This is a genomic window from Parvibaculum sp., from assembly GCF_049651025.1.
Lineage (GTDB): Bacteria > Pseudomonadota > Alphaproteobacteria > Parvibaculales > Parvibaculaceae > Parvibaculum.
Genome location: NZ_JBASBH010000027.1, coordinates 1 through 54,591, shown reverse-complemented (window position 1 = coordinate 54,591; position 54,591 = coordinate 1). Strand labels below are relative to the sequence as shown.

Annotated in this window: 60 protein-coding genes (1 of these 60 only partly in view); 25 read left to right on the top strand and 35 right to left on the bottom strand. The window is 61.4% G+C overall.

Annotation, left to right across the window (positions count from 1 at the left end):
• Window positions 1-317, top strand: the 3' portion of a protein-coding gene (locus WA943_RS03090; protein WP_424468372.1) for a DMT family protein. It extends 22 nt beyond the left edge of the window; only the last 317 of its 339 coding nucleotides appear in the window; the start codon falls outside the window, past its left edge; the stop codon is at window positions 315-317.
• Here WA943_RS03090 and WA943_RS03085 read toward each other — a convergent pair.
• Window positions 260-589 (bottom strand): hypothetical protein, encoded by a 330-nt coding sequence (locus WA943_RS03085; RefSeq protein WP_424468371.1) that lies wholly within the window; start codon window positions 587-589, stop codon window positions 260-262. The two genes, WA943_RS03090 and WA943_RS03085, sit on opposite strands and share 58 nt — an antisense overlap.
• A 129-nt stretch (window positions 590-718) precedes the next feature.
• Between WA943_RS03085 and dapB the strand changes: the two genes are divergently transcribed.
• Both dapB and WA943_RS03075 read left to right on the top strand, forming a co-directional pair.
• A complete protein-coding gene (gene dapB / locus WA943_RS03080) occupies window positions 719-1,552 on the top strand; it encodes a 4-hydroxy-tetrahydrodipicolinate reductase (protein ID WP_424468370.1) in 834 nt (277 codons plus the stop codon).
• Between the two features lie 27 nt (window positions 1,553-1,579).
• On the top strand, window positions 1,580-2,212 hold the full coding sequence (locus WA943_RS03075; RefSeq protein WP_424468369.1) for a 2,3-bisphosphoglycerate-dependent phosphoglycerate mutase: 633 nt from the start codon (window positions 1,580-1,582) through the stop codon (window positions 2,210-2,212).
• 4 nt (window positions 2,213-2,216) lie between these two features.
• Here WA943_RS03075 and WA943_RS03070 read toward each other — a convergent pair whose 3' ends face one another.
• Complete coding sequence (locus tag WA943_RS03070; RefSeq protein WP_424468368.1) at window positions 2,217-2,717, bottom strand: DUF2244 domain-containing protein; 501 nt, start codon at window positions 2,715-2,717, stop codon at window positions 2,217-2,219.
• Between WA943_RS03070 and nth the strand changes: the two genes are divergently transcribed.
• On the top strand, window positions 2,676-3,461 hold the full coding sequence (nth, locus tag WA943_RS03065; protein ID WP_424468367.1) for an endonuclease III: 786 nt from the start codon (window positions 2,676-2,678) through the stop codon (window positions 3,459-3,461). The genes WA943_RS03070 and nth overlap by 42 nt on opposite strands.
• Here nth and WA943_RS03060 read toward each other — a convergent pair.
• Together WA943_RS03060 and WA943_RS03055 are read right to left on the bottom strand one after the other, a co-directional pair.
• The gene (locus WA943_RS03060) at window positions 3,458-3,868 is read right to left on the bottom strand and encodes a hypothetical protein (protein WP_424468366.1); all 411 of its coding nucleotides are present in this window, start codon (window positions 3,866-3,868) and stop codon (window positions 3,458-3,460) included. The two genes, nth and WA943_RS03060, sit on opposite strands and share 4 nt — an antisense overlap.
• Window positions 3,865-4,524: an EI24 domain-containing protein gene (locus tag WA943_RS03055; RefSeq protein ID WP_424468365.1), complete on the bottom strand. Its 660-nt coding sequence runs from the start codon at window positions 4,522-4,524 to the stop codon at window positions 3,865-3,867. Before WA943_RS03055 ends, WA943_RS03060 begins: the two co-directional genes overlap by 4 nt.
• A 133-nt stretch (window positions 4,525-4,657) precedes the next feature.
• On the opposite strand from WA943_RS03055, the gene WA943_RS03050 reads away from it, so the two are divergent.
• The gene (locus WA943_RS03050; RefSeq protein WP_424468364.1) at window positions 4,658-5,650 is read left to right on the top strand and encodes an adenosine kinase; all 993 of its coding nucleotides are present in this window, start codon (window positions 4,658-4,660) and stop codon (window positions 5,648-5,650) included.
• Window positions 5,651-5,779: 129 nt separating this feature from the next.
• Here WA943_RS03050 and coaA read toward each other — a convergent pair whose 3' ends face one another.
• The 9 genes from coaA to hisB form a co-directional block, all read right to left on the bottom strand.
• Window positions 5,780-6,760 carry a type I pantothenate kinase gene (gene coaA, locus WA943_RS03045; RefSeq protein ID WP_424468363.1) on the bottom strand — a complete coding sequence of 327 codons (981 nt, stop codon included), beginning with the start codon at window positions 6,758-6,760 and terminating at the stop codon, window positions 5,780-5,782.
• Window positions 6,757-7,104, bottom strand: a complete 348-nt coding sequence (locus tag WA943_RS03040) for a phosphoribosyl-ATP diphosphatase (RefSeq protein WP_424468362.1) — start codon at window positions 7,102-7,104, stop codon at window positions 6,757-6,759. Before WA943_RS03040 ends, coaA begins: the two co-directional genes overlap by 4 nt.
• Before the next feature lie 138 nt (window positions 7,105-7,242).
• A complete protein-coding gene (locus WA943_RS03035; protein ID WP_424468361.1) occupies window positions 7,243-8,322 on the bottom strand; it encodes a pentapeptide repeat-containing protein in 1,080 nt (359 codons plus the stop codon).
• Window positions 8,323-8,465: 143 nt separating this feature from the next.
• On the bottom strand, window positions 8,466-10,007 hold the full coding sequence (locus tag WA943_RS03030) for a CHAD domain-containing protein (protein WP_424468360.1): 1,542 nt from the start codon (window positions 10,005-10,007) through the stop codon (window positions 8,466-8,468).
• A 121-nt stretch (window positions 10,008-10,128) separates the two neighbouring features.
• A complete protein-coding gene (gene hisF, locus WA943_RS03025) occupies window positions 10,129-10,887 on the bottom strand; it encodes an imidazole glycerol phosphate synthase subunit HisF (protein WP_424468359.1) in 759 nt (252 codons plus the stop codon).
• Entirely contained in the window at window positions 10,887-11,618 is a 732-nt protein-coding gene (hisA, locus tag WA943_RS03020; RefSeq protein ID WP_424468358.1) for a 1-(5-phosphoribosyl)-5-[(5-phosphoribosylamino)methylideneamino]imidazole-4-carboxamide isomerase, read from the bottom strand. Before hisA ends, hisF begins: the two co-directional genes overlap by 1 nt.
• The gene (gene hisH, locus WA943_RS03015) at window positions 11,619-12,272 is read right to left on the bottom strand and encodes an imidazole glycerol phosphate synthase subunit HisH (RefSeq protein WP_424468357.1); all 654 of its coding nucleotides are present in this window, start codon (window positions 12,270-12,272) and stop codon (window positions 11,619-11,621) included.
• Between the two features lie 3 nt (window positions 12,273-12,275).
• Window positions 12,276-12,776: a DUF2628 domain-containing protein gene (locus WA943_RS03010; protein ID WP_424468356.1), complete on the bottom strand. Its 501-nt coding sequence runs from the start codon at window positions 12,774-12,776 to the stop codon at window positions 12,276-12,278.
• Window positions 12,777-12,863: 87 nt separating this feature from the next.
• A complete protein-coding gene (hisB, locus tag WA943_RS03005) occupies window positions 12,864-13,475 on the bottom strand; it encodes an imidazoleglycerol-phosphate dehydratase HisB (RefSeq protein WP_424468355.1) in 612 nt (203 codons plus the stop codon).
• A gap of 422 nt (window positions 13,476-13,897) precedes the next feature.
• Between hisB and hslV the strand changes: the two genes are divergently transcribed.
• Together hslV and hslU are read left to right on the top strand one after the other, a co-directional pair.
• Entirely contained in the window at window positions 13,898-14,461 is a 564-nt protein-coding gene (hslV, locus tag WA943_RS03000) for an ATP-dependent protease subunit HslV (protein ID WP_424468354.1), read from the top strand.
• A gap of 33 nt (window positions 14,462-14,494) precedes the next feature.
• Window positions 14,495-15,805 (top strand): ATP-dependent protease ATPase subunit HslU, encoded by a 1,311-nt coding sequence (gene hslU, locus WA943_RS02995; RefSeq protein ID WP_424468353.1) that lies wholly within the window; start codon window positions 14,495-14,497, stop codon window positions 15,803-15,805.
• A 130-nt stretch (window positions 15,806-15,935) separates the two neighbouring features.
• Here the strand turns inward: hslU and WA943_RS02990 are convergent, their stop codons facing one another.
• The 4 genes from WA943_RS02990 to WA943_RS02975 are packed head-to-tail and all read right to left on the bottom strand — an operon-like array spanning window position 15,936 to window position 18,930.
• The gene (locus WA943_RS02990; protein ID WP_424468352.1) at window positions 15,936-16,325 is read right to left on the bottom strand and encodes a helix-turn-helix domain-containing protein; all 390 of its coding nucleotides are present in this window, start codon (window positions 16,323-16,325) and stop codon (window positions 15,936-15,938) included.
• Window positions 16,322-16,957, bottom strand: a complete 636-nt coding sequence (locus WA943_RS02985; protein ID WP_424468351.1) for a Smr/MutS family protein — start codon at window positions 16,955-16,957, stop codon at window positions 16,322-16,324. Before WA943_RS02985 ends, WA943_RS02990 begins: the two co-directional genes overlap by 4 nt.
• A gap of 24 nt (window positions 16,958-16,981) precedes the next feature.
• Window positions 16,982-18,154: a murein transglycosylase A gene (locus WA943_RS02980; RefSeq protein ID WP_424468350.1), complete on the bottom strand. Its 1,173-nt coding sequence runs from the start codon at window positions 18,152-18,154 to the stop codon at window positions 16,982-16,984.
• Between the two features lie 23 nt (window positions 18,155-18,177).
• Window positions 18,178-18,930 carry a Tim44/TimA family putative adaptor protein gene (locus WA943_RS02975; protein WP_424468349.1) on the bottom strand — a complete coding sequence of 251 codons (753 nt, stop codon included), beginning with the start codon at window positions 18,928-18,930 and terminating at the stop codon, window positions 18,178-18,180.
• A gap of 225 nt (window positions 18,931-19,155) precedes the next feature.
• Here WA943_RS02975 and WA943_RS02970 point away from each other — a divergent pair, with 225 nt between their 5' ends.
• Both WA943_RS02970 and secB read left to right on the top strand, forming a co-directional pair.
• Window positions 19,156-19,692 carry an FxsA family protein gene (locus WA943_RS02970; RefSeq protein WP_424468348.1) on the top strand — a complete coding sequence of 179 codons (537 nt, stop codon included), beginning with the start codon at window positions 19,156-19,158 and terminating at the stop codon, window positions 19,690-19,692.
• Window positions 19,693-19,788: 96 nt separating this feature from the next.
• Window positions 19,789-20,268 carry a protein-export chaperone SecB gene (gene secB / locus WA943_RS02965; protein ID WP_424468347.1) on the top strand — a complete coding sequence of 160 codons (480 nt, stop codon included), beginning with the start codon at window positions 19,789-19,791 and terminating at the stop codon, window positions 20,266-20,268.
• Between the two features lie 25 nt (window positions 20,269-20,293).
• Here the strand turns inward: secB and dnaQ are convergent, their stop codons facing one another.
• From dnaQ to WA943_RS02940, 5 genes are read right to left on the bottom strand one after another with little or no spacing between them, the layout of a single operon-like run.
• Entirely contained in the window at window positions 20,294-20,977 is a 684-nt protein-coding gene (dnaQ, locus tag WA943_RS02960) for a DNA polymerase III subunit epsilon (protein WP_424468346.1), read from the bottom strand.
• A gap of 15 nt (window positions 20,978-20,992) precedes the next feature.
• Window positions 20,993-21,613, bottom strand: a complete 621-nt coding sequence (gene coaE / locus WA943_RS02955; RefSeq protein WP_424468345.1) for a dephospho-CoA kinase — start codon at window positions 21,611-21,613, stop codon at window positions 20,993-20,995.
• Window positions 21,613-22,464, bottom strand: coding sequence for a shikimate dehydrogenase (locus tag WA943_RS02950; RefSeq protein WP_424468344.1), 852 nt, complete (start codon window positions 22,462-22,464; stop codon window positions 21,613-21,615). The genes coaE and WA943_RS02950 overlap by 1 nt, the downstream gene beginning before the upstream one ends.
• A complete protein-coding gene (locus WA943_RS02945) occupies window positions 22,464-23,057 on the bottom strand; it encodes a Maf family protein (RefSeq protein WP_424468343.1) in 594 nt (197 codons plus the stop codon). The genes WA943_RS02950 and WA943_RS02945 overlap by 1 nt, the downstream gene beginning before the upstream one ends.
• Window positions 23,058-23,066: 9 nt before the next feature.
• A complete protein-coding gene (locus WA943_RS02940) occupies window positions 23,067-23,897 on the bottom strand; it encodes a pyruvate, water dikinase regulatory protein (protein ID WP_424468374.1) in 831 nt (276 codons plus the stop codon).
• 550 nt (window positions 23,898-24,447) lie between these two features.
• Here WA943_RS02940 and hemE point away from each other — a divergent pair.
• The 4 genes from hemE to rho all read left to right on the top strand — a co-directional run bounded on the left by hemE (window position 24,448) and on the right by rho (window position 28,524).
• The gene (gene hemE / locus WA943_RS02935; protein ID WP_424468342.1) at window positions 24,448-25,500 is read left to right on the top strand and encodes a uroporphyrinogen decarboxylase; all 1,053 of its coding nucleotides are present in this window, start codon (window positions 24,448-24,450) and stop codon (window positions 25,498-25,500) included.
• Window positions 25,500-26,528, top strand: coding sequence for a ferrochelatase (hemH, locus tag WA943_RS02930; RefSeq protein ID WP_424468341.1), 1,029 nt, complete (start codon window positions 25,500-25,502; stop codon window positions 26,526-26,528). Before hemE ends, hemH begins: the two co-directional genes overlap by 1 nt.
• Window positions 26,525-26,971, top strand: a complete 447-nt coding sequence (gene hemJ / locus WA943_RS02925; protein WP_424468340.1) for a protoporphyrinogen oxidase HemJ — start codon at window positions 26,525-26,527, stop codon at window positions 26,969-26,971. The genes hemH and hemJ overlap by 4 nt, the downstream gene beginning before the upstream one ends.
• Before the next feature lie 287 nt (window positions 26,972-27,258).
• Window positions 27,259-28,524, top strand: coding sequence for a transcription termination factor Rho (gene rho / locus WA943_RS02920; RefSeq protein ID WP_424468339.1), 1,266 nt, complete (start codon window positions 27,259-27,261; stop codon window positions 28,522-28,524).
• A gap of 54 nt (window positions 28,525-28,578) precedes the next feature.
• Here the strand turns inward: rho and WA943_RS02915 are convergent, their stop codons facing one another.
• From WA943_RS02915 to WA943_RS02895, 5 genes are all read right to left on the bottom strand, one after another.
• Window positions 28,579-29,535: an alpha/beta hydrolase family protein gene (locus WA943_RS02915; RefSeq protein ID WP_424468338.1), complete on the bottom strand. Its 957-nt coding sequence runs from the start codon at window positions 29,533-29,535 to the stop codon at window positions 28,579-28,581.
• Complete coding sequence (locus WA943_RS02910; protein ID WP_424468337.1) at window positions 29,535-30,506, bottom strand: quinone oxidoreductase family protein; 972 nt, start codon at window positions 30,504-30,506, stop codon at window positions 29,535-29,537. Before WA943_RS02910 ends, WA943_RS02915 begins: the two co-directional genes overlap by 1 nt.
• A 19-nt stretch (window positions 30,507-30,525) precedes the next feature.
• A complete protein-coding gene (locus WA943_RS02905; protein WP_424468336.1) occupies window positions 30,526-31,149 on the bottom strand; it encodes a LysE family translocator in 624 nt (207 codons plus the stop codon).
• Between the two features lie 9 nt (window positions 31,150-31,158).
• Entirely contained in the window at window positions 31,159-31,851 is a 693-nt protein-coding gene (locus WA943_RS02900) for a dienelactone hydrolase family protein (RefSeq protein ID WP_424468335.1), read from the bottom strand.
• 107 nt (window positions 31,852-31,958) lie between these two features.
• Window positions 31,959-32,129 carry a hypothetical protein gene (locus WA943_RS02895; RefSeq protein WP_424468334.1) on the bottom strand — a complete coding sequence of 57 codons (171 nt, stop codon included), beginning with the start codon at window positions 32,127-32,129 and terminating at the stop codon, window positions 31,959-31,961.
• Between the two features lie 96 nt (window positions 32,130-32,225).
• Between WA943_RS02895 and gcvA the strand changes: the two genes are divergently transcribed.
• Window positions 32,226-33,221 (top strand): transcriptional regulator GcvA, encoded by a 996-nt coding sequence (gcvA, locus tag WA943_RS02890; RefSeq protein ID WP_424468333.1) that lies wholly within the window; start codon window positions 32,226-32,228, stop codon window positions 33,219-33,221.
• On the opposite strand, the gene WA943_RS02885 is transcribed toward gcvA, so the two are convergent.
• Window positions 33,136-35,238 (bottom strand): thioredoxin domain-containing protein, encoded by a 2,103-nt coding sequence (locus WA943_RS02885; protein ID WP_424468332.1) that lies wholly within the window; start codon window positions 35,236-35,238, stop codon window positions 33,136-33,138. The two genes, gcvA and WA943_RS02885, sit on opposite strands and share 86 nt — an antisense overlap.
• 75 nt (window positions 35,239-35,313) lie before the next feature.
• On the opposite strand from WA943_RS02885, the gene WA943_RS02880 reads away from it, so the two are divergent.
• From WA943_RS02880 to WA943_RS02855, 6 genes are all read left to right on the top strand, one after another.
• Complete coding sequence (locus WA943_RS02880) at window positions 35,314-35,589, top strand: DUF6489 family protein (RefSeq protein WP_424468331.1); 276 nt, start codon at window positions 35,314-35,316, stop codon at window positions 35,587-35,589.
• Between the two features lie 47 nt (window positions 35,590-35,636).
• Entirely contained in the window at window positions 35,637-36,953 is a 1,317-nt protein-coding gene (gene mnmE, locus WA943_RS02875) for a tRNA uridine-5-carboxymethylaminomethyl(34) synthesis GTPase MnmE (RefSeq protein WP_424468330.1), read from the top strand.
• 147 nt (window positions 36,954-37,100) lie between these two features.
• Complete coding sequence (gene mnmG / locus WA943_RS02870; protein WP_424468329.1) at window positions 37,101-38,966, top strand: tRNA uridine-5-carboxymethylaminomethyl(34) synthesis enzyme MnmG; 1,866 nt, start codon at window positions 37,101-37,103, stop codon at window positions 38,964-38,966.
• A 41-nt stretch (window positions 38,967-39,007) separates the two neighbouring features.
• The gene (gene rsmG / locus WA943_RS02865; protein WP_424468328.1) at window positions 39,008-39,661 is read left to right on the top strand and encodes a 16S rRNA (guanine(527)-N(7))-methyltransferase RsmG; all 654 of its coding nucleotides are present in this window, start codon (window positions 39,008-39,010) and stop codon (window positions 39,659-39,661) included.
• A complete protein-coding gene (locus WA943_RS02860) occupies window positions 39,636-40,562 on the top strand; it encodes a ParA family protein (protein WP_424468327.1) in 927 nt (308 codons plus the stop codon). The genes rsmG and WA943_RS02860 overlap by 26 nt, the downstream gene beginning before the upstream one ends.
• Window positions 40,563-40,791: 229 nt before the next feature.
• Window positions 40,792-41,703 carry a ParB/RepB/Spo0J family partition protein gene (locus tag WA943_RS02855; protein WP_424468373.1) on the top strand — a complete coding sequence of 304 codons (912 nt, stop codon included), beginning with the start codon at window positions 40,792-40,794 and terminating at the stop codon, window positions 41,701-41,703.
• A 39-nt stretch (window positions 41,704-41,742) separates the two neighbouring features.
• On the opposite strand, the gene holA is transcribed toward WA943_RS02855, so the two are convergent.
• The 4 genes from holA to WA943_RS02835 form a co-directional block, all read right to left on the bottom strand.
• Window positions 41,743-42,789 carry a DNA polymerase III subunit delta gene (gene holA, locus WA943_RS02850; RefSeq protein ID WP_424468326.1) on the bottom strand — a complete coding sequence of 349 codons (1,047 nt, stop codon included), beginning with the start codon at window positions 42,787-42,789 and terminating at the stop codon, window positions 41,743-41,745.
• Window positions 42,790-42,812: 23 nt separating this feature from the next.
• Window positions 42,813-43,355 carry a hypothetical protein gene (locus WA943_RS02845; RefSeq protein WP_424468325.1) on the bottom strand — a complete coding sequence of 181 codons (543 nt, stop codon included), beginning with the start codon at window positions 43,353-43,355 and terminating at the stop codon, window positions 42,813-42,815.
• Between the two features lie 4 nt (window positions 43,356-43,359).
• Window positions 43,360-45,969, bottom strand: coding sequence for a leucine--tRNA ligase (gene leuS, locus WA943_RS02840; protein ID WP_424468324.1), 2,610 nt, complete (start codon window positions 45,967-45,969; stop codon window positions 43,360-43,362).
• 97 nt (window positions 45,970-46,066) lie between these two features.
• Window positions 46,067-46,603 (bottom strand): DUF3576 domain-containing protein, encoded by a 537-nt coding sequence (locus tag WA943_RS02835; protein WP_424468323.1) that lies wholly within the window; start codon window positions 46,601-46,603, stop codon window positions 46,067-46,069.
• Window positions 46,604-47,385: 782 nt separating this feature from the next.
• On the opposite strand from WA943_RS02835, the gene WA943_RS02830 reads away from it, so the two are divergent.
• Window positions 47,386-48,471, top strand: coding sequence for a porin (locus tag WA943_RS02830; protein WP_424468322.1), 1,086 nt, complete (start codon window positions 47,386-47,388; stop codon window positions 48,469-48,471).
• Between the two features lie 109 nt (window positions 48,472-48,580).
• Window positions 48,581-49,423 carry a sulfotransferase domain-containing protein gene (locus WA943_RS02825; RefSeq protein ID WP_424468321.1) on the top strand — a complete coding sequence of 281 codons (843 nt, stop codon included), beginning with the start codon at window positions 48,581-48,583 and terminating at the stop codon, window positions 49,421-49,423.
• A 3-nt stretch (window positions 49,424-49,426) separates the two neighbouring features.
• Here the strand turns inward: WA943_RS02825 and WA943_RS02820 are convergent, their stop codons facing one another.
• Window positions 49,427-50,074: a thiamine phosphate synthase gene (locus WA943_RS02820; protein ID WP_424468320.1), complete on the bottom strand. Its 648-nt coding sequence runs from the start codon at window positions 50,072-50,074 to the stop codon at window positions 49,427-49,429.
• A gap of 43 nt (window positions 50,075-50,117) precedes the next feature.
• Here WA943_RS02820 and WA943_RS02815 point away from each other — a divergent pair, with 43 nt between their 5' ends.
• The gene (locus WA943_RS02815; RefSeq protein WP_424468319.1) at window positions 50,118-50,804 is read left to right on the top strand and encodes a YggS family pyridoxal phosphate-dependent enzyme; all 687 of its coding nucleotides are present in this window, start codon (window positions 50,118-50,120) and stop codon (window positions 50,802-50,804) included.
• Here the strand turns inward: WA943_RS02815 and WA943_RS02810 are convergent.
• Entirely contained in the window at window positions 50,793-51,338 is a 546-nt protein-coding gene (locus WA943_RS02810; RefSeq protein ID WP_424468318.1) for a L,D-transpeptidase family protein, read from the bottom strand. The genes WA943_RS02815 and WA943_RS02810 overlap by 12 nt on opposite strands.
• A 40-nt stretch (window positions 51,339-51,378) precedes the next feature.
• Entirely contained in the window at window positions 51,379-52,179 is an 801-nt protein-coding gene (locus WA943_RS02805) for a hypothetical protein (protein WP_424468317.1), read from the bottom strand.
• Between the two features lie 236 nt (window positions 52,180-52,415).
• Between WA943_RS02805 and WA943_RS02800 the strand changes: the two genes are divergently transcribed.
• Together WA943_RS02800 and WA943_RS02795 are read left to right on the top strand one after the other, a co-directional pair.
• A complete protein-coding gene (locus tag WA943_RS02800) occupies window positions 52,416-54,314 on the top strand; it encodes a tetratricopeptide repeat-containing sulfotransferase family protein (RefSeq protein WP_424468316.1) in 1,899 nt (632 codons plus the stop codon).
• A 7-nt stretch (window positions 54,315-54,321) separates the two neighbouring features.
• Window positions 54,322-54,591, top strand: a 270-nt coding sequence (locus WA943_RS02795; protein ID WP_424468315.1) for a response regulator transcription factor, incomplete at its 3' end; no start/stop codon positions are given.

Below are 54,591 nucleotides of genomic sequence, written 5' to 3'. Positions count from 1 at the left end.
TCGGGCTTCTCGTCGCCTCCAACCTGTTCATGACCACGGCCTGGTATTGGCACCTGAAATTCAAAGGCGTGCCGATATTCACCGTCATTCTGATCAGTTGGGCGCTGGCGTTTTTTGAATATTGTCTTGCCGTTCCGGCCAATCGTTTCGGCTCGGATGTCTATTCGGCCGCACAGCTCAAGACCATTCAGGAAGTCATTACACTGATCGTCTTTGCCGGTTTCTCGACCCTTTATCTCGGCCAGCCTATGACGTGGAACTATGCGATCGGCTTTGCGCTGATCGCAGCCGGTGCATTTTTTGTATTCCGGGGATGAGAGCGCTCGGCAGGCCGCAGAGACGGCAGCGTCACGGCGCGGGGCGTGCGAAGCTGCATCAGGTAGAAAGCCAGCATGTTGCGTAAAACGGCGATACCGCCGCACAGGGCTGCGCCAAATGAAGCGCTGAAGATCATGGCCCAGACAAGCAGATCGATATTCCGCATGGAGGCGATGCCGACAAGCAAGCTCATGCCAAATCCATAAGCCGCGCCGACGATCGCGCCGACCAGGGCGAAACGCTGACTATTCCACTGCGCACAGGCTTTCATGATCGCGGGATTCCTCTGGGGGCTCGCTTGGGAAACGAAGACCGTGCCACTTGGTTCCGCCCGCGCGCATTTACCTCTCCGGGCCCGGCTGCTATACCCGCAAGCGTGTTTTCAGGGAGCCTCAGAGCCATGGGCGCGGACGTAAAGATTGCTGTGACGGGAGTGGCGGGCCGGATGGGCCGCACGCTCATACGCCTCATCCATGAGACGCCGGGCGCTGCCGTTTCGGGCGGCATCGAGGTCAAGGGCTCGCCGCATGTCGGCGCCGATCTCGGGACGCTTGCCGGGCTCGCGGAACCCATCGGTATTGTCGTCAGCGACGATCCGCTCGCCGTCATCAAGGATGCCGATGCGCTGATCGATTTTTCGGTGCCTGCCGCCAGCGTCGAATTCGCCGGGCTCGCCGCGCAGGCGCGCATCGTCCATGTGATCGGCACGACCGGTTTTGAGGAAGCGCAGGAGGAGCGCATTCGTGCCGCCGCGCGTCACGCGACGATCATCAAGGCCGGCAATATGAGCCTTGGTGTCAACCTGCTCGCAAGCCTTGTGCGTCAGGCCGCGCGCGCGCTCGACCCTGCATGGGATATCGAGATCGTCGAAATGCATCATCGCCACAAGGTCGATGCGCCGTCGGGCACCGCGCTGCTTCTCGGGCAAGCGGCCGCAGAAGGGCGCGGCATCACGCTCAGCAATCATTCCGAACGCGGCCGCGACGGGCTGACAGGCGCGCGCGAAAGCGGCGCTATCGGCTTTGCCAGCCTGCGCGGCGGCAGCGTCGTCGGCGATCATCAGGTGATTTTCGCCACGGAATCGGAGCGCATCACGCTCGGCCATATTGCGGAGGACCGGGCGATCTTTGCGCGCGGCGCAATCCGCGCAGCGCTTTGGGGCCAAGGCTCCGACAACCAGAAGAGAGGCCCCGGCCTCTTCGACATGGCCGATGTTCTCGGCCTCGACAAATAATCCGCCTACAGAATAAGGAAGAGTGCCTTGGCTAATCTGCTTGTTCTCGTCCGTCACGGACAAAGCGAATGGAACGAGAAAAACCTGTTCACCGGCTGGCGCGATCCGGCCTTGACCGAAAAGGGCAAGGCGGAAGGCCGCGAGGCGGGCGAGGCGCTGCGGGAGTTGGGCTACAGCTTCGACGTCGCCTATACGTCCGCGCTGTCACGCGCACAGGAAACGAACCGCTTGCTGCTTGAAGAGCTCGGCCAGCCGAACCTGCCCGTCATCCGCGATCAGGCGCTCAATGAACGCGACTATGGCGATCTCTCCGGCCTCAACAAGGACGATGCCCGCAAGAAGTGGGGCGAGGAGCAGGTGCATATCTGGCGGCGTTCCTACGACATTCCGCCGCCCGGCGGCGAAAGCCTGAAGGACACGGCGGCGCGCGTCGTTCCCTATTACGAGCGTGAAATCCTGCCGCGCGTTCTCAAAGGCGAGCGCGTGCTCGTCGCCGCGCATGGCAACTCGCTGCGCGCGCTTGTCATGGTGCTCGACAAATTGTCGGAGAAAGAAATTCTCGATGTCAATATCGCGACCGGCGCACCCATCGTCTACAAGCTCGACGACAAGGGCAATGTGCTGAGCAAGGATATTCTGATCGAACGCGAAGCTCATTAAGGCTTCAGGCGAGCGGCGCGGCCTTCATCTTGTCGAGGGCCGCGCGCAGCGCGCGCATGAAATCGCGGCGTTCGGGCGGCGACAGCACATTGGCGATTTCAAAGCTTCGCCCGTGCGATCTCAGAAAAAGATTGGTCGACTCGTCGGGATTTTCGACAAGCTCCAGCCGCACCCAATAAGGCTGAAAGCTGAAGCTGCGCGCATGGCCGCGCTGGTCGACACGGCGGATGCGCAATTCATTGTCGGAAAGCTGTACGGTTTCATAGGCACGCGCGGCGCGATAATTGGTCCGGAACGCCCAATAGACGAGCACAACATCGGCGATGCAGAACCCGACAATCGGCCAGGCGCCTTCGATAAGGAAGATCATCCCCGCCACGAAGTTCACCGCGGCGAGAATTGACATCAGGATGAGAAAGCCCTTGCGGCTCAGCGAGCGGTGCGGCGTCACAACCGCGTCGAAATGGAGCGGGCCTTCAAGCTTGCCTTCGGGCGCTTGGTCCATTTTTCAAGAATAAAACGACTCCGGGCGGGCGGCAATGGCAGGGTCCGCGGCCCAACGCCTCTTGCCCGGCGGAGCGAAGCCGCGCATCTTGCCTGCACCATGCCTATGAAAAAGCCCCAGATCGAAGAGTTCTTTGCCCGTCTTTCCGCCGCTCTGCCCGAGCCGAAGACCGAGCTGAACTATGTCAACGACTACACGCTGCTGGTTGCCGTCGTGCTCTCGGCGCAGGCGACCGACAAGGGCGTCAACAAGGCGACCGAAAAGCTTTTCAAGATCGCCGATACGCCTGCCAAGATGTTGAAACTCGGGCTTGGCGGCGTCACCGATCACATCAAGACCATTGGCCTTTATCGCAACAAGGCAAAGAACGTCATCGCGCTTTCGCAGATGCTCGTCGATCTGCATGGCGGCAAAGTACCCCGCACGCAGGAGGAGCTTGAGGCTCTGCCCGGCGTCGGGCGCAAGACGGCGAATGTGGTGCGCAACGTCGCCTTTGGCGAGCCGACCATTGCGGTCGACACGCATATTTTCCGCATCGGCAATCGCACGGGCCTGGCGCCCGGCAAGACCGTGCTCGACGTTGAGAAGAAGCTGCTGAAGGTCGTGCCGAAAAAATATCTGATGCATGCGCATCACTGGCTGATCCTGCACGGGCGCTATACATGCATCGCGCGCAAGCCGCTTTGCCCGACATGCATCGTCGCCGATCTCTGCCAGTTCAAGGCAAAGACAACGCTGCTCTAGGAAACGCCCGCGCCACGCTTTGCCGCAACTTCGGCAAGGCAGGCCGATGCATCCGCCGCACCGCCTGAACGTTTTCGCGCATCGACAAAGGTCGAGGCCAGCGCGCCGCTGCTTCGCTTGTAAAAATAGACAAAGAGCGAGCAACCCTCGCCGCCATATTGCCAGACTTCGGCATCGGGCTCGGCGCGCTTGAACGAGGGGGTGCCGAGGCGAGCAGAAAGCGCGGAGGGCGCGACGCCGAGCAGGCTCTTGGGCGTCAGCGGCCCACTGCCGATTGTCGCTGCCGGTTCGGCAGAGGCGAGCGCATCGCGGCCAAGACCGACGCCGGACGATGCGCCGCCGGATGCGCAGCCGCCAAGCAGGGTCAGCGCGAGCAAAGCGGGAGCGAACCGGAAATACGCGGTCATGCGAGGCCTATTCTTTTCGACGTGTGAACCATGAAGGCCGTCGCAAAAAGCGGCGACAGCAAATTGAGGAAGGGTACGGTCGCAAACAGCGCCACGACAACCCCGGCAAAGAAGACACGAAGCGCATGGCGGCGGCGAAGCGCCCGCGCACTTGCAATATCCATATGCCTGAGCGCCACAAGCTCGAAATATTCGCGGCCGAGCAGGTAGCCGTTCACGACCCAGAAGAGCACCAGATTGACGCCCGGCACGAGATAGAAGGGCAGCGCGATCAGGTTGACCACGATCAGGACGATCGTGAAGCGGATCGCGACGAAGAGGGATTGGAAGAAGGGCTGATCGCGGCCCTGCGGATCGGCGGCATAGTCCCGCGCCTCGACCTCGCCGGCAATGCGCTCAAGAAACAAGCTCGCCACCAGCGAGACGACGGGGTGGACGAGCGGGATGATGACGATCACGGCAAAGAAGCGCGCGATCCATTCCAGCGTCGTGTCGAGCCAGGCCGCGCCGAATTGCGGCAGCGACGAGAGCGCCCATTGCGCGCCCGCACCGAACAGAGCGAGAACGATGATCGTCGATGCAAGAGACAGCCAGAGCACGCGTCTGAATGGCTGGGAAAAGACCTGAGCAAGCGCACGCAGCGCATCGGAGAGCATGGGCGGTTCCGCTGCTGGTTATGGGGCGCGAGCTTAACGGATTTGTCGCCCGCGCGCGAATGCCTATACTCGCGCCGGTTTTCGACGCGTTTCCGCCTTCCTGTCCACCCACCTCCCTTTCGTAAAGAGACCCATGAGCGAAATTAAATTCGACGTTGCCGGCATCGGCAATGCGCTGGTCGACGTGATCGCCAATGCCGACGATACGTTTCTTGCCGCCAATGGAATCCAGAAGGGCGGGATGACGCTCATCGATGCGACGCGCGCCGACGAGCTTTATGGCCGCATGGGTGCCGCCATCGAAATGTCGGGCGGCTCCTGCGCCAATACGATTGCGGGTCTCGCCTCACTCGGCGGCAAGGGCGCTTTCTTCGGCAAGGTGAAGGACGATCAGCTCGGGCAGGTCTTCGCCCATGACATCAAGGCGCTTGGCGTCAGCTTTCCCGCACCCGTCGCAAGCGACGGCGCGCCGACCGGGCGCTGCCTCGTGCTGGTGACGCCGGATGCACAGCGCAGCATGAGCACGTTTCTGGGCGCGGCGCAGAACCTGACGGCGGACGACATCGACGCCGAGGTCATCAAGGCTTCCGCCGTCACCTATATGGAAGGCTATCTCTGGGATCAGCCCGGCGCGAAAGAGGCTTTCCTGAAAGCCGCCAGGATCGCGCGCGAGGCCGGGCGCATCGTCTCGCTCACCTTGTCGGATTCCTTTTGCGTCGCGCGCTACCGCGACGAGTTCCGCAAGCTGGTGAAAGACGAAGTCGATCTGCTGTTCGCCAATGAGGCGGAAATTCTTTCGCTTTATGAGGTCGATATTTTCGACGAGGCGCTGGCGCGTGTGAAGGCGGAATGCAAGTTCGCGGCGCTGACGCGCTCGGAAGCAGGTGCCGTCATCGTCGCTCATGGCGAAGTGCATGTGGTCGATGCCGACAAGGTGGCCAAGGTCGTCGATACGACAGGCGCGGGCGATCTCTTCGCTGCCGGATTTCTCTACGGCCTCGCACGCGGCTATTCACCCACCCATTGCGGCCAGCTCGGCGCCATGGCGGCGGCGGAAGTCATTTCGCATTACGGGCCGAGGCCGCAGGTGTCGCTTGCGGAACTGGCGAAGGCGCGCGGGCTTTAGAAGTTATTTTCTCCGCTGTCATCCCGGCCTTGTGCCGGGATCCAGGGGCGTCAAACTCCGAGCAAGCGGCTACTGGACCCCGGGACAAGCCCGGGGTGACACCTGAATAGTTTGGAAGACGCGAAAACTCTAAAGCTTCCGCAGCGCCACTTCCCTGATCCGGTGATCCTCGCCCTTGCGCAGAATGGCATGGGCGCGCTGGCGCGTCGGCAGGATGTTCTTGCGCAGGTTCGCAAGGTTGATCGACGACCAGATGCCATCCGCCGTGGCCACTGCTTCCTCATCGGAAAGCTGGGCGAAGCGGTGGAAATAGGCGTCGGGGTCCTTGAACGATGTCGAGCGCAGGCTCAGGAAACGGTCGATATACCAGCGCCGGATCGCGGCTTCGTCGGCGTCGAGATAGATCGAGAAGTCGAAGAAGTCGGAGACGAAGGGCTGCGGCTCCTCGCCTTCGGCGGGCTTCCAGGGCTGAAGCACGTTCAGACCCTCGACGATCAGAATATCGGGCTGATCGACGACGATGACCTCGCCGGGAATGATGTCGTAGGAAAAATGCGAATAGACCGGCGCCTCGACATTATGCGAGCCCGCCTTCACATCCGACAGGAACTGGATCAGGCGGCGCGCGTCGAAGCTTTCGGGAAAGCCCTTGCGGCCCATCAGATCGCGTTCTTCGAGGATGCGGTTTGGAAACAGAAAACCATCCGTCGTGATGAGATCGACTTTCGGATGGTTCGGCCAGCGGGCGAGAAGCGTGCGCAGGATACGCGCTGACGTGCTCTTGCCGACGGCAACCGAGCCTGCAATGCCGATGATATAGGGCACCTTCGCCTGCTTGCGGCCGAGGAAATGCGACGTGACCCGATACAGCTCCTGCATCTCCAGCACGTAGAGATTGAGGAGGCGCGACAGGGGCAGATAGATTTCGCTGACCTCGTCGAGCGATACGCGCTCGCCGAAACCCTTCAGCTCTTCAAGCTCGGCTTCGGTCAGCGGCAGCGGCGTGTCCTTGCGCAACTCGCCCCATTCAGCCGCCGTGAAATAGCGATAGGGCGAAAGCGTGCCGGTTTCCGCCGTTTCGTCTGCCATAGCTTCGCTCGACACCGTCATTGGTTGTTCTCCGCGTCGCCGGTCGTGCGGGACGCTTTTTCATCGAGGCCGGAGCGGCCTTCCCGGCGGGCAAGCTCGGCATAAACCGACGCGGGCGCGATATCGAGCGCCGCCAGTGTCACGAGCCAGTGATAAAGAAGATCGGCGGATTCCGAAATGACGGCTTGCTTGTCGGTCCCGAGAGCGGCGATCACGGTTTCGATCGCCTCCTCGCCGAGCTTGCGAGCGCATAGCGCCGGGCCGCCCTTTATGAGCTTTGCCGTATAGGACGAGGCAGCCGCGGCTCCCTTGCGGGAGGCGATCACCTCAAAAAGTCGGTCGAGTTCAGTAGCGTCGGCTGCCATGGGGGCATCCCTGTCGGAAAAGGCCGCTTTCCGGCACCTCTCAAGAGGACCGATACGGCGGCTTTCCGTAGCAGATTTGGGATTTGGATGCCAGAAGCGGACATAATCGGAGGGGAACCCTCCGGCAATGGCGCTAAATCAGGTGCGCGTGGCGAGTTTAATGCCCGCCATTTCGCCCATGAGGACACCGTCCTGAACGGCATCCTTGAGATTTGCGCCGCGCAAATCCGCGCCGCGCAGGTCCGCCTTGGTGAAATCGGCGCGAATGAGGATCGCATCGCGCAGATCGGCGGCGGCGAGAATGGCGCCGTTGAATTTCACATCGGCAAGGATTGCGCCGCGGAAAACGGCGCTGGCGAGAACCGCGCGCGAGAAATCGGTACGCGAAAGGTCCATCTGCGTGAAATCGGCGCGCGTGCCCTGACGCTGGCTCGTTTGAATCCAGACGATGTGCTGCTCAAGGATACGCTGCATGCGCTCCGGCCCCGGCGCGGTGCGGGCCTTGGTCGCACGCATCATGTCGCCACGGCTTGCCGTGTCCTCGTCCATGATCGCGCGGCGGAAGTCGGCGTCGGAAAGGTTCGCGCCGGTCAGCTCGACGCCCGTCAGCTCCGCGCCCGCGAAATTCGCGCCACGCAGATCCGCACCATAAAGATTGACGCCCGACATGGCCGCGCCTTCGAAATCCGCGCCCAGAAGCTTGCATTCGGCAAGCTTGGTGCCGCGCATTTTCGCATTCCGAAAACTCGAATTTTCACGATTGCTATGAATGCCGTCGGCGCGAATAACCACGCCGCGCCGCAGATCCGCGCCATCGAGACGCGCATCGGCAAGCTCGGCATTTTCAAAGCATGCGCCGCGCAGATCGGCTTGTGTGAAATCTGTACGGGTCAGGTTCGCGCCGTCGAAATTGGCGCTGAAAAGATTGGCGCCGATGAAACGCGCATCTTCGAGATCGGCATTTTCAAAAGAGCAAGCGATGAAATGCGCATGCGAAAAATTCAGCCCGCGCAGATCGAGGCCCGAGAGATCACAATCCTTCATTACGACGCACCAGCCGTTCGGCACGCCTTTCAGATATCGGTTGTTGAGTTCCGAGAGCTTGGCAATAGCTTCTTGTCCGATACGCCGACCGATGATCGCCTGAGGTTCGCGTATGGTGGACTCGGTCTTTGTCCGTGTACCGCCGGTGCGGCCTGCGTTCGCGTCTGCGGACATGACTACTCCCATTTGGGAGTTGCACTCCCTGTATTTACAATTTCGATACGGGAACGTTAGCCGGTCGGCTGTTCAAATATGTTTAAACAAACAATACAAATTGTTCCTATCGGCCACTTCGCACATGACCGAGCGAGCGATGCTCAGGCTTGTCGCCAGAAACGCGGCTGATCGCGAAAGCTCCGCCATACTTTCAACGCAGCACGCCATTCCTTGCGCGCGCGGCGCTCGTGAAAATCGAGGAGATGCGCACCGGGCGCTGCAAGGCATGGATCGGCCTGACCTATCTCGTTAACGATGACTTGTGCCATCTCAAGATCGTTCAAGGCGCCAAACACATCCTGCAATTGCGTCAGATGCTGCAAATAGGATTTCGTTTCGGCATGCGAATAAAGAGAGGCGAAGAAACTCAGCGTGTAACGAAGTTTCTTCAGGCGCTTTCTCAGCTCGTGACGATCCTTGATTTCCAGATGATCTATATCGCGGCCAAGCTTCCTCACCTTCTTCAAACGCTTGTCGAGTGCGCCTGCTGCAAATCCCGCCACGGGTTTACCGAGTGCGGCGAGATCAGGCTTTTCCTCGGCCAGCCGCCAGCCGCGCTCGTCGATGTAAAGCGCAAGCTGCAAGACGAAACGTGTCATGCGTGGCGAGCGCATAGCCGCGCGCGCCGCAACCCAGGCCTCACCGCGCGCCTTTTCAGCCGCTGCCTGAAAATCGCGGAGGGTCTTGTCGCCAGGATTTTCCGCGATTACGGGCGCGATGATTTCGCTCAGGAAAACGTCATGGTCGCGTGCCTGACCAATAGCGCGCGTCAACCATTTCGCCTCGCGCGCCATATCGCCAACCGCATCGCCGCTCATCAATCCGCCAAAGGCGATGAAAGCGGAACGCAGGCGGCGCAACGCCACGCGCATCTGATGAAGCCCTTCGGAGGACGCGCCTTCGAAAGCTGCCGCTTCGTTGTTCAGAAGATGCGACAGGCAGTGACGCAGGATCAGCGCATAAACATCCTCGACGCTGGCACCGTCCGGTATGACAACGCCATCCGCCCGCATGGCTTGCGGCGGCTCGCCTATCGCCAGTGCGCGGCCACGCGCCGCCTTGCTGCGCATGCCGACGCGCAGGGGCGCTATATCGGCAAGCGCAAGCGCCAAACGATAGAGATCGGCAGGCTTTCCGCGTTTCAATTCAAGCTCGACTTCGCTGATCGGAAGCACCCGGCCATTGGCGCGCATCGTGCCGCTGTCTATAGCCAATTCGATCTCGCCTCCATCATCTGTATGCAGATGGCTCGCCGTGCGGTGAATATCGGAAACAAGGCGCGGTGAAATCGTCGCGCCTCGCGCAAGCTTGCGGATGCGGTTGCGCAAGCTGGTGGGCAGGCGGTTGAGGTCCGGGCCCTCGCCGTCGGATTGAAGGGCGGCTTCCCATTCGCCGCGATCGCTTGCCGGGCCGCCATTTTCGGTATCGGTCTTCAGCGTCTGGATGCGCTTGTCGCCAACCTCACGCACACGAAGCGCGAGACCGTTTTGCATCAGGGTGAAGTCTTCGGTGTCGAAATAAATGGAGCGCAAGTTTCCGGCGCTGGCCTTGCCCTGCATTAACCGCGCAACGGTTCGCGAGCGGCGCACACGATCCAGTGCGTCGGGCTCGCATTCGAGCTTGAGCTCAATTTCGCGATCCATATTTGGAACGGCTCGGTCTGAGTTGGCCTCGTGCGCGCGCATTCTGCTTGGAATCCGGAAGACGCGCAAATAGGTCAAATACCTATGGCGGCGTTACCCGAAAGCGGCGGAAAAGCCCGGCTCAGAGCCGCATCGGGATGCCGGCCGCCGTCATATGCGCCTTGGCTTGCCCGATCGTGTAGGTGCCGAAATGGAAGATCGAGGCGGCCAGAACGGCGCTTGCATGGCCTTCCTTGATGCCCGCCACGAGATCGTCGAGCGTGCCGACGCCGCCACTTGCAATGACGGGAATGGTCACGGCATCGGCAACGGCGCGGGTGAGGGGGATGTTGTAGCCCGACTTCGAGCCGTCGCGATCCATCGAGGTCAGCAGGATTTCACCTGCGCCCAGTTCCATCACCTGCTTTGCAAAATCGACCGCATCGATGCCGGTGCGGTTGCGGCCGCCATGGGTGAAGATTTCCCATTTTCCCGGCCCGGTTTCCTTGGCGTCGATGGCGACGACGATGCACTGGTTGCCGAATTTTTCAGCCGCCGCGCGAACGAAATCCGGATTCTCGACCGCCGCCGTATTGATCGACACCTTGTCGGCACCGGCGAGCAGGAGCTTGCGCACATCCTCAATGGTGCGAACGCCGCCGCCGACCGTCAGCGGCATGAAGCATTGCTCCGCCGTGCGCGCGACAACGTCGAAGATGATCGCGCGTTCTTCGTGGCTCGCCGTAATGTCGAGAAAGCAGAGTTCGTCCGCGCCTGCCGCGTCATAGGCGCGGGCAGCTTCCACTGGATCGCCCGCATCGCGCAGATCGACGAAGTTGACGCCTTTGACGACGCGTCCGTCTTTCACATCGAGGCAGGGAATGAGGCGAGCCTTCAACATCAGGCTGCTTCCTTCAGCAGACGCAGAGCGGCTGCAGGATCAATGCGGCCATCGTAAAGCGCGCGACCGGAAATCGCGCCTTCAAGCCCTTTGCAATTCGCGGCGATCAGGCGGTGAATATCGTCGATCGAGGAAAGACCGCCGCTCGCGATCACCGGAATGCGGATCGCATTCGCCAATGCGACCGTCGCCTCGATGTTGAGACCTTCGAGAACGCCGTCGCGGGCAATGTCGGTATAGATGATCGCGGAAACGCCCGCGTCTTCAAAGCGGTGCGCCATTTCGAGCACGGTGAGATCGGAAACCTCCGCCCAGCCCTCGACAGCAACGCGCCCATCCTTCGCATCAAGACCGACCGCGATGCGGCCGGGAAATTTCTTGCAGGCTTCGATTACGAGAGCAGGATTTTTCACCGCCGCCGTGCCGATGATGACGCGGGCGACGCCCTTGCCGAGCCAGGTTTCGATGGTCGCCAGATCGCGGATGCCGCCGCCGAGCTGGGCGGGGATCGAGATCGCTTTCAGGATCGCATCGACGGCAGAGGCGTTGACCGGGCGGCCTTCGAAAGCGCCGTTCAGATCGACGAGGTGCAGATATTCAAAACCCTGCGCGACGAATTCGCGCGCCTGCGCTGCCGGATCGTCGTTGAAGACGGTCGCCTCTTCCATCAGCCCGCGCACAAGGCGAACGCATTTGCCGTCTTTGAGGTCGATTGCGGGAAACAGGATCATCTAGGGACGCCACTTCAGAAAATTGCCGATGAGGGCGAGGCCAAGCGCCTGGCTCTTTTCGGGGTGAAACTGGGTACCGGCCATGTTGTCGCGACCAACCATCGCAGTCACGGGGCCACCATAATCGGTGCGCGCAATCACATCCGCCTCGTTGGCGGCGCGCAGTGCATAGGAGTGAACGAAATAGGCGTGCAGTCCCTTGTCGCCGGTCGCGATGCCGTCGAGCAGCGCATGGGGACGCAGCACGTCGAGCGTGTTCCAGCCCATATGGGGGATCTTCAGTTCGGGATCGAGCGGTTCGATCACGCGCACCTCGCCCTCGATCCAGCCAAGGCCCTTATGCACGCCATATTCGATGCCGCGCGTCGCCATCAACTGCATGCCGACGCAGATGCCGAGAAAGGGTTTGGCATCGCGGCGCACCGTTTCGTTGAGCGCGTCGATCATTCCCTCGACCGCATCGAGACCGGCGCGGCAATCGCCGAAAGCGCCGACGCCCGGCAGTACGACGCGGTCCGCGCCGCGCACATCTTTCGGATTGCCCGTGACGACGATGCGCGCCTCGATCTCGGCTTCGCGCGCGGCGCGCTCGAAAGCCTTCGCAGCAGAACGCAGATTGCCCGACCCGTAATCGATGATGGTCACGACTTGCATGGCTTAACCTTCCGCCCGCGGGAAAAGGCCGAGGGCCCCGTGATCTTCATCCACGGAACGGCGCGGCCAGACGGCACCGGCAGGCGCCATCATTGACCCGGACGAGCGGACCGGGGCGCGGGGAGCGGGGGCGGGGCCGTCCCAGCGGCGGAAGAAGTCGCGTTCGGCTTCGGAAAGCGTGCGCCCGCTGGCGAGACCGATCTCGCGATAGCCGTTGCGGCGAAGCGTCCAGCGGCGAATGTCATTGGCCTGCGCGGCAAGAAGAACCTGCAGAGCGACCGAAAGGATCGCCAGCGCCTGCGGATCGAGGCGAAGCGCCTCGCCGAGAGCTGCGACCGCCAGAACGGCGGCCACATACAGCGCAAGCGCCAGCCACAGACGCTGAAAGCCGAGCCAGAATATGGTGAGGAACAGGGCAGGCCAGCAGAAGCCCTCGCGCACGAAGACGATCCCGTTCCCATCGACGGGCGCGCCGACGCGTTCGTGCACGGTGTAGAAGCGCATGGCCTGATCCTTGAGCCCGCGAGGGGGCGGGCTTTCGGCCTTTATCTAGGGCAATGTCCGCAAAAAGACCAGCCGTCTGCCGCCCGGTCACATGCCGAGTTTGCCCTTGGTGGAGGGAATGCGGTCGGCCATGCGCGGATCGATGGCAATGGCGTCGCGCAGCGCACGGGCAAGACCCTTGAAGCAGGATTCCACGATGTGGTGGTTGTTCTCGCCGTAAAGGTTCTCGACGTGCAGCGTGATGCCCGCATTCTGGGCGAAGGCCTGGAACCACTCCTTGAAGAGTTCCGTATCCATTTCGCCGAGCTTGGGCTTCGTGAAATCGACCTTCCAGACGAGATAGGGCCGCTGCGACACGTCAATCGTGACGCGTGTGCAGGTCTCGTCCATGGGGATCGTCACCGAGGCATAGCGGCGGATGCCCTTGAAATCGCCAAGGGCCTGACGCACGGCCTCGCCAATGACGATGCCGCTGTCTTCCGTCGTGTGGTGAAAGTCGATGTGCAGATCGCCGACCGCGCGGACCTTCAGATCCATCAGCGAGTGGCGGGAAAGCTGCTCCAGCATATGGTCAAGAAAGCCGATGCCTGTATCGACGTCATATTCGCCCGAGCCGTCGAGATCGAGGGAAACGAAAATATCCGTCTCCTTCGTCTTGCGCTCGATCGTGGCCACGCGGCCTTCGTTCTCTACTTCCATCGTCTTCACTCGCATAGGCAATCCGACGCAACGGCGTCCTTGCGGGGGTTTTATCAGCGCGTCGCAGCCGGGGCCAGCTTATTGACCGGGCGAGGCAAGCTCAGATGGAGCCAGCACTCAAATTATACTGCATCGCAAGGGCTTAGAAGACGTTAACCAGTCTTCTTAACAAATGCTCAGGTTTTACTTGAACAACCGGAAGTCAGAAATTCAAATAATATTGCTAAACTCTTGAATCAATTTGTTCAGCTTGGGCTTTACTAGTGAAACACCGGCTGGTGCCCACAAGATAGGGGTCTGCCCGGGCGCTTCAAGTGTGTGCGTGTTTTAACCGCGCTCGACTTGACCCCGTTCATGAAAATCGCCACATGGAGATCACGCCCGCGTTCCAGCCGGCTTCTTCATCCGGGAACCTGCTCACAATGTCCGATCCGCATTCCGCGCCTTATGTGCAATGGCATGGCACGACCATTCTGACTGTCCGTAAGGGCGGCAAGGTGGTGATTGCCGGCGACGGTCAGGTTTCCATGGGCGACACCATCATGAAAGGGAATGCCCGCAAGGTGCGTCCGCTCGGCTCGGGCAAGGTGATTGCCGGATTTGCGGGCGCGACGGCGGATGCCATGACGCTGTTCGAACGGCTCGAGGGCAAGCTTGAACAATATCCCGGCCAGCTCACCCGTGCCTGCGTCGAGCTTGCCAAGGACTGGCGGACGGATCGCTTCCTTCGCCGCCTCGAAGCCCTGATGATCGTTGCCGATGCGAGCGCGAGCCTCGTGCTGACCGGCAATGGCGACGTGCTGGAGCCGGAAGGCGGCATTGTCGGCATCGGTTCGGGCGGGAATTATGCGCTGGCTGCCGCGCGTGCGCTTGGCGATACCGACCTTTCGGCGGAAGAGATCGCCCGCAAGGCATTGAAGATCGCGTCCGAGATCTGCGTCTACACCAACAACAATCTGACGGTCGAAATTCTCGACGCCGTCTGATGCCTCTTCCCATCCGGAGTGCCCGCCAGAGCCATGACCAGTTTTTCGCCGCGTGAGATCGTTTCCGAGCTGGACCGCTATATCGTCGGTCAGAATGACGCCAAGCGCGCAGTGGCGATCGCCTTGCGCAATCGCTGGCGGCGTCAGCAGTTGCCGGAAGGCTTGCGCGAGGAAGTGCTGCCGAAGAACATTCTGATGATCGGGCCGACCGGCGTCGGCAAGACGGAAATCTCGCGCCGCCTCGCCAGGCTCGCCGAAGCGCCCTTCATCAAGATCGAAGCGACGAAATTCACCGAGGTCGGTTATGTCGGCCGCGACGTCGAGCAGATCATCCGCGATCTGGTCGAGATCGGCATTGCCCTGCTGCGCGAGAAGAAGCGCAAGGACGTGCAGGCAAAGGCCCATCTTGCCGCAGAAGCCCGCGTGCTCGATGCGCTGGTCGGCAAGGGCGCGTCCGAGCCGACGCGCGAAAGCTTCCGCCGCAAGCTGCGCGAGGGCGAACTCGACGAGAAGGAAATCGAGGTCGAAGTCGCCGATACGGGCGGCGGCATGCCAAGCTTCGACATTCCGGGCATGCCCGGCGGTCAGATCGGCATGGTCAATCTCGGCGACATGTTCGGCAAGGCTTTCGGCGGCGGGCGGATGAAGACCCGCAAGATGACCGTACGTGACAGCTACGAGCTTCTGATTGCCGAGGAATCCGACAAGCTTCTCGATCAGGATCAGTTGACGCAGGAAGCGATCCGCATGGTCGAGCAGAGCGGCATCGTCTTTCTCGACGAGATCGACAAGATTTGCGCGCGCTCCGAACGGCAGGGCGCCGATGTCAGCCGCGAAGGTGTGCAGCGCGACCTGTTGCCGCTGATCGAGGGGACGTCGGTCTCAACCAAGTACGGCACGGTGAAGACCGACCATATTCTCTTCATCGCCTCCGGCGCTTTCCATATCGCCAAGCCATCGGACCTGCTGCCCGAATTGCAGGGGCGCTTGCCGATCCGCGTCGAATTGCAGGCGCTGACACGGGACGACTTCGTGCGCATCCTGACCGAGCCTGAAGCGAGCCTCATCAAACAATATGTGGCGCTGCTCGATACGGAAGGCGTGACGCTCGATTTCACCGCTGACGGCATCGACGCCATCGCGACCATTGCGGCGGAGGTCAATGCGAGCGTCGAGAATATCGGCGCGCGGCGGCTTCATACGGTGATGGAGCGTGTGCTCGATGAGATTTCCTTCGCCGCCACCGACCGCAGCGGGCAAACGGTGCGGATCGACGCATCTTATGTGCATGAGCGCCTTGGCGATCTGGCAAAAAATACGGACCTGTCGAAGTTCATCCTCTAGGCCGATTTCTCGCGCAGAGCGATTTTCTGGGCTGGATGGTATTCGCGAGCCGCGAGTCCGCTGAAACGCCCGTATGGGGTTTCCTTGGGGTTCGCGTTTAGCGAATTTCTGACATCAGACTTCTTTCTGGTCAGCGAGTCTTTCGCGCGCCATGCGAAGGTCGGCGGGCGCGGGAGGGCATGGCCGCCAAAAGCCTTTCGAGTTCGGGCGCAGTGAGATAGGCGACCTCCTCGGCAAGCCGGTTTGCAAGCTCGGTCGCTTTCGGGTCGAGGCCCGACGTGTCGATGGTGACGCGGGGATGGGAAATGCGCGCAAGGCGTTCGATTTCCTCGGCCTCGTCCCAGATCACATTGAAATAGCCGATGATGGACTGGACGAGCCGCCAGCTTGGCCGTCCGCGCCGTCCATGTTCCAGAGCCGAGAGATAAGCGGGCGTCACGCGCAAGGCGGCGGCCATGTCTTTCAGGGCGATACCCCGCGCGCTTCGAAGATCGCGGAGTTTTTGCCCGAACGGCGTCATTTCGTTTTCCGCAGCCAGATATAAAAGGCGCCGCCGCCGCCATGACGGGGATGGGCCGGCTGAAATCCGGCGACGAGCGAGCGAAATTGCGGCTCGCTCAGCCATTGCGGCAGGGCGGAGCGCAGCACGCCGGAATGGTCAGACGCCTCATGAAACCGGGCGCTGTGCAAGGTATGGCGGGCAAAAGGGCTTTCGCCCTTGCCGGTTATGACCAGAACGCAGCGAAGCCCTTGCGCGCGCGTCCGGCTCAGAAAACGCGCCAGGGCGTCATGCGCCTCGTCCTGCCGAAGCCCGTGAAGGTCGAGCCGCGCCTCGGTTTCGATCTGGCCGCGGGCAAGGCGCTGGCTGGTGCGGCGGTCGAGGCCGGTCAAAGGCGGCGGCGAAGGGGCGACCGGGATTTTCGGTACGCGGGCGGAACGAGGGGAGGGAACAGAGGCCACGGGCTTTGGAATCGGCCTCGCTTTGGCCGTTCCGGGCGCTTCCGGCTCTAAAAATGGTTCCGGTTTGATAACGATTTTGCGGCGCGACAGGGGCTTTGCGTCCTTGACCATGGCACGCCAGAGCTTGTGCTCGTCATCGCTCAGAATTCGGGCGCGAGATTTCCGGGGTTTTGGCTTCTCGTCGCCGTCCATCTGCGCTCCCCTTTACGACCGGCCTTAACGGCCGACCACCAGACTCCGGGGGAGAAGTGCGATCAGCTCACCCGTCTGTTTCATGCGGCCGGCAATTTCGGCGGCATCCGCGCCGGGGCCCCAGAAAACGTCGCCGCGCTGAAGCCCGCGAATGGCCGTGCCTGTATCTTGCGCCACCATCAGCCGCCGAAAAGGCGTATTCGCATCGACATGAGGTATCGGCGCGGTGGTGTCGAGCCAGAAAAGCGCGCCCAGCGGATGGAGGCTCCGGTCGATGGCAAGGCTGCGGCCGGGCGTCAGATTGACCTTTTCGGCGCCGGGCGGCCCGAGTGAGGGATCTGCCTGCAAGGTCCTGAAGAATATATAGGAATCGTTGCGGCGCAGCAGCGGGCGAACCTCTTGCGGATGGGCGGCCAGCCAGGCGCGGATCGTCTGCATCGACACTTCGTCGCGCGGGATCGCGCCATCATCGATCAGCAATTTGCCGATCGACGTATAGGGCCGCTCGTTCTTTGCCGCGAAGGCGAGGCGTAGCGTGCGGCCATCATCCAGCACCACGCGCCCCGATCCCTGAATATGGAGAAAGAAGGCATCGACCGGATCGGCGAGCCAGACGAGGGCGAGCTTGTCCGCATCCAGTTGCCCATTGGCGATCATGTCTTCGATCTGGCTGCGCGTCGGGAGCGCCTTGCCTGCAGTGCGGGCGGCGGCGAAAGCCGGGGGAAAGGGCAGGACCGGCGTCTGATAGATGCCGCCCCGACGCAGGGAGCCCTTCATTTCGGGTTCGTAATAGCCCGTGAAAAGCGAATTGCTTGTTTCACTTCTCAAACGAACGGGCGTGAAGTGGCTTTCGAAATAGGCGCGGGCCGCCTTGTCGCCCGACTTCACATTCGCCGCTGCCTGACAGGCAGCGCGCCAGTCTCCAGCGCGGCCATAAAGCGTGCTGTCGGTCTTGGGATCGAGCGCGGCATTATCGTCAAGTTTCAGTATACGCGTGCAGGAACGGCGGAAAGCGTCCAGCGCCAAAGCCTGCCCATCGCTGGACCAGCCGCTCAACTCATTGAAACTCAACGCTGTTTCAGGCCCTACCGGGCGCTCCGACGCGGTCATACCCGACGCCTCGTTTCCCGCGCAGCCAACCAGCGCCAGCACGGCGATGCCGAGCGCGGCCACAAGCCCCATGCCACTTCTCTTCATGTCCCCCATCGATGCGGCCCGCGTCAGCCTTCCGATCCGGTGGCAACAAGACGCCAGTTCGGATTGCTTGCCTTCACGTCACGCTCGAAGGTCCAGACATCCGTGACCTTGCGGATCGTCACGGGATCGCCCTCGATGACGACGCCGTCCTGGTTCTTGGTGCAGGAGGTCAGTTCGCTAACGAAACGAATGGTGAGCCTTGCGCGCTTCGCAACGAGGCTCGCATCGACCAGCTCGGCCTTGGAAATGCCGATGAAGCTCTGGTCGACCGTCTCGCCACGCGCCTCGCGCCCTGCGATGACGGCTTCAAAGCTCTTGAAGACATGCTCATCGAGAAGCGGCTGCAGCGTCTTGCGTTCGCCGCGAGCGAAGGCGGTGACGATCATTTCATAAGCGGCGCGCGCACCCGACATGAATGCGTCGGCGTCGAAATGGCGGTCGGCAAGCGCGATCTCGGTCAGCGTCTGGGCAATGGCAGAGCCTTCCGGCGCGACATCCGCCCAGCGATCTTTCACCACATAGGGCTCGCGCTGGGGATAGGGATCGACGCCACCGACATCGCCTTCCAGATCCGGCTTGGCGGCGGGGCCGCGCTTGGGGAGCTGGATGACCTTGTCGCCATTATTGATCGATGCAGGCTTCTCGCCCGCGGAATAGGGGTCGAAGGGCGGGCGTTCATGGCCGGTCCGCCGACCGAGCACACTGCGCAACTTCAGAAACACGCCCACTGCGACCGCAAGCAGGATCAGGTTGATAAGTGTCGATGTTTCGCCCATTCGGGCCACCTTTCAGAATTACTGCGACGCCTTCACGCGGTCTTGCCTGCCGTGCCGGCTCGCTCGATGCGTCGCAGGAAAAACCCGCCAGCCGGATGACGGCCGCGCTTCGTGCACTTAAACTCGTCTATATAAGTTAGGGCAATCACTGGCTTATTGCTACCGGCGGGCGGGCGAAGATGTGCTCGCGTCGATGTTCTTCCTGGAAGCCCGCAAGGAGCCCCCTTGATACCGATCATCCTGCTTGCTGTCGTTCTCGTGCCGATTGCCGAGATTGCCGTTTTCATCGAGGTCGGCGGCGTCATCGGCGTCCTGCCGACAATCGGGCTTGTCATCGCCATTGCAATTTTCGGCACATGGTTGCTGCGGCGACAGGGGCTTGCAACTTTCACCAAGGCGCAGGCGGCGCTCAATCGCGGCGAAATGCCCGTCGATGAAGTGCTGGACGGGCTGTTCCTGATTTTTGCCGCGCTTTTGATGATGGCGCCGGGCCTGCTCACCGATGCGCTCGGCTTTGTGCTTCTCGTTCCCGCCGTCCGGCGTTTCCTTCGCCCCTTCATCCGCCGCTGGGCTCTGGCGCGGGCGGGGACCACCATCGTCTATAGCGACGTCTATCGCAGCCAAGGCTGGCCTCAGGACGGATCCGCCGGTCCGATCATCGAGGGTGAGGGCTATACGGTCGAGCCGGGCGATGAAAACGGCAAACCGCATCCCGGCCCGACGGTCATCGGCGACAGCAGACCGCCCGAAAAGGATGGTTGAACAGTAACCATGCCGAACGAGCTCGTCTTGTAGGCATCGCCTATCCATGTTAGCCAGCTTGCTTCAATTTCTTCATATTCGCGATCGCGGGGGATCATGTCCGAACAGAATATTCAGGGTGCCGGCGACGACGCAGCTCCCCAGCTCCGAGTGCTGACCCAATACGTCAAGGACCTGTCCTTCGAGAATCCGAATGTGCCGCGCACGCTTGGGCCGCTTGCCGAACAGCCGCAGATCGGCGTTCGCGTCGACGTCAATGTTCAGCGTTTCAGCGATACGGATTTTGAAGTCACGCTCGCCATCGGCGTCGATGCAAAGTCGCAGACCGATGTGATGTTTCTGGTCGAGCTGCAATATAGCGGTCTGTTCCGCCTGACCAACATTCCCGCCGACAGCCTTGAGCCGATGCTGCTCATCGAATGCCCGCGCCAGATCTTCCCCTTCGCCCGCCGCATCGTTGCCGATGTGACGCGCGACGGCGGCTTCCCGCCGCTGATGATCGACCCGATCGATTTCGTCGGCCTTTATCAGCAGCGCCGCACGGAAGGCACCCCGGAAGGCGTCGTTCCGAACTGATCCGCCTGCGGACAGGTATTGAGGGTCAGGACGCGTTCCACAACGCGTCCGACCCGAAGCCTGCGATGAACTCCGCATGGGCGGCGCGTTCTTCATCCGTCAAACGCGGATCGAGTGGCTTTGGGCGCTTGCGCGTTTCGACGGCGGCCACCTCGATCTTGCGCATGTCGAGGCTCGCATCGAGCACCAGGCCCGGCTGCCTGCCGCCCATCAGTTCAAGATAGACTTCGGCCAGCAATTCGGCGTCGAGAAGTGCGCCGTGCTTCACGCGATTTGAATTGTCGACATTGAAGCGGCGGCAAAGCGCATCGAGGCTGTTCTGCGCGCCGGGAAAACGCTTGCGTGCGATCAGCAGCGTGTCGATGGCGCGGTCGTTATTGAGCGCCGCATGACCTGCGCGCTTCAATTCATGATTGATGAAACCCATGTCGAACGAGGCGTTGTGGATCACCAGCGGCGCATCGTCGATGAAAGCCAGAAACTCTTCGGCGATTTCAGCGAATTTCGGATGGTCGCGCAGAAACTCTTCCGACAATCCATGAACGTCGAAAGCGCCTTTGGGCACGTCGCGCTCAGGGTTGATGTATTTATGAAAGACGACGCCGGTCGCAACCTGGTTGACGATTTCCAGACAGCCGATTTCGACGAGCCTGTCGCCATCGGCAGGCGAGAGGCCGGTTGTTTCCGTATCGAGAACGATCTGGCGCATGGTCTTCCCTGAAGCTCAGCCGAGCCGTTCCTTGATGACTTTTCCTTCGCGCGTCCGCAGCGCCGCGATGACGGACTTCACCTGCGCGAAGGCATGGTCGAGACCGTTATCGGTGTCGATGATGAAATCGGCGCGGCGGCGTTTTTCGGCATCGGGCACCTGCTTGGCGTGAATGGCCGCGAACTTCGCCATATCCATGCCGGGACGCGCGAGCACGCGTGCCTCTTGCACATGATAGGGAGCGCTCACCACGACGACAACGTCGACGCGCTTCTCGCCGCCGGTTTCATAGAGCAGCGGAATGTCCAGCACGACGGCGTGATGGCCTTCGGCTTGCGCCTCTTTCAGGAACTCGAGTTGCGCGCGGCCGACAAGCGGATGAACGATCGCTTCAAGTTTTTTCATTTCGTCGGGCAGGCCGAGAACGGCACGTGACAATTCCTGCCGGTCCACCGCGCCGTCGATGACGGCGGAAGGGAAGGCGGCGGCGATGGGCGCAACGGCGGCGCCATCCTTTGCGTAAAGCGCATGGACGGCGGCATCGGCGTCATAGACCGGCACGCCGAGGCGCGCGAACATTTTCGCCGTTTCCGACTTGCCCATGCCGATCGAACCGGTGAGACCTATCAGCAGCATCAGTTTTTTTCCTCAGCAAGCCCCATATCGGCCAGCACAAGCGCGCGGAGTTCCGGCGTCACTTGCGGCCTGACGCCGAACCAGGCTTCAAATCCCGGCACCGCCTGATGGAGCAACATGCCGAGCCCGTCAACGGTTGGATTTCCGCGCGCGCGCGCCGCCCTCAGCAATGCTGTCTCAAGGGGCGTGTAGACAATATCGGTAACGAGGGCGCGCGCGGGCAAGGCGTCGAGCGATATGTCGAGATCGCGTTCGCCCTTCATGCCGAGCGTCGTGGTGTTGACGAGAAGGTTCGCGCCGGCAAGGGCCGAAGCCGCGTCCGTCCATTCATATATGCGCGCGGCCTTGAGCTTCAGATCGTCGACCAGCGCGGCGGCGCGGGTGCGGGTGCGATTGACGATGCGGATCTCGGGCGCTCCTTCGGCTTCGAGAGCCGCGGCAATGGCGCGCGCGGCACCGCCCGCGCCGAGCATGACGACAGGACCATCGGAGGCCAGCCAGAAAGGGGCGCGATCCTTGAGATTGGCGATGAAGCCGTAGCCATCCGTATTGCGGCCTTCGAGGCCCATATCGGTGGTGACGATGGTGTTGACCGCCTTCAGCCGGGCGGCCACCGCGTCGTGGCGCATCAGCGCGGCAAAGACGGCTTCCTTATGCGGGACTGTGACGTTTGCGCCGATGAAGCCCCAGTCGTTCAGGCTGCGCAAAGTGGCGTTCAGCTCCTGCGGGGGCACGGCGAGGCGCTCATAGACTGCGTCGGCGATGCCATAGGTCTTGATCCAGTGATTATGGATCAGCGGCGAGCGCGAATGGGTGATCGGCCAGCCCATGACACAGACCTTGCGGATCATCACTGCACCACCTGACGCCGCCGCAGCTCGCCAAGCAGCGGCAGCATGGGCAGGCCGAGAATGGTGAAATAGTCGCCCTCGATCTTGTCGAAAAGCTGGATGCCCGGCCCTTCAAGCTGATAGCAGCCGACGCTGGTGCGGACCTTCTCGCCGAGCTTGTCGAGATACCAGTCCAGAAATCCGTCCGAAAATTCACGCATGGTCAGATGAGCCTGAGCGGAGTGACGCCAGACGATCTCGCCATCAAGGGCGAGAACGACACCACTATGCAGGATATGCGTGCGCGCGCGAAAACGCTGCAGATTTGCGCGGGCCTCGGCCATGTCGCGCGGCTTGTCGAAACGCGCACCGTCGCAGGAGAGAATCTGGTCCGCGCCGACGACAAGGCTTCCGGCTTCGGCCCGGCTGACGGCCAGGGCTTTTTCCTCGGCAAGACGGCAGGCCAGGGCGTCAGCATCGCCGCCAGCGAAGTTTTGTTTCACGGCATCTTCATCGACGCGCGAATCCTGCACGGTGAAGGCAAGGCCTGCATTGCGCATGAGGGTCGCGCGGACCGCGCTACCGGAAGCAAGTATGAGCGGAGAGGCGACCATGACGAGAACTCAAATCACTTTCTGACGTTCATTGTAGAGGTTCAGCACGGCAGCCGCCGTTTCTTCGATGGAGCGCCGCGTGACGTCGATCACCGGCCAGCCGTGGCGCGCGCAAAGGCGGCGGGCAAAGGCGACTTCCTCATCCACCGCATCGTGATTGACGTAGCTCGTCTCGGTATTTTCGTGAAGCGAGAGGAGGCGGTTCTTGCGGATCGCGATCAGGCGATCGGGGCTCGTCGTCAGGCCGACGATGAGGGGGTGCTTTGCAGTTTCAAGATCTGGCGGCAGGACGACGCCGGGCACGATGGGGATATTCGCCGCCTTGATGCCGCGATTTGCCAGATAGATGCATGTCGGCGTCTTCGACGTGCGGCTGACGCCGACCAGAATGATGTCCGCCTGATCGAGATCGCCCGCCGACTGCCCGTCATCATGGGCCATGGTGTAGTTCAGCGCCTCGATGCGGCCGAAATATTCGGCGTTCATCGTGTGCTGCGAACCGGGCTTGTGGGACGATTCCTTGCCCAGATAAGTGCCAAGCGCGACCATCACGGGGTCAAGAACCGAGATGCAGGGCGTCTGAAGCTCGAGGCAGCGCGCTTCGAGGCGCTGGCGCAGTTCCACATTGACCATTGTGAACATGACCATGCCGGGCGCCGCCTCGATTTCGGTCAGCACGCGCTCGAGCTGCTTGGGGCCGCGGACCAGCGCATAGACATGCTCGATGGGCTGGGCGTCTTCATATTGCGCACAGGCCGCGCGCGCGACCGCGTTCAGCGTTTCGCCGGTCGCGTCGGAAACGAGGTGGAGGTGGAAAACGCGTCTGGCCGTCATGCTGATCCTCATACATCCGGGCCAAGCGCCACGAACGCGGCTCAAGCTAGCGACGGCACCATCCCCTTGCCAGCATTTTTCCAACCCGCGGTTTTTCCAGCAATGTGCCATGCAGGAACATGTTGCCTAGCCTGTGGAAATCTGTGATTAACGGGGGCAAGTCTGGTTTTTCGAGGTGGCCCTACCAAGCCATACAGTTTGTGTGCTTTCGCTCCACCGTTCGATAGACGGGTGCAAAAAACTGAAGGACTGCGCTGAAATCCGGGGATAAATCCTCAAGGCGCGGCGGCCCTACCAACAATCCCCACTATTCACTCTTTCCACGTCGGAACGATCCACAGGCAGAATTGCTGCCGGATATGGTTTTTATCGGCGCGTCAGTCTGCCTTGCTGAATTTTTGCACAGGGCATGCGATAGAGAGGGGACTGCGGGATGCCTCAACGCCGCCCCGGTCTGGCTGTGGATCAAACAGGGCGAAGTTTTGATCCCCGAAACGCACAGCCATCCTCAACTACCACCACCTAGATTCTAAGATTTAAGGAAGAGGACGAACCTGTGAGTCACGAGATCGGAGCACCTCAGAAAAGGCTCATCCGGGCGCTCAAGGGCGAAGTGCTGGACCAGGCGCCGATCTGGCTGATGCGTCAGGCCGGACGCTATCTGCCCGAATACAAAAAGACCCGGGCACAAGCAGGAAGCTTCCTCAATCTCTGCTATACGCCAGAGCTTGCCGAGGAAGTGACCTTGCAGCCGATCCGTCGTTACGGCTTCGATGCGTCGATCCTCTTTTCAGACATTCTCGTGATCCCCGACGGGCTCGGGCAGAAGGTGTCCTTCGTCGAAGGCGAGGGGCCGGTGCTCGAACCGATTACACGCGTCGAAGAACTGGCAAAGCTCGATCTCACGCGCGTCGTTCCTCATCTCGCGCCGGTTTATGAAACGGTGCGGCGTCTCCGCAAAAGCCTTCCGGCTGAGACGACGCTGATCGGCTTTGCAGGCGCGCCATGGACGGTTGCGACTTACATGGTCGGCGGCAAGGGCTCTCCAGATCAAGGCGCGACCAAGGCATGGGCCTATCGAGCGCCAGACGAATTCCAGAAGCTCATCGATCTTCTGGTCGAAGCAACGATCCTGCATCTTGGCGCGCAGGTGAAGGCAGGCGCTGAAGTCCTGCAGATTTTCGATACTTGGGCCGGTAGCCTGCCGGAACTGCCGTTTCGGCGCTTTGCTCTGGAGCCGATGAAGCGGATCGTCGCCGCGTTGAAGGCCCAGTTTCCCGACATTTCGATTATTGGTTTTCCGCGTGGCGCCGGATCGATGGCCGTCGATTATTTCCGCGAAACGGGGATCAACGGTCTGAGCCTCGATACGGGCGTCGCGCCTGCCTGGGCGCGGCGTGAACTGCAATCGCTGGGCTGCGTACAAGGTAATCTGGACCCGCTGTTGCTGGTTGCGGGCGGGCCGGAAATGCGGCGCGGGATCGAGCATATTCTCCGCGAACTCGGACAAGGGCCCTTCATCTTCAATCTGGGCCACGGCATTGTGCCGCAAACGCCGCCGGATCACGTGGCGGAGCTTGTCGATATTGTGCGCGGATGGAGAGGCTGATGCGGGCACGCAAGGTTGCGGTGGTGCTTTTCAATCTCGGCGGCCCGGATGGCCCCGAGGCTGTGGAGCCGTTCCTGTTCAATCTTTTCAGCGATCCCGCCATCATTCGCGTACCGCAACCTTTTCGCTGGCTGATTGCAAGGATCGTTTCGCGGCGGCGTGCGCCCATTGCCCGGGAAATCTATGCGCAGATTGGTGGCCGTTCGCCCATTCTGCCGCTGACCGAAGACCAGGCGCGCGCGCTGGAAGCGGCCCTCGGCAATGAGACAACTGATGTGCGCGCATTCATTTCGATGCGTTACTGGAAACCTTTCGCCGCCGATACGGCGCGCGCGGTGAAGGCATGGGCGCCGGACGAGGTCGTCCTGCTGCCGCTCTATCCGCAATATTCGTCGACGACAACGGCATCATCGCTGAAGGACTGGGACCGGGCTGCGAAAGCGGCGGGGCTTCACACCCGGCCGCGGACAGTTTGCTGCTATCCGGTGGATGCAGGCTTCATCGAGGCTCATGTCGCGCTTCTTCGTGCCGCCATCAGCGAATTCCCGACGCGTGACGAGTTTCGCATCCTCTTCTCGGCACATGGGCTGCCCAAACGCGTCATCGAAGCTGGCGACCCCTATCAGACCCAGGTTGAGGCTACCTGCGCCGCCGTTATGGCGGGCGTGGGCGGCGGACCTTTCGACTGGGTGACGACCTATCAAAGCCGGGTCGGGCCGATGGAATGGATCGGGCCGGCGACGGATACGAAAATCGAGCAGGCGGGGCATGAGGGCAAAAGCCTCATCGTCGTGCCGATCGCATTCGTCTCGGAACATTCCGAAACGCTGGTCGAGCTCGACAAGGAATATGGAAAGCTCGCTGCCGATCACGGCGTGCCCAAATATGTACGGGTGGCGGCTCTTGGCACCCATCCGGGGTTCATCGGGGGGCTTGCCCGGCTGGTCAACGAGGCCCGGGCAGGCAATGGGCTGCTTTGTCCCGAAGAAGCGGCGGGCAGGCCTTGTGGGGAGGAAAACAGGGCATGAGCGAGTTTCTGGTCGGGGCCTATCTCTGGATCAAGGCGCTTCACGTCATCTCGGTCATCTTCTGGATGGCGGGCATGGCCTATCTGCCGCGGCTTTTCGTCTATCACGCAGAGGCCGGGATCGGCTCCGACAAGTCCGAGACTTTCAAGATTATGGAGCGCAGGCTTCTGCGCGGCATCATCAATCCGGCAATGATCGCGGCTTTCGTCTTCGGCGGGCTGATGATCTGGGCAAACCCCGATCTGCTGGGGCAGGGCTGGTTTCACGCCAAGCTGACGCTGGTCATACTGATGACGGCGGTTCACGGGCTTTTTGCCCGCTGGCGCAAGGATTTCGATGCCGACCGGAACAAGCGTCCGGCGCGGTTTTATCGTATCGTCAATGAGGTCCCGCCGGTTCTCGTCGTCTTCATCGTGATCCTGGTCATCGTCAAACCCTTCTGATTGGCCTGATAAATTCCGTTTGCTCTCCGCGAGGCGAGGGCTTATATGCTTTTACGAGCCGGAGTTCTTCCGGCGGTCTTCCTGACGTTTACCGACTTATCCGCAGGCCCTGAATACGGGCGATGATCGCGGGAAGAGCGGGGACGAAAACCGGACGCGCATAGAACGCGTTGTGGCAGGCAAGGCAAAGAGCCTCTCCCCAGACTGATCTATCCAACAGACTTCCGGCTCCGTCATTTTCCGAGATTCCCGGACCTTCGTTTCCAAAAAGAAAGACTTTCCCGCCAATGCCGCAGATCAAACTGCAGGACCTCAAGGCCAAAGGGCCGACCGAACTCTTGAAAATCGCCGAGGAGCTTCAGGTGGAAAACGCCTCCACGCTCCGAACGCAGGACATGATGTTCGCGATCCTGAAGCAATATGCCGAACAGGGTATCGATATCATCGGCGAAGGCGTCGTCGAGGTTCTCTCCGACGGCTTCGGCTTCCTACGATCGCCGGAAGCAAACTATCTGCCTGGCCCCGACGACATCTATGTTTCACCCTCTCAGATCCGCCGCTTCTCGCTCCGCACCGGCGACACGGTCGAGGGTGAAATCCGCAGCCCGAAAGACGGCGAACGCTATTTCGCGCTCCTCAAGGTGAGCACCGTCAATTTCGAGAGCCCGGAAAAGGCTCGTCACAAAGTTCACTTCGACAATCTGACGCCGCTCTATCCCGATGAAAAACTCGAGATGGAAGTGGCCGATCCAACGCTGAAGGATCGCTCCTCGCGCCTCATCGACATTGTCGCACCGCTCGGCAAGGGCCAGCGCGGATTGATCGTCGCGCCGCCGCGTACCGGCAAGACGGTTCTTCTTCAGAACATCGCCCATTCGATCACGACCAATCATCCCGAATGCTATCTGATCGTTCTGCTGATCGATGAGCGTCCGGAAGAAGTGACGGACATGCAGCGTTCGGTGAAGGGCGAGGTCATCTCGTCCACGTTCGACGAGCCTGCCGTGCGCCACGTTCAGGTTGCCGAAATGGTGATCGAGAAGGCAAAGCGCCTTGTCGAGCATGGCCGCGACGTGGTCATTCTGCTCGACTCGATCACGCGTCTCGGCCGCGCCTACAACACCGTCGTCCCGTCCTCGGGCAAGGTGCTGACGGGTGGTGTCGATGCAAACGCCTTGCAGCGCCCCAAGCGCTTCTTCGGCGCCGCGCGCAATATCGAAGAAGGCGGTTCGCTCACCATCATCGCGACGGCCCTGATCGATACGGGCTCGCGCATGGACGAAGTCATCTTCGAAGAGTTCAAGGGCACGGGTAACTCGGAAATTGTTCTCGACCGCAAGATCGCCGACAAGCGCGTCTTCCCGGCCATGGACATTCTGAAGTCCGGCACACGCAAGGAAGAGCTGCTCGTCGACAAGGCGACGCTCTCCAAGATGTATGTGCTGCGCCGTATCCTCAACCCGATGGGCACGGTCGACGCCGTCGAGTTCCTGCTCGACAAGCTCAAGCAGACCAAGAGCAATGGCGAGTTCTTCGACTCGATGAATACGTAATCAGCGCATCACGCGCGGATATGAAAAGGGCGGCCTTGATGGGGTCGCCCTTTTTTAATGCGTGCGGACAAACTCTGCGATGCCTGAAGAGAGGCCGGGCGCGAGCGGCGCGTCGGGAACGGCATAGAGCCGCGTATTGCCGGCGCGGTCGGCGGGCGCCGTTTTCAGGACGTGGTTCATATTGTCGATCACCAGATAGTTGATGCCTTGCCGGGCGCTGACGAGGCGCTGCGCATCGGTGATGCTGACCTGGAGATCGTTGCTGCCTTGCACGATCAGCGTCGGTATCGAGAGCTTTGAGAGTTCGCGGACGGGATCGTATTTGAACCAGGAAATCAGATAGGGCTGCACGCTCGGCCGGAAGAGGGCTGCGAGTTCGGGCGGCACGTCGGCGACGGTTTGTCCGGCCTCGAGTTTCTTCAGAATGTTTTTCGCCTGCTCCTGAAGCGGGCCGATCGGGCCGATGGCCGCCAGTTGCTCGCGGAGCAGTATGGGCGCAGGCCTGCCGGCTCCGGCGATCAGGATGAGACCCGCGACAGGTTTCTGTTCCGCCGCAAGCGTTGCGATGAGTGCGCCTTCGCTATGGCCGAGGAGAAAGACGCGGCGGATATTTTTCTGCGCCGCCAGAAACGTCGCCCATTTGACGGCGTCGTCCACGTAAGTCGTCAGACGCAGATCCTGTTCGGGCGGTGCCGCCTTTGCGCTTTCGCCGACGCCTCTCTTGTCAATTCGAAGCGATGCAATTCCGTTGGCGCCAAGATCATGCGCAAGCAGCAAGAGGCTGTTGTTGGTCGCGCCGGGAAAATTGCCGTTGCGATCGGTTGGCCCCGAGCCGGGGAGGATGAGCATTGCATCCACCGGCGCGGAGCCAGACGGCGTGGTGAGCGTGCCGTGGAGCGGGGCGAGGCCGCCGTCGACCGAGACCTGTTGTTCGGCCCATGTGGTTGCCGACTTTGCCTGCATCATTGCTCCCATCGCGAAAAAGATGGCGAGCGCGAATGCAGCGCGCATCACGGCACCAGAATGGTTGCGCCCGTCGTCTTGCGCGCTTCAAGGTCGCGATGGGCCTGAGCGGCGTCGGCGAGTTTGTAGTGCTGATTGATCTGGACCTTGACCGCACCCTTGGCGACCACGTCGAAAACATTCTTGCCGATCTCGGCATAGTCTTCATTCGTCGCGGCATAAGTCGCGAGTGTCGGGCGCGTCACATAGAGCGAGCCTTTGGCCGCGAGAATGCCGAGGTCGACGCCGGTGACGGGGCCTGACGCATTGCCGAAGGAGACGAGGAGGCCGCGGGGGGCAAGGCAATCGAGCGAGGCCAGAAACGTGTCCTTGCCGACGCCGTCATAGACGACGGGGACTTTTCGGCCAGCGGTGATTTCCTTGACGCGCTCGGCGACATTTTCACTGCGATAGTTGATGACATGGTCGCAGCCATGAGCGCGGGCAAGCGCCGCTTTTTCATCCGTTCCCACCGTGCCGATGACGGTGCATCCCAGATGCTTTGCCCATTGCGTTGCGATGAGGCCGACGCCGCCTGCGGCTGCATGCCAGAGGATCGTCTGGCCGGGCTCGACGCGGAATGTGCGGCGCAGGAGATATTCAGCCGTCGCACCTTTGAGGAGCAGGGTTGCGGCAACTTCAAAGCTCACGGCATCGGGGAGCGGAAGGGCGCGGATCGCCGGCACGTTGGTCGCCTCGGCATAAGCGCCACCGCTATTGTAAGCCACGCGGTCGCCAACCTTCAGATTGGTGACGCCTTCGCCCACGGCTTCGACAATGCCTGCGGCTTCGCTGCCAAGCGTGAAAGGAAGCGACACGGGGTAAAGGCCGGAACGGAAATAGGTCTCGACGAAGTTGAGACCTATGGCCTTGTTCCGTACACGGACCTGACCGGCAGCGGGGGCGGCAAGCTCCACATCGTCATATTGCAGAACTTCAGGACCGCCCGTTTTATGCACACGGATCGCTTTGATGGTCATGTCATATTCCCTTCACGTTTCAGCGTCTGGCCAGCGCAAGGCCGAGCCCTGCGGCGGCGAGAACGACGCCTGTGATCTTGTTGCGGATGATTTGTGCGCGCGCGCTTTTCAGATGCGGCGCGAGACGACCTGCGGCGACGGCATAGGTGCCGTCGGACAAGGCGCCGAGCGTGACGAAGCTCACAGCTAGCAGCATGAGCTGCGGCGTTGCCGGTTTTGCAGCGTCGATAAATTGGGGGAAGAAGGCGGCGTAGAAGGCCAGCACTTTCGGGTTGGTCACCGAGATGAGAAAGCCGCGCCGATAGAGTGTTACGGGTCTCGCGCGTGGAGCGGCGGGCGTCGCCACGTCGCCATGCTCGATCGGTGCGCGCCAGGCCTGAATGCCGAGCCAGACGAGATAGGCCGCGCCGATCAGCTTCAGCGCTTCCGCCCAGGGCCCGAGTGCCGCGAGCAGAGGCGCAAGGCCTGCGACCACGAGAACCATGTGGACCACGAGCGCGCTTGTCGATCCGCTCAGCGCAATGAGTGCATCGCGCGGACCCTGACGGATGCCGGTCGCGACGAGAAAGGTCACGACCGGCCCCGGCACGATGCAGAGCACCAGTGTTGCCGCAAGAAACGCCAGATAGAGTTCAAGCGACATCAAGATGTTTTACGCCAGGTTCTTCTTGAAGAAGGCGAGGGTGCGGGCGTTGGCCTCGTCCGCGGCCTTCTTGTCGTAGTGCTGGCCGCCGACGCGGGCGAAGGCGTGATCGCATTCGGGATATTGGTGGATGGTGACGAGCGCATTGTCGCGCAGATCGTCGATGATCTCGGCTTGCGCGCCGGGATTGACGAATTCATCCTTGCCGGCGATGTGGAGCATCAGCGGCTTCGTCATGAATTCGGCGTCGGCGAGGCGCGTCTGGATGTTGACGCCGTAGAAGCCCACGGAGGCGTCCGCATCGGTCTTGCAGGCGGTGAGATAGGCCATGAAGCCGCCGAGGCAATAGCCGACCGCGCCGACCTTGCCGGTGGTCAGGGGGCGAAGCGTGTCGATCGTCGCCTTGATGTCGGTGAGGCCGGTTTCGGTGTTGAAGAGGCCGAAAAGCTCAAAGGCCCGCTTCCACTCGGCTTCGGTCTTGTCGGTGATGTCGATGCCGGGCTCGATGCGCCAGAAGAGATCGGGGCAGAGGGCGACATAGCCCTGGGCCGCGAGGCCGTCGGCGATGTCGCGCATGACCTGATTGACGCCGAAAATTTCCTGGATGACGACAATGCCCGGGCCTTTGCCCGATGCCGGCTTTGCCAGATATCCGGAGAAAGAGCCGTCCGGCCCATTAATTGTGATGGTTTCGCCGCTCATATCCGGCCTCCTCGCCTCGAAATGGATGATGGGCGTGGACTTTAGCCGGGCGGGGCGAGGGTTGCGAGGCGAGACTTGATGTCATCGCCTCGCGAGGTCGTGTCGGATCAGGCGGCGCGGACTTCTTTGTTGGCGGAAGTGGTGGCTTCCGCACGGGCGCGGGCTGCGAGAGAGGGCATGGCGCGCGCATTGTTGCGCTGCGAAGCCTGTGCATGGGGCGCGAGGGCGACGCTGAATGCGTCGACATAATAACGCGCGAAAAGACCGATGATGTTCATTTTAATTACCATTGAGTTCGATGATAGTTAGATAGATGCCCATAGATGGCTTTTCAAACGATGACTTTTAACAGCAGGTGTAAGAATATCTAACATATGAGTATCCGCAGACTGCCGCCATTGAATGCGCTTCGGGCCTTCGAAGCCGCAGCGCGCCACGGGAATTTCTCCCGCGCCGCAGCGGAGTTGCACGTCACTCATGCCGCAATCAGCCATCAGGTTCGGGCGCTGGAAGAGGAGGCGGGCGTCGCGCTTTTTCGTCGCACGGGCCGCGCCGTGGTGCTGACGGATGCCGGGCGGTCGCTCTTGCCGGTGCTTTCGCTCGCTTTCGACCAGATCGCGGAGGGCTGGGCGCAGGTCAGGGGCGAGGAAGGCGGGCCGCTCACCGTATCGGTCGAGCCGTCATTTGCCGCGCGCTGGCTGGTGCTTCGGCTCGGCAGGTTCAATCGCGCACATCCCGATATCGATCTACGGCTGATGCCCTCATCGGCGGCCACGGATTTCGACCTTCAGGACGTCGATATCGGTATTCTTTACGGGCTTGGCGGCTGGGAAAATGTGACCTGCGAGCGATTGTTCGAGGCGACCGTCTATCCGGTTTGCGCTCCCTCCTTGCTTCAGGCGGCGGAAGCGGCGGGAAAACCGATCAGGACGCCTGACGATTTGCGGTTCCACACCCTTCTCCATGAAGAGACGACGGCGCATTGGAAAAGCTGGCTCGATGCGGCAGGTGTGCGAAACACGCGCTGGGCGTCTCGCGGGCCGCTCTTTGTCGAAGCCTCGCTCGCGCTTCAGGCGGCGGCAGCCGGGCAGGGCGTGGCGCTCGGCAATGATCCGCTGGCTATGACCGATCTTTCTGAAGGGCGGCTCGTGCGGCTTTTCGATCTCGAAACGCCGGATGACGAGGCCTATTGGCTCGTCTATCCCGAACGCAGTGCGCGCAAGGCGAAGGTTCAGGCGTTCCGCACCTGGATGCGCGAGGAAGCCGGATTGCTTCCCGCCGAGATCAAGATGCTGAAGGCGCGGGCGCGGGCGAAGACCCCGGCGCGCGAGCGCGCAAAAGCGCCGAAGCCAGATCCTCAAGATTCGTGATCGGCAGCGAGCAGGTTTCGCCGACACAGACATAAGCGGTCGGTTTGCCGTCGATCTGGCGTTTGCCATGGGCGGGATGATTGTCGGGCAAGTTCGTCCCCGCATCGATGCGCGAGAGGATGCGCGTCGGCAGGGCCATGCCCAGCACGGTGCGGCGCATGGCCGCCGTTTCGTCGCGTGTGCCGATGAGGACGATCTGGATCGCCCAGATGCGCGTCTCGAAGCTTGAGAGATAAGACCCGAGCGGAAAGATGTTGTGGGTCAACTCGCCGGCAAAGGCGCGGATGATTTCGTCGGCGCGGGCGAGATATTTTTCTTCGCCGGTCAGAAGGGCGAGCTTCGTGAGCAGGCCTGGCATGATGCCGTTTGCGGCGGGCGTCGCATTGTCGGAGACGCTGCGGGTGCGCACGATGAGGGCGGGCGCATCGTCGGCGGTGAAGAAATAGCCGCCGAGTTTTTCATCCCAATAATGCGCGTCGAGTTCGGCGACGAATTTTTCCGCGTCGGACAGATAGGCGCTGTCGTCCGTCGCCTCGGCCAGCGCAAGCGATGCATCGAGCATGTTGGCGAGGCCGTCCGACATGGCGCGATGCTGCAATTTGTTTTCGCGCCAGGCGTGATGCAAACGGCCATCGACGATCATGTTCGTCCGGACGAAACGATAGGCACGCGCCGCCGCTTCAATCCATGAAGGCTCGGCCAGCGTCGCGCCGGCTTCGGCAAGCGATGCGATCATCAACCCGTTCCAGTCCGACAGAACCTTGTCGTCGAAACCGGGACGCATACGGGGTGCACGAGCGAGAAAGAGCTTGTGCCGCAAGGGTTCGAGCGATTTCTCTTCTTCTTCCGAGAAGGGCTCATCGGCGCGGGAAAGGCGGTTGAGGATATTGGTGTGTTCCCAATTTCCTTGCGCGCTGACGTCATAGATCTGCTTGAAGTGAAGCGCGTCCTTGCCCAGAACGGCGTCGATTTCCGCCTCGCTCCAGACATAGAAGCGGCCTTCCTCGCCCTCGCTATCGGCGTCGAGCGAAGCCGCGAAGCCGCCGGCTTTTTGTTGCGCCTCGCTGCGGGACGAGGCTGCTCCTTGCTCGCCGATGACCGTCATTTCCCGGAACAGCCATTCGACGGTTTCACGCGCGCGGCGGGCATAGAGCGGTTTCTTCGTCTCTGCCCAGGCGGAAGCGAGAAGGCGCAGGAGCTGCGCATTGTCGTAGAGCATCTTTTCAAAATGCGGAGCGAGCCAGCGCTCATCGACCGCATAGCGCGCAAAGCCGCCGCCGAGGTGATCGTAGATGCCGCCTTCGCACATGTGATCGAGGGCGCGGAGCGAGGCGGCGCGGAGATCGTCGCGGCCGCTTCGCAGGTGAGAGCGCCAGAGGAAAGTGAGAAGGGGCGTTTGCGGAAATTTCGGCGCGCCCTTGATGCCGCCATGGACGGGATCGGTCAGCGACAGGAACTTGTCGGCCACATTGTCGAGAATGTCCGGCGTCGGCTCGCCGGGATGAGCATGGGCGGCCTGAGCGGCGAGGCCTTTGACGAGGGCGGTGCGGTTCTGCTCGATCTTCTCCGGCTCCTCGCGGAAGAGGCGCGAGACCTCCTCCATCAGCGGAATGAAGCCGGGCCGGCCATATTTCGCATCCTTGGGGAAATAGGTACCGCCCCAGAAGGGGTCGCCGTCGGGCGTCAGAAACATGGTCAGCGGCCAGCCGCCTTGCTCGCCGAGCATATGGAGCGCGTTCATATAGATGGTGTCGATATCGGGCCGCTCCTCGCGATCGACCTTGATCGGAACGAAATGCCGGTTCATCACGGCGGCAACTTCATCGTCCTCGAAGCTTTCATGCGCCATGACGTGACACCAGTGACAGGCGGCATAGCCCACCGATAGAAGGATCGGCTTGTTCTGCGCGCGGGCCTCCGCCAGAGCGGCTTCGCCCCAGGGGCGCCAATGGACAGGATTGTCCTTGTGCTGGAGGAGATAGGGGCTGGTCTCGTCGCTCAGGAAATTGCGTGACATCGGGTTGTCCGGGCGGTTCACTTCGGGGAGATGCAGATCATTGTCTAACATATGGAACTGGAGAGAGATCAGGCCATGAAAGTTACGATCGATGTCGATCTTACGCCGGAAGAGGCGAGACGGCTGATGGGGCTTCCCGATCTCGAAGCGATGCAGCAGCGGCTTCTTGCCCAGCTCGAAAAGCAAATGGCCTCGAACCTCTCCTACATGGATCCCGAAATGCTGGTAAAAGCCATCCTGCCTGTCGGCGCGCAGGGGCTCGAGCAATTCCAGAATCTGCTTTGGGGCATGGCGCGCAGCGCGACGGGCGGCGCGGCAAAAGGCGCGAAGAAACCGGCCAAGCCGGAATAGCTCGCGTCGATTTAGTTCAACTGACTCAACGATCGGATCGATTCGGATTGGAAACGATTTACGCTCTTTCGAGCGCGGGCGGACGCGCCGGTGTGGCGGTGCTCCGCATTTCTGGTCCGGCGACTTCGGCGGCCATCAAGGCTCTGACGGGGCGCGAGGTGCCGCCTCCGCGCGTTGCCACATTGCGCCGGATTTCTGATCCGGCGAATGGAGCGGCGCTCGACCGGGCGCTGGTGATCTGGTTTGCCGGGCCGCAAAGTTTCACCGGCGAGGATGTCGCCGAATTTCATGTTCATGGCGGGCGGGCGGTGGTCGATGGCGTTCTCGGCGCGCTTGGCCGTCAGCCCGGTTTGCGCGCGGCCAATCCCGGCGAGTTCACGCGGCGCGCTTTCGAGAATGGAAAGCTCGATCTGACCGAGGCAGAGGGGCTTGCCGATCTCATCGACGCGGAAACCGAGGCGCAGCGCCGTCAGGCTCTGCGGCAGATGGAAGGCGCACTTGGCCGTATCTATGAAGGCTGGCGGGCGCGGCTGATCCGGGTGCTTGCCTATGCCGAAGCCGAAATCGATTTTGCGGATGAGGATATTCCCGCCGATCTGATGGCACAGCTCGGGCCGGAGATCGAGGCGCTTGCGAATGAGATTCGAGCGCATCTCGATGACGGGCGGCGGGGCGAGCGGTTGCGTGACGGTGTCGAGGTCGCAATCGTCGGGCCGCCGAATGTCGGCAAATCGAGCCTTCTCAATCGGCTGGCGGGGCGCGAGGCGGCGATTGTCTCCGACGAGGCGGGGACGACGCGCGATGTGCTGGAAGTCCGGCTCGATCTCGGCGGCATCCCGGTGACTCTGGCCGATACGGCGGGCTTGCGCGAGGCGGTCGGGGCCATCGAGAAGGAAGGGATCAGGCGGGCGCTCGCCAGGGCGGAATCCGCCGACCTCAGACTCGTCATGGTTGCAGCGAAGCCGGAAGGCGGGATCGAGGGCGACTTCGATCTGGCCCGTCCCGGTGACATTCGGATCGTCAATAAGGCCGATATGGGAGGCGGGGCCGATGAGGCGCTGGCCATTTCGGCGCTGACGGGCGAGGGCGTTGAGGCGCTGGTCGCGGTTTTGACGGAACGGGTCACGGTCTTGTTCGGCGCGTCGGAGCACCCGGTGGTTACGCGGGCGCGGCATCGCGAAGGGCTGGAAGCTTGCGCGGGGGAACTCGACAGGGCTTTTGCAGGGCTCCGGGACGATATTTCCGGGGAGCTGGTGGCGGAAGATTTGCGCTTGGCGGCGCGGTCGCTGGGCCGGATAACGGGTCGGGTGGATGTCGAAGATTTGCTAGATGTGGTGTTCCGGGACTTTTGTATCGGCAAATAATGTTTCACGTGAAACAGAGTCCGGCTCACACGGGGTCGACTCCCGGTTGTGAGGGACTACGCCCTTGGGGAAAGTCTTTGACCGGGTGCCCCGACGCAGACTAAAGCTTTCGCAGATATCGCCTGTACGGCGCGTGTGAGGCCTCAATTGGGTTCTTTCGACTTCGATGTGATTGTGATCGGCGGCGGACATGCCGGCTGCGAAGCCGCGTCCGGCGCGGCGCGGGCAGGGGCGAATACGCTTCTGCTGACGCATCGCTATGACACTATCGGGGAAATGTCCTGTAATCCGGCCATTGGCGGACTTGGCAAGGGCCATCTGGTTCGCGAGATCGACGCGCTGGACGGTTTGATGGGCCGGGTTGCCGATGCGGCGGGTATCCAGTTCCGCCTGCTCAATCGCCGCAAGGGCCCGGCCGTTCGCGGGCCGCGGGCTCAGGCCGACCGCAAGCTCTACCGCAAGGCGATGCAGGCCGCGATCGAGGCCCAGCGCGGGCTGACGGTTGTGGAGGGCGGCGTCAACGATCTGGTGGTCGAGGATAATCATGTCGCCGGTGTCGTCACCGAGGACGGGCGGATTTTCCGGGCGCGGCGGGTTGTTCTGACGACTGGGACTTTTCTGCGTGGAATGATTCATATTGGGACAGAACGCATTCCGGCCGGGCGCGTCGGCGAGGCCCCGACTCTGGGGCTTTCGGATCGGCTCTATGGCCTTGGCTTCGCGCTGGGGCGCTTGAAGACCGGGACGCCCGCGCGGCTCGACGGCAGCTCCATCGCCTGGGGCGATCTTCAGATTCAGCCGGGCGACAACCCGCCAGTGCCGTTCTCGTTTCTAACCCGCGAAATCACCGTTCCTCAGGTCAATTGCCACATCACGCGGACGAGTGAGGCGACGCATCGGATCATCGAGGCGAACCTCAAATATTCGCCTGTCTATTCCGGCCAGATCGAAGGGGTGGGGCCGCGCTATTGCCCGTCCATCGAGGACAAGGTGGTTCGGTTCCGCGAACGCGACAGCCACCAGATCTTCCTTGAGCCGGAAGGGCTGGACGACGACACGATCTATCCCAACGGGATTTCGACGGCGCTGCCGCCGGAGGTTCAGCTCGCTTTCATGAAGACCATTCCCGGTCTGGAAAACGTCGTCATGCGGCGCGCGGGCTATGCCATCGAATATGACTATATCGATCCGCGCGAATTGCGCCCGACGCTGGAGACGAAGCGCCTGCCGGGGCTTTATCTCGCCGGGCAGATCAATGGCACGACCGGCTATGAAGAGGCGGCGGCGCAAGGTCTGGTCGCGGGGCTTAATGCAGCGCAAGCGGAGCGGGGCGGTGAGCCGGTCGTTTTCGACCGGGCGCAGGCCTATATCGGGGTTCTGATCGACGATCTCATCACGCGCGGTGTCAGCGAGCCCTATCGCATGTTCACGTCGCGGGCGGAATATCGCCTTACGCTGCGGGCCGACAATGCCGATCAGCGGCTGACGCCGGTGGGCGTCGAGCTTGGCATTATCGGTGAGGAGCGCCGGAAGACATTCGAGACGAAGCTCTCGGCCCTGAGGGCGGCGCAGGAGATGGCCAGAACGGCGCGGATGTCGCCGAATGAGCTGGTGAAGCGTGGCTTCAAGATCAATCAGGACGGTGTGTCGCGAAGCGCCGCCGATCTACTGGCCTATCCCGACATCGATATCTCGAAGCTGGCATCCGTCTGGCCGGAGCTTGGTACGCTTGAGCCCGAGGTGGCCGAGCAGCTCGAAATCGAGGCGCAATATTCCGGCTATCTGTCGCGTCAGCAATCGGACATCAATTCCTTCCGCAAGGATGAAGGGCTGAGCATTCCGTCCGATATCGATTATGACGCGATCTTCGGCCTGTCGAATGAAGTTCGCCTCAAGCTCGGCAAGTCGCGGCCTGCGACTTTGGGTCAGGCGGCGAGGGTGGATGGCATGACGCCAGCGGCCCTGACGACGCTTCTCGTCCACATAAAACAGCGGGTCCGTCGCACAGCTTGATGGTAGGGCTGAGAACGACCCCATATATAGTGTCAGGCAGTATGCAAGTCCTTGATGCGGAATCCTTTTCTGCCGCGGCTTCTGTTTCACGTGAAACAATGGAGCGGCTCAAAGCCTATGAGGCGCTTTTGCTGAAATGGCAGAAGAGCATCAATCTGGTTTCGTCAGCGACACTGACCGATCTTTGGCGGCGCCATATGTGGGACTCCGGCCAATTGGCTGCGATGGCGCCAGTCGAAGCGAAGCGCTGGGTCGATCTGGGGAGCGGGGCGGGGTTTCCGGGGCTGGTGGTCGCGGTGCTTTTGCGCGACAGGCCGGGTTTTCAGATGGATCTGGTCGAAAGCGATCAACGGAAATGCGTGTTTTTACGAGAGGCGGCCCGGATTACCGGCGCGCCGGTTCGCGTTCATGCCTGCCGGATCGAAGACTTCGTAATGGAGGAGGGCGTCGCTCCCGACATTATAAGTGCCCGCGCGTTGGCGTCCTTGTGGCAAATACTCACCTGGTCGGCACCTTTTTGGGGAAAAAGCACGATTGGGCTCTTTCCCAAGGGTCGTAACGTCACGGATGAATTGACGGGTTCAAGGAAAGATTGGATATTTGAAGTTGAAGCCAATGCCAGCCAATCGGACTCCTCCGGCACGGTGCTGAAGCTTTGGGGGCTCAAACATGCAAATCTCCGACGCGATCTCTGACGCCGCAAAAGTTGCAAGCACCCTGACGGCGTCCGCGCCGGTGCGCATCGAACCTGCCAATGTTCGGCCTCGCATTCTGGTTCTCGCGAACCAGAAGGGCGGCGTGGGCAAAACCACCACCGCAATTAATCTGGGTACGGCGCTTGCCGCCGTCGGCGAGCGTGTGCTGATTGTCGATCTCGATCCGCAGGGCAATGCCAGCACGGGTCTCGGCATCGGCAGGGCCGAGCGTAAGGTCTCTGCCTATGACGTTCTGATCGGCTCGGCGCTGATTGAAGATGCTGTCGTGCCGACGAAGGTTCCCGGCCTCGACATTGTTCCGTCCACGATGGATTTGCTCGGCGCGGAACTTGAGCTTGCCAGCGTGCCGCGTCGTTCGCATCGTTTGCGCGATGCCTTGGCGCGCATGCCGCGTTCGGGTCGTCTGCGCGAGGATAGCGACAAGGAGCGCGAGATGACGAAGCGCCCCTATACTTACCTCCTGATCGATTGCCCACCTTCGCTCAACCTTCTGACCATCAATGCGATGACGGCGGCGGATGCGATCCTTGTGCCGCTGCAATGCGAATTCTTTGCGCTTGAAGGTCTGAGCCAGCTTTTGCGGACGGTCGAGCGCGTCAAGTCGAGCCTCAATCCGCGCCTTGAAATTCAAGGCGTGGTGCTGACCATGTTCGATCAGCGCAACAAGTTGTCCGATCAGGTTGCCTCGGACGTTCGGCAGCATCTGGGCGACAAGGTCTATCGCACGGTCATTCCGCGCAACGTCCGTCTGTCCGAAGCGCCTTCCTATGGCAAGCCCGCGCTGGTTTACGATCATCGCTGCGCCGGGAGCAAAGCCTATATGAAGCTGGCGTCAGAGCTGATCCGTCGCGAGCGCGCCTTGCGTCAGACGGCAGCCTGACCGACCGGGCAGGGGCACATTAAGATCGCCGGTTAATGCGATGAAAGGTTTCCGAGTTTCGGCCATACGCGGTAGCGCCGGGGCCTGTTACCCTCAAGTTTCCGGCTGATATGCTAAATAATGGGCGGTGTGACGCCGGCCATACTTCGGTTACGATCGGTGCGAGCGATCAAGGCTGAAGTGCGATACCTGATCGACAGACAAAGATAGAGATTTGGGGATGACGATGATGGCAGAGGAAAGCCCGAGCCGGTTGGGGCGTGGACTTGCGGCGCTGATTGGCGACGACGCGGCCTTTGCGCTGGGAGATACGGGCGTTCAGGCGCCGCGCGGCGTGCGCGAAGTGCCGATCGAGTTTCTGCGGCCCAACCCGTTTCAGCCCCGGCATGTTTTCCGCGAGGAAGAGCTTGCCGATCTTTCCAACTCCATTCGCGAGCAGGGCATTCTTCAGCCCATCGTGGTGCGTCCCGTCGAGGGCAATCCCGATGCGTTTGAAATCGTTGCCGGTGAGCGTCGCTGGCGTGCCGCGCAAAAGGCGCAGCTCCATCAGGTTCCGATCCTCATCAAGGAACTGACCGACGCGCAGTCGCTCGAAATCGCGATCATCGAAAACGTACAGCGCGCCGATCTCAATGCGGTTGAAGAGGCTGCGGGTTACGACCGGCTGATGCAGCAGTTCGATTATACGCAGGAGAAGGTGTCGAAGCTGATCGGCAAGAGCCGCAGCCATGTCGCCAATACGATGCGTCTTCTGTCGCTGCCGGCTTCTGTTCGCGGTCTGATCGAAGATGGAAAGCTGACGGCTGGCCATGCTCGTCCGCTGATCGGCATGGCCCGCGCCGAGGAAGTGGCGCGGGAAATCGTTGCCAAGGGCTTGAGCGTTCGCGATGCCGAGGCTCTGGCGCGCAAGGAAACGACCGGCACGTCCGAGCCGCGCAAGGGGCAAAGCTCCGCGCGTTCGGAAAAAGACGCCGATACGGCCGCGCTGGAACGCAATATTTCTGAGCAGCTCGGCCTCAAGGTCGAGATCAATCATTCGGGCGAGGAAGGCGGCGAGGTGCGCGTCACCTACAAGTCGCTCGAGCAGCTTGATGAGATCTGCCGCCGTCTGGCCGGACGGAGCGGCGCGCGGATCAACTGACCGCAAATTGATGCGTTTTGATGTCGCGCCGAACTGGTTCTAGCGCGCGCCCGCGCGCGCGGCCTGGGCGATGCGCAACAGCGTCTGTCCGCAAATCGCGTTTTCCGGCAATCCGGTCGTTTTGCATTGCGTATCGGCCTCGACCACCAGGGTCAGCGCACGGTCAAGCCGACGCCGGTTCCACAGACTCAACTGACGACGGACCATGCTTGCCCGGCTGAAATGCACGGGTGGCCGCATTGCGCGCATTGCAGTGTCGGCCGGCGTGCCGGATTCGATCTCCGAGACCACAAGATGAAGCTGGATCAGGTGGCGTGACAGCGCATTCAGCATCGCAATCGGGCTCAGATCAGCGCTGCGGGCGCGGGCCAATGCCACATCGAGCGCGGCAAGGTCGCCGCCAATGGCCGCATCCACCACATCGTCGAGACCTGAATCAGCATTGTCGCCGACACAGGCGCGGACATCGGCCAGTGTAACCGTCTGCTTTGCACCCTCTGCCGATCCCGGCCCCATATAGAGCGCGAGTTTCTCAAGCTCGTTCAGCGTTACGCCGCGATCGCTTCCAAGATTGGAGGTCAGATATTGAAGCGCGGCAGGCTCCGCCATCAGTCCGTCGCGGGCAAGGCGCTTGCGGATCGTGTCTTCAAGCGTGGCCGCATCATCGGCATAGCAGGGCATCGCGGCGGCGTTTGCCGCTTCTTCGAATAGTTTGCGTAATGACGATCTCGGACCCAGATCGCCGCCCTCGACGATGATCAGCGCATCGCCCTTCGGATCGGTGAGAAATCCATCGAAGGTTTTTGAGAGCGTGTCGCCCGCGCCGCGAATGCGCACGATGCGCCGGCCGCCCAGCATGGCGATGGCGGCGGCTTCATCGGCAAGGCGGGCAGGGTCCTGACGCAGATCGCCATCGGTGAGATCGGCGATGCGGAAGGGGTCGGAGGGATCCTCCACGACGCTGCGCGACAGGGCATTGATCCGTTCACGGATCAAGCCGGAATCGGGACCGTAAACCAGCACGGCGCGAACACGCGCATCGGGCCGGGCGGCGAAGCGTTCAGCTTCCGATGCTTTGATCTTCATGCCGGGATCTTCATGCCACGCGCCTATTGGACAGACGTGTCGCCCTTGGCGGCCTGACGATCGAAAAAGACGCTGATTTGCTGCTTTATATCCTTCGCCACCGTTTCCGCCGTGCGCTTTTCCGCGTCCTGTGCGGCGCTCAGATTGGCGAATTCGGAATCGACGCGGTTATAGGATGAGCGCGCACGGGCCGTCGATTTGAAGACCGTCTTGCCGTCCGCCACCGAGGTCAGAATGAAGGGAACGACCAGCACGAAATTCGCGCGGGTCACGGCGGCGTCCTGCTGGATCGCTACGTCCTGCCTGTAGGAGCTTGGGTTCAGGGTCAGCTTGTAGGTGGCGCTTGTCGGCGAATTGCCGTCGCTGCTCAAGCTATCGAGCAGACTATATTTCAATGAGCGGCCGAGAACGGTTTCAGGCGCGATCACATCCACATCGGCGAGACGATTGACGGTGCTGGCCGTCGTTCCGTTGTCGCCATAGAGCGGCCGGAAGCCGCAAGCGCCAAGCGGAAGCATGGCGCCTGCGAGCAGGAGGAGGGCGAAGAGCTGAAGGGGCCTGTGCAACACCTCAGACCACGATGTTGATGATCTTGCCAGGGACCACGATGACCTTGCGGACGGCTTTCCCATCGATAGCCTTCTCCACTTTTTCAAGCGCGAGCGCCGCGCGCTCGATTTCGCCGTTATCTGCATCTCGCGCGATGACGAGTTCGTCCCGGCGCTTGCCGTTCACCTGAACCGCAATCGTCACTGCATCTTCTACGAGGAGCGAGGGATCGGCAACCGGCCAGGGCGTGTCGACCACCAGCGTCTTGTGGCCAAGCTCGGCCCAGCACTCTTCGGCCAGATGCGGCATCATGGGGGCGACGGCGAGAACCATGAACTCGGTGGCCTCACGGCGCGCCCAGCGTGCGGCTTCCATGTCGTTGCCGGGCACGAAGGTCGAGATTGCATTGGCAAGCTCGTAAACCCGGGCGACGGCACGATTGAAGCGCAGATTATCGAAATCGTCGGTGACGGCTGCCAGCGAGCGATGGGCGGCGCGGTGAAGCGCCATCGAGGCTTCGTCGAAAGTGGCGGGCGCAGGCGTGCCTGCCGGGCAAAGCTCGTCCGGTTCGCCGGTAACGATGCGCCAGAAGCGCTGCGTGAAGCGCCAGGCTCCTTCGGCACCTGCTTCCGACCATTGCACATCGCGTTCAGGCGGCGAGTCCGACAGGATGAACCAGCGGGCGGTGTCGGCGCCGTATTGATCGATGATCGCCGTCGGATCGATCACGTTGCGCTTCGACTTCGACATGGACTCGATCGGCCCGATCGTTACGACTTCGCCGGTTTCGACGTGGACCGCGCCGCTATCGGTGAATTTGACTTCCTCGGGGAAGAGCCAGCGGCCGTCGGCACCCTTGTAGGTTTCGTGCGTCACCATGCCTTGCGTAAACAGCCCGTCGAAAGGCTCGTCGAGGCCCAGATGGCCGGTCGCATGCATGGCGCGGCTGAAATAGCGCGAGTAAAGAAGATGCAGGATCGCGTGTTCGACGCCGCCGATATATTGATCGACCGGCAGCCAGTAATCGACCGCGGCGCGATCGGTCGGCTTTGCCGATTTGGGCGAGCAGAAGCGCGCGAAATACCAGGACGAGTCGACGAATGTGTCGAATGTGTCGGTTTCGCGCAGAGCCGGTTTGTTGCATGTCGGGCAGGGGACATGCTTCCAGGTCGGGTGGCGGTCCAGCGGATTGCCGGGCTGGTCGAATGTCACGTCGTCGGGCAGGCGCACGGGCAACTGATCATGCGGCACCGGCACGATGCCGCAATCGACGCAGTGAATGATCGGGATCGGGCAGCCCCAATAGCGCTGGCGCGAAATGCCCCAGTCGCGCAGGCGGAAATTGACTGTGCCTTCGCCGAGCTTCAACTCTTCGAGCTTTGCAATCGCGGCGCGTTTGGCAGCCGTTACATCGAGCCCGTCGAGGAAGGCTGAATTCACGGCAATACCATCGCCGGTGAAGGCGTCGCTGCTGGTTGTGAGGTCTTTCAGGAAAGCGTCGCGATCCGCAGCGGAGAGATCTTTCGGCGCGACGACGGGGATGACCGGCAGGCCATATTTACGCGCGAAGTCGATGTCGCGCTGGTCATGGGCCGGGCAGCCGAAGATCGCGCCCGTGCCGTAATCCATCAGCACGAAGTTTGCGACATAGACGGGCAGGAGGTGGCCTTCGCTGAAGGGGTGACGGGCCTTGAGGCCTGTATCGATGCCCTTCTTCTCGACCTTTTCGAGCGCCGCTTCGGTTGTGCCGACAAGCGCCGCTTCCTTCAGGAAGGCGTCGATGGCGGGGTTCGTCTTCGCCAGTTTGACGGCCAGCGGATGGCCGGGCGAGATCGCGCAGAAGGACGCGCCGAACAAAGTGTCGGGCCGCGTCGTGAAAACTTCCAGCGACGCATCTGCATCGTCAGCGCCGATGAGCGGAAAGAATACGCGCGCGCCTTCGGAGCGGCCGATCCAGTTCTTCTGCATCAGCCGGACTTTTTCCGGCCAGCGCGTCAGCGTGTCGAGGCCGCCGAGCAATGCGTCGGCCATGTCGGTGATCTTGAGGAACCACTGCGTGAGTTCGCGGCGCTCAACCAGTGCGCCGGAGCGCCAGCCGCGTCCGTCGATCACCTGTTCGTTCGCCAGAACCGTATTGTCGACCGGGTCCCAGTTCACATAGCTCTTCTTGCGAGTGACGAATCCCTTGGCGAGAAAATCCAGAAACAGTTCCTGCTCATGCCAGTAATATTCGGGATCGCAGGTTGCAAATTCGCGCTCCCAGTCGATCGCAAGGCCCATGCCCTGGAGCTGGCTGCGCATCGTGGCGATATTCGCATAGGTCCATTTCGCCGGATGGGTGTTGCGCTCGATGGCGGCGTTTTCCGCCGGCATGCCGAAAGCGTCCCAGCCCATCGGGTGCAACACGTTGAAGCCGCGCGCGCGCTTGTAGCGAGCGATGATGTCGCCCATCGTGTAGTTGCGCACATGCCCCATGTGAATCTTTCCCGACGGATAGGGAAACATTTCCAGGACATAGTATTTGGGTTTGCCTTCGGCTTCGGCGCCCTCGCGGGTGCGGAAGCTGCAATGGTCTTCCCAGGCCTTTTGCCATCTGGGTTCGCTGGCGCGGGCGTTATAGCGTGTCGACATGATTTGGGCTCGAGGGCTTGGCGCGGATCGCAATTAGTCCGATCCGGGCGGCAGGGCTGGCCGGAGCTTCAGATGAAGCCCCGGCTTACCAGCTGATCTATTTCTTGATGTCGCCGGCTTCGTCACTGTTGATGCGCAGCTGACGGGCACGGACGAGGATGGCGTTTTCGATTTTCGGGCCGGTCGACACATCGGTCGGCGCGTCGATCCAGCCGGATTTGGCGTCTGCCTTCTGACGGAATACAGCCACCTTCACACCATCGGCACGCAGGCGGCGGTCCATGATGTAGACGGTGAGCTTGAAGCGCTCGCCCGGCGTCTTGGGATCCTGATACCAGTCGGTGATGATGACGCCGCCGAAAGGATCGGCCGAGGCGAGCGGCATGAAGGAGATTGTGTCGAGCGAAGCGCGCCACAGGAAGCTGTTGACGCCGATGCCGCCGGTCTGCTTGGCATCGTCGCCCGAGCCGAAGAGCTTGATGCCGCCTTCGCCGAAAATCGTCTGGCGTTCGCCTGTCGGATTCGGGTTGGTCGGTCCGGTGCCTTCCTGCGAAGGATAGTTGCTCTCGCCGCCCTTGAAGAGGCCGCAACCGCCCAGTGCCACAAGCCCGGCAAGCAGGCAGGCGCTCGTCACGGCCTTTATTCCGCCTCGCATCTGGCGCGAAGTCTCAGTCCTGCGCGCTGCACGCGCGGTCATTTCGTTCGTCATCGCTTTACGGCAAGCCTCTCGCGTTACGCCCCGATTTCCCCTGTTCCGGCCGGGATTTCATCCCGAGCCGGCACCTGACCGCAATCGTTTCCAGTCAGGCTTTCCCTCGCGCCGCCCGATTCAGACATCCGACCCCGCCCGATGCGAAGATCGAGGGCCTGTTTTCGGCCTCGAACCGGCATTTATCCGTTCGAAATTACACCCGCTGGTTCTTGCGCACCTCAATGATGGGAGCAAGTGAATTCCAGTCAAGGGCATGAAAATCGGCCGATATCGACTCTATATACCGGGGCCGGTCATGCCTCGCAACGCGGCGTCGTTTCCATGCGCGAGATGCCGATGCGATGCTCCCGAGGGTGTGTGATTTAAACGTCACAGGCAATCATTCGTTGATTGATCGCGACTCGAGATGCCTGCAAAAACCCCCCTCCTGCCGCCATCCAAGTTCGCAGACGGCTTCTGCCGCAGGCGCTAACACATTGCCATTTATCGTTTAATGACTTGTGCTCTTTCCGCAACATGCGCCGACTTTCAGACTTGCGGACCCCTCCGTTCACTTGACGCGGTAGCCTTATCACCTGATTAATCGTGCCACGCGCTCGGGGGGCATTTTCTCAGTCGGCCCGGCGGTGAACGCGACCACGGATAGATGCGCTTTCCGCTGGTTCGTAAAATTGAACAGCTAACGCTGACACTGCGAGGAACATATGAAAAAGACACTCCTTGGGACGACCGCACTTGTCGCCGTCGGCCTTCTTGCCGGCCCGGCGCTCGCGAGCGACCCGCTGAAGGTTACTGTTGGCGGCAACGTCGTCACGGGCTTCTACGTCATCGACGCCGACAATGTTGGCGCCACGTCCTTCGAAGACACGAAGGTCGCCCTCGTCGCTCGTAACATCGACATCAAGGCCGAAGGCACGCTCGACAACGGCCTCGTCGCCGGTGTGGATGCGAAGCTGCAACTCGGTTCGGACTTCGGCTATGCCGCTCAGGGCGACGCGACGTTCCGTCAGCTCTTCGCCTACCTCGAAGGTGGCTTCGGTCGCTTCGAAATGGGTGGCACCGACGGCGCCGCCTACAAGATGCACTACACGTCGCCCTGGTTCGTGCCGGGCAACGGCGTCGACTCGCCGAACATCTATAACGGCCACGGTGTTGTTCGTGCATCGACCTTCTCGCTGCTTGCGACCAATTCCAACAAGGTCAGCTACTTCACGCCGCGTCTCGCCGGCTTCCAGCTCGGCGCGTCCTATACGCCTGAAGTGTCCAGCAACACGCCGAGCCAGAATGGTCTTGGCCTGACGGCGAAGGGCGCGGCCAACGTCGCTGAAGTCTTCGAAGTGGCGGCGAACTATGCCGGCACATTCGGTGGTGTCGATGTCGGCGTGGATGGCTTCTACGTCAGCGGCCAGGATCGCTTCGGTAATGGCGATCCGGAAGAGTATGGCATCGGTGCCAACCTCGGCTATGCCGGCTTCACGCTCGGCGGCGCCTGGTACAAGGGTAAGGACACCATGTCTCCGGGTTCGGCCACGACTGGTTCGGGCACGAAGGTGTGGACGGCTGGTCTTAAGTACGCGACCGGCCCGTGGACTGTTGGCGTTGCCTACCTCAAGGGCGAAGGCCAGGGTGGTGCTTCTGGCGCTGAGAACAAGTCCTGGCAGGTCGGCGGCGGTTACAGCCTCGGCTCCGGCGTGGACCTCGGTCTCGACCTTCAGCTGAACAAGGTTGATTTCGGCGCTGGCGAAGTCGAAGCCAAGTCGGCTGGTCTCGTTCTTGCGGTCGCGTTCTAATCGCATCGCTATAATTACATCGAGAGAGCGGGCTTCGGCCCGCTCTCTTTTTTTGCGCGATCTGCTTTGGTAGAAGAGGCGACCCGCAAATTTCAAAAAGACCGTATATATGGGCGCGATAATCTGGCTGGCCTCTTATCCAAAGTCCGGCAACACATGGATGCGATCGTTTCTTCACAACCTGCTGATGAACCCCCCGCGTCCTGTTCCCATCAATGAGCTCAACCGTTTTTGTCTTGGTGAGTCGGGCGCGGCTCCTTATGCGGCGCGCGCGGGCAAGCCCTATGAAGATATTTCGCCGGAAGAAATCGCGCGATTGCGGCCATTGGTTCATATGGATTTTACGCGCGCCTCTCCCGACTCCGTATTCGTGAAGACGCACAACTATCTCGGCACCTGGTTTGACCAGCCGCTGCATAATATGGATGTGACGGCTGGCGGAATTTACATTCTGCGAAATCCGCTCGACGTCGCACTATCGGTCACGCACCACTACTCAATGTCTCTCGACCAAGCGATTGAACGTCTGGCGACGGTAGGCGTGGGTACTGATACCGGCGATGGCCATGTGCCGGAGGTTCACTCCTCCTGGTCTCATCATGTGGCTAGCTGGACCGCCGCTCCCAATCCGCAACTTCTCGTGTTGCGCTACGAAGATATGCTTGAACAACCGCAGATCTATTTCCGAAAGACTGCGGAATTTCTCGGACTTAATCCGCCGCAGGAACGTCTCGATCGGGCGATCCGGTTTTCTTCTTTCAAATCATTGAAAGAGCAGGAAGAGCAGGAAGGCTTCAGGGAGCGACCCAAGAAAGCGCAATCTTCATTCTTTCGCGAAGGTCGCTCCGAGCAATGGCGCGAAGTATTGTCGCCCGCGCAAATTCGACGGATCATTTCCGACCATCGCGAGCAGATGGAGCGCTTTGATTACATTCCGAAGGACTATGCGTAACGTCTAGCGCGCGAGAAAGCCGATGCCCGCAATGCCGCTCGCGCCGCTGCCGCGAAGACGGCGCAACTTGTCGGGTGTCGTGACGCCGCCGAGCGCATAGGCGGAAAGCCCGAGCGACAAGGCAAAATGCGCGAGTTGCGCAAAGCGCGTGACTCCGAGCGTGCGTGCGCCGGGGTGGCTCGCGGTCGCAAAAACCGGCGATATCAACACTGCATCTGCACCTGCGCGGGCCGCGGCAAGGATTGCGGATTGCGAATGTGCTGCCGCCGTGACCAGCAGTCCGGGTCTTGAGCGACGAGCCCTTACCGACATTCCATCCGTATGCGGCGTATTCAGCATATGCTCGGCGAGATGGATACCGTCGATGCCGGGGCATGCGGTGCGGTTCGATCCTGACAGAAGCAGCAGGCAGCGTTTTGCATGTGCCGCTCGAGAGAGCTTCGCCAACTCGCTCCGCGAAATGTCGATGCCATAAGCGCGCCAGATCAGGATAGAGCCATGCGGTACGGCGGCCAGAGCGGCGAAGGGATCGGGCCCGCGGGTTGGATCGGTCAAGGCGATGAGGCGGGGCATGTGTTTCCGCGCAGGCGTCCCGAGATAGCGCGTTGCGTGCATCATCGCATCCGGCTTGTCACTTTTCCCGGCAGCCACTAGCTTCACCTGTCATCCCGTCGTTACTCGCTTGAGCATAGTTATGTCCTCGTCAGATACCAAGGAAGTGGGAGACGCCGCCAGACGGCTTGGCGATATTCGCGCCCGTGTGGCCACTGCTTTGGCCGGTGCTGGCCGACATGACGAGGTGACGCTCGTGGCCGTGTCGAAAACTTTCGATGCGAAGGAGATCACGCCGCTGATCGATGCGGGGCAGCGTGTCTTTGGCGAGAACCGTGTGCAGGAAGCGGTGGCAAAATGGCCGGCGCTGAAATCGCAGACGGAGGGAATAGAGCTTCATCTGATCGGGCCCTTGCAGACCAACAAGCTGAAACAGGCGCTGTCGCTTTTCGATGTCATTCATACGCTCGACCGGCCAAGGCTTGCGCATGCGCTGGCGACAGCACGCGATAGCGGTTCGCGCCTGCCGCGCCTTTTCATTCAGGTGAATACGGGCGAGGAGCCGCAAAAGGCGGGTGTGTTGCCGAGTGATACCGACCGGTTCATCGGGCTATGCCGCGATGAACTGTCTCTGCCGATTGATGGGCTGATGTGCATTCCGCCGGTTGATGAAGCGCCGGAGCGACATTTCCTGCTGTTGGCTGACATTGCGCGGGCCAATGGCCTTACCGGGCTTTCCATGGGCATGAGTGCGGATTTCGAAACGGCGATCCGTTGCGGCGCGAGCCATGTGCGTGTCGGCAGCGCCTTGTTCGGCTCACGGAGTTGATGCGAGCTCGATCACCATTTGCGTTGTGGGCGTCACATTCGCGAGAACGCTCCGCATATCGTCGAGGCGCAGGGCGACGCAGCCTTCGGTCGGTTGAAGGACGCCGTCCTTGTCTTTCGCGAGATGGAAAAATATCGCGCTGCCTGCGCCCGGTTTCACGGGCGCATCGTTGTAACCGAGCATGATGGCGATGTCGTAGAGCTGATCGTCGCGCCAAAGCGTTTCGGTGCTTGCGCCATAAGGGCGTTTGACGAAGCGATTATAAGCCGCGTCATCCGGCGCGTCGCACCATCCATCGTCGGGCAGTGTTTCAATCATCGTCAGTCTGCTGACCGGTCGTGCGACCCTGTCCGGCCGATATCGCAATTCCCGCAGCGGGAAGGTGCCGATCGGCGTGCCGCCATCCCCCTCTCGTTTTGCCGTGACAATGCCCGAGCGGCCAAGGGCGCAGATGAATTCATCGCCGTGAAAGCGGAGGCGGCCAAGCGTCGCGCCTTTCGGGGCGGTGACGTGAATATTTATCGAGATGCTCATGGCGCGACTCTAATGAGCAGGGACCCGGCGGCAAGTGCGATCAGAAGCCGCCCGTGTCTCCCGGTGCGAAGGCAGCGGCGGGAAGCTGCGCCGTGTTCGCGGCTTTCAGTGCGTCGAGCTGGTCGAGGCTCGTCTGCATGGCCGCCATCAGATCGTCGGGCTTGCCTGTGACGGGCTTTGCCGCTGCGGGGAGCGGCAATTTAGAGGCGGCATCGGCGGCCGCAACCTTCGCCGCTATCTCAGGGTTTGCCGCCTTGGCGGCCTTCGGGTCGGCAAAGGAGCCGATCAGGGCGTTGAATGCGTCAGGGCTGAGCTGGGGCAGCGGCTGTGGCGGCGTTTTTGATGCGACCTGTACCGGCGCGGCGGCAGGCATGGGGGCAGACTTTTCACTTGCCGGTGTCGCCGCCGGTGCAATCGATCCGGTCGTATCGGCGGCTTGTGCCGTTGCGGGCGGCGTTGCCGTCGCCACCGTCGTCGGCTCCGGCTTGTCGCTGCCGAAGAGGCCGGCGATGACATGTTCACCTATGTCCTCACCGGAGACCGAAGCTATGGCGGCATCGGCGACGGAGAGGACGAGGCCGATGGGGCCGCCGTAAAGCGCACCACCGGCGACCCGGGCCTGCGGGCTGATCGTGTCGCCGGTCAGATGGCGATAGGCCTGCGCGACGACCGGAATATGCTGGAGGGGGTTTATGGTGTCGAGAAGGTCCGAAAAGCTCAATGCCTGCCCCTGGGGCGTCTTTCCCTGCGCGCGCGCGGTCCGCAACGCGTCGAAGGCGTCGGAAGCCATATTGTGCTTGCCGTGAAGGGCGGGTGCGGCGGAGGCGGCAAAATCGGTCATACTGGCGCTTTGTTCGAGCCTGAGGTTCCACTTCAAGGCAGCAAGGCTTGGGCCAATTGAAGCCCGCGGCAAAGTCTCATGGAAACAAGGTCTTAAGCGAGACGCGGGTTTGACTTGAAGCGCTGCCCGGCAGAGATTACCGGGCCATATTGAGTGCTTGGCCAGCGCGTGTGATCCGGGTTGGTCGAGGGAAACGGATTGCGGCGAAGATGCCGCCTGATCGGAGATCGTTCGTCATGTCAAAACGCCCGCCGAAAAAGGGTCCTTCGACGCCCTTCACGCCGGGGCCGGTCATGCGGCCAACCGTGCCACTGCCCGGCATGGCGGGCGGCTTTCGACCGACGATCCCGCTGCCGGGTTCTGCGATGCCTGCAGTGCCGCGCGCGCCTTCGTCCGGTGAGATCGCCGAGGCGCTCAGGAAGGCCGCCGGACTCTATGCGGCAAAGCACTTTGGCCAAGCAGAGGAGATTGCGCGTCTCATTCTGCGTTTTGTGCCACGGCAAGCGGATGCATTGCATCTTCTCGGGCTTATTGTCTTTGCGAAGGGCGACGCGGCGGAATCGGAGCGCCTTATCTCCACCGCGCTTGCGGCATCCAAGCCGCATCCAAATCTTCTGGTGAATCTCGGAAATGCCCAGCGTCAGCAGGGCAAGATTGAAGCGGCTCTTGCTTCCTATAACCGGGCGCTCAAGATCGACGTGGTATATGCCGATGCATATGTCGAACGTGGAGAGCTTCTGGCTGCTCAGCAGAGGTTCTCCGAAGCGCTTCAAGATTATGAAATGCTGATCAAGCTGCGCTCCGCCGAGATTGCGCCTTATCTACGCGCAGCGACGGCCGCGAGCGACCTTGGAGATTTTCGTCTGGCGCTTGCCTATTGCGATCGTGCGCTCCCTCAACTCGATCCGCAGCCGCTTGAGCTCCTGACAATGATCGCGATGACGCATGAGCGCCTGTCGGAATTGCCGGAAGCGATTTTGTGGGCGGAAAAGGCGCTCGCGCGTGATCCTCAGAATGCAAATGCCTTGCGCGTCTGGGCCAAGGCTCGTCGCCGCATTGCCAAACGCGACCCGCAGCGTCTTGCCGAAATCCATGAACGCCTCAGCCGGGTCAATGCGGAAGCAATGTCGGCATCGGATGCCCGGGTGATATATGCGGAGATGGCAAATGTCTGCGATGAGCTTGGCAATGTCGATGAAGCCTTTGCCTATTTCACGCGGCAGAATGAAAAGACGTTTGAGTTTTCCAAGCAGATGGGCGTCACCAATGAGGCCTTTCTGGAAGACGTGGACAAACTGATCGAGGTTTTCACGCCGGCTTTCATTTCAAGCTGGCAGGCGATACCCGACGAACCGCCTGTTGCGAAATATCGCGCCGCGCCGGTTTTTCTTGTGGGCTTTCCAAGATCGGGAACGACGCTGCTCGATCAGATTCTCGATTCGCATGACGAAGTGCAGGTCATAGAGGAGCGCCCGCTCTTGCGTGCTGCCAAGGTGGCTGCGGATGCATTGCCGGGCGGTTATCCGCTCGGGCTTGCACCCCTTACCGCCGAGCTTCGTCGTCATGTGCGCTCGGTTTATTGGGCGGAGGTCGAGAAAGAGGGCGTCGACGTTGCCGGGAAGATCATCGTCGACAAGATGCCGCTCAACATCGTTCACATCGGTCTCGTTCAGCGCATCTTTCCTGAAGCGAAAATCATTCTCGCGCTGCGTCATCCCGCTGACGTCGTGCTGTCCTGCTTCATGCAGGACTTTATTCCAAATGGCGCGATGGCGAATTTTCTGTCGCTCGACGGGGCGGCGCGACTTTACGATCGCGTCATGACGCTCTGGCAGCAATATCGCACGGTGTTGCCGCTCAATGTCGTCGAGGTGCGGTACGAGAATCTCATTCGCGATCTGCGTGGGGAGGTCGAGCCGGTGATCGATTTCCTTGGGCTTACATGGAATGAGGCGCAGAGCGATCCTGCCGCGCATGCGCTGGCGCGCGGGACGATCCGTACACCGTCATATGCGCAGGTGACGCAACCGATCTACGGCACGGCGGCGGATCGCTGGCGGCGCTATGAGAAGCATCTGGCGCCGGTTTTGCCGTTGCTTGAAAAACATATTCGTCATTTCGGCTATCAGCTTTGAGCGTTTCATGACGTCCAAGAAAATCCTGATCGTCGATGACGACGAGGCGCTTCGCGGGTCGCTGATCGAACAGCTTCAGCTTCATGAGGAATTCGATTGCATCGCCATGCCGTCGGCGGCGAGTGGGCTTGAGCATGTGCGCTCCGCCCATGTCGATCTCGTCCTGCTCGATGTCGGATTGCCGGACATGGATGGGCGCGAGGTTTGCCGCCTGATGCGCAAGGACGGCGTCAAGGTGCCGATCATCATGCTGACAGGGGCGGATACGGATTCCGAC

Excerpts from the sequence above, each read along its gene's own strand:
- rho (WP_424468339.1), top strand. The coding sequence starts at position 27,259 with ATGCCGCAGATCAAACTGCAGGACCTCAAGGCCAAAGGGCCGACCGAA.
- WA943_RS02975 (WP_424468349.1), bottom strand. The coding sequence starts at position 18,930 with ATGGGCGAAACATCGACACTTATCAACCTGATCCTGCTTGCGGTCGCA.
- WA943_RS03085 (WP_424468371.1), bottom strand. The coding sequence starts at position 589 with ATGAAAGCCTGTGCGCAGTGGAATAGTCAGCGTTTCGCCCTGGTCGGC.
- hisA (WP_424468358.1), bottom strand. The coding sequence starts at position 11,618 with ATGATCCTGTTTCCCGCAATCGACCTCAAAGACGGCAAATGCGTTCGC.
- WA943_RS02905 (WP_424468336.1), bottom strand. The coding sequence starts at position 31,149 with ATGTCGCTTGAACTCTATCTGGCGTTTCTTGCGGCAACACTGGTGCTC.
- WA943_RS02895 (WP_424468334.1), bottom strand. The coding sequence starts at position 32,129 with ATGAACATCATCGGTCTTTTCGCGCGTTATTATGTCGACGCATTCAGC.
- leuS (WP_424468324.1), bottom strand. The coding sequence starts at position 45,969 with ATGTCGACACGCTATAACGCCCGCGCCAGCGAACCCAGATGGCAAAAG.
- WA943_RS03030 (WP_424468360.1), bottom strand. The coding sequence starts at position 10,007 with ATGGATCGCGAAATTGAGCTCAAGCTCGAATGCGAGCCCGACGCACTG.
- WA943_RS02810 (WP_424468318.1), bottom strand. The coding sequence starts at position 51,338 with ATGAGCATCTCGATAAATATTCACGTCACCGCCCCGAAAGGCGCGACG.
- holA (WP_424468326.1), bottom strand. The coding sequence starts at position 42,789 with ATGAAGATCAAAGCATCGGAAGCTGAACGCTTCGCCGCCCGGCCCGAT.
- rsmG (WP_424468328.1), top strand. The coding sequence starts at position 39,008 with ATGCAAGTCCTTGATGCGGAATCCTTTTCTGCCGCGGCTTCTGTTTCA.
- hemH (WP_424468341.1), top strand. The coding sequence starts at position 25,500 with ATGCGGGCACGCAAGGTTGCGGTGGTGCTTTTCAATCTCGGCGGCCCG.
- dnaQ (WP_424468346.1), bottom strand. The coding sequence starts at position 20,977 with ATGCGCCAGATCGTTCTCGATACGGAAACAACCGGCCTCTCGCCTGCC.
- hemJ (WP_424468340.1), top strand. The coding sequence starts at position 26,525 with ATGAGCGAGTTTCTGGTCGGGGCCTATCTCTGGATCAAGGCGCTTCAC.
- WA943_RS02880 (WP_424468331.1), top strand. The coding sequence starts at position 35,314 with ATGAAAGTTACGATCGATGTCGATCTTACGCCGGAAGAGGCGAGACGG.
- secB (WP_424468347.1), top strand. The coding sequence starts at position 19,789 with ATGTCCGAACAGAATATTCAGGGTGCCGGCGACGACGCAGCTCCCCAG.
- WA943_RS02805 (WP_424468317.1), bottom strand. The coding sequence starts at position 52,179 with ATGACCGATTTTGCCGCCTCCGCCGCACCCGCCCTTCACGGCAAGCAC.
- hisH (WP_424468357.1), bottom strand. The coding sequence starts at position 12,272 with ATGCAAGTCGTGACCATCATCGATTACGGGTCGGGCAATCTGCGTTCT.
- WA943_RS03070 (WP_424468368.1), bottom strand. The coding sequence starts at position 2,717 with ATGGACCAAGCGCCCGAAGGCAAGCTTGAAGGCCCGCTCCATTTCGAC.
- WA943_RS03035 (WP_424468361.1), bottom strand. The coding sequence starts at position 8,322 with ATGTCCGCAGACGCGAACGCAGGCCGCACCGGCGGTACACGGACAAAG.
- WA943_RS03055 (WP_424468365.1), bottom strand. The coding sequence starts at position 4,524 with ATGCTCTCCGATGCGCTGCGTGCGCTTGCTCAGGTCTTTTCCCAGCCA.
- dapB (WP_424468370.1), top strand. The coding sequence starts at position 719 with ATGGGCGCGGACGTAAAGATTGCTGTGACGGGAGTGGCGGGCCGGATG.
- WA943_RS02980 (WP_424468350.1), bottom strand. The coding sequence starts at position 18,154 with ATGAAGAGAAGTGGCATGGGGCTTGTGGCCGCGCTCGGCATCGCCGTG.
- nth (WP_424468367.1), top strand. The coding sequence starts at position 2,676 with ATGGAGCGGGCCTTCAAGCTTGCCTTCGGGCGCTTGGTCCATTTTTCA.
- WA943_RS02910 (WP_424468337.1), bottom strand. The coding sequence starts at position 30,506 with ATGACCATCAAAGCGATCCGTGTGCATAAAACGGGCGGTCCTGAAGTT.
- WA943_RS02915 (WP_424468338.1), bottom strand. The coding sequence starts at position 29,535 with ATGCGCGCTGCATTCGCGCTCGCCATCTTTTTCGCGATGGGAGCAATG.
- hslU (WP_424468353.1), top strand. The coding sequence starts at position 14,495 with ATGACCAGTTTTTCGCCGCGTGAGATCGTTTCCGAGCTGGACCGCTAT.
- WA943_RS02885 (WP_424468332.1), bottom strand. The coding sequence starts at position 35,238 with ATGTCACGCAATTTCCTGAGCGACGAGACCAGCCCCTATCTCCTCCAG.
- WA943_RS02830 (WP_424468322.1), top strand. The coding sequence starts at position 47,386 with ATGAAAAAGACACTCCTTGGGACGACCGCACTTGTCGCCGTCGGCCTT.
- WA943_RS02945 (WP_424468343.1), bottom strand. The coding sequence starts at position 23,057 with ATGGTCGCCTCTCCGCTCATACTTGCTTCCGGTAGCGCGGTCCGCGCG.
- hisB (WP_424468355.1), bottom strand. The coding sequence starts at position 13,475 with ATGGAAGTAGAGAACGAAGGCCGCGTGGCCACGATCGAGCGCAAGACG.
- WA943_RS02860 (WP_424468327.1), top strand. The coding sequence starts at position 39,636 with ATGCAAATCTCCGACGCGATCTCTGACGCCGCAAAAGTTGCAAGCACC.
- gcvA (WP_424468333.1), top strand. The coding sequence starts at position 32,226 with ATGAGTATCCGCAGACTGCCGCCATTGAATGCGCTTCGGGCCTTCGAA.
- coaE (WP_424468345.1), bottom strand. The coding sequence starts at position 21,613 with ATGCTGCTGATAGGTCTCACCGGTTCGATCGGCATGGGCAAGTCGGAA.
- WA943_RS02990 (WP_424468352.1), bottom strand. The coding sequence starts at position 16,325 with ATGACGCCGTTCGGGCAAAAACTCCGCGATCTTCGAAGCGCGCGGGGT.
- WA943_RS02815 (WP_424468319.1), top strand. The coding sequence starts at position 50,118 with ATGTCCTCGTCAGATACCAAGGAAGTGGGAGACGCCGCCAGACGGCTT.
- hslV (WP_424468354.1), top strand. The coding sequence starts at position 13,898 with ATGTCCGATCCGCATTCCGCGCCTTATGTGCAATGGCATGGCACGACC.
- WA943_RS02985 (WP_424468351.1), bottom strand. The coding sequence starts at position 16,957 with ATGGACGGCGACGAGAAGCCAAAACCCCGGAAATCTCGCGCCCGAATT.
- coaA (WP_424468363.1), bottom strand. The coding sequence starts at position 6,760 with ATGACGGTGTCGAGCGAAGCTATGGCAGACGAAACGGCGGAAACCGGC.
- WA943_RS02800 (WP_424468316.1), top strand. The coding sequence starts at position 52,416 with ATGTCAAAACGCCCGCCGAAAAAGGGTCCTTCGACGCCCTTCACGCCG.
- WA943_RS02900 (WP_424468335.1), bottom strand. The coding sequence starts at position 31,851 with ATGAGCGGCGAAACCATCACAATTAATGGGCCGGACGGCTCTTTCTCC.
- WA943_RS02825 (WP_424468321.1), top strand. The coding sequence starts at position 48,581 with ATGGGCGCGATAATCTGGCTGGCCTCTTATCCAAAGTCCGGCAACACA.
- WA943_RS03010 (WP_424468356.1), bottom strand. The coding sequence starts at position 12,776 with ATGCGCTTCTACACCGTGCACGAACGCGTCGGCGCGCCCGTCGATGGG.
- WA943_RS03050 (WP_424468364.1), top strand. The coding sequence starts at position 4,658 with ATGAGCGAAATTAAATTCGACGTTGCCGGCATCGGCAATGCGCTGGTC.
- hisF (WP_424468359.1), bottom strand. The coding sequence starts at position 10,887 with ATGTTGAAGGCTCGCCTCATTCCCTGCCTCGATGTGAAAGACGGACGC.
- WA943_RS02950 (WP_424468344.1), bottom strand. The coding sequence starts at position 22,464 with ATGATCCGCAAGGTCTGTGTCATGGGCTGGCCGATCACCCATTCGCGC.
- WA943_RS03040 (WP_424468362.1), bottom strand. The coding sequence starts at position 7,104 with ATGGCAGCCGACGCTACTGAACTCGACCGACTTTTTGAGGTGATCGCC.
- WA943_RS02855 (WP_424468373.1), top strand. The coding sequence starts at position 40,792 with ATGGCAGAGGAAAGCCCGAGCCGGTTGGGGCGTGGACTTGCGGCGCTG.
- WA943_RS03060 (WP_424468366.1), bottom strand. The coding sequence starts at position 3,868 with ATGACCGCGTATTTCCGGTTCGCTCCCGCTTTGCTCGCGCTGACCCTG.